Here is a 51,476-nt window from a genome sequence, read left to right as displayed (position 1 = left end):
TCTGCGTGTACTTCTTACGCTCGGGCATCTAAGTGAGGGCTCCTAACAAGCTGTCTCACAAAACCATACGGCCGCACTGCGAACTCAGCCTGGCTCGTGGCCGCGGTCATGGCTTACAACCTCACACGAACCGCCGGAATCCTCGCCGCCGGACCGTTCGAGAAAGCCCGCACCGCAACGATCCGCCGCAAACTCATCAACATCCCAGCCAGAATCGCCACCAGCGCCCGGAAAATACGCCTGCACCTGCCCCAAGCCTGGCCTTGGCAGGAAGCATGGCAAAAACTCTTCACCAGCGTCCACGCACCACCCGCCGCGACGTAAGAAACAACCACAGGCCGCAAAAACGGCCCGATCAGGAACACCAGTGGAACAACACCGGCAGCAAGGCCGCACGATCAGCCCTGCCCAAGAACCAGAACTCCGTCGCGTCCCGGAAACCAATCACAATCAACAGCCAATCGGTGGATCAAGGCTTAGTCGGTGATCAGCTCCTCGAACCGGGTCGCCAGGTGAGCGATGCGCAGGGCACGGAACTTTTCGTGGTCAATGCTGGTGAACATCAGGCTCCTGCCCCCTGCCCGCCGAGCTGGTAGTGGGCAGCGGAGCGCACATGCACCGCGCTGCCGGCGCCGCTAACCGGTTTTTGTGTGACCGCCGCCGGTATTGGGGGTTTCTGCCGTTTGCTATCGGAATCGATGGTGGCCATGATCCGCTTGATCGTGCTGTAACTGCCGACGTCCTGCCCATTGTTGAGCAACACCTGGAAGGCGGCTTCCAGGCGCTGCTTGTTGCGTTTACTCAGGGTCTCCAGAATGTTCTGGCAATCCAGATACGCCTGTGCCTCTATCGCGTGCCGGTCAAGAGTCTGCTCGATGACCTTCCCGATGGCCGGGCCGAAGCCCCTAGCCCGATCCAGGAACCACTGTCTGGACCACAGCCCGTCGATGTTCTGTTGCTGCTCGGGGGCATGGGCCGCCTCGGTGGAATACTGTCCCTTCCGGCCCTGCCGGCGCAGATGTTGGCAAAGGACCTGGTCCCCGTCGAACACTGTCACCGTCGTTGACGTGATGCGCACCCGTAACAGCTGCCCGGCATAGATGTGTAGGGCACCGAGTAATGCTGAGTCGCAGCTGACGTGATAATTCCGCCCGACCTTCAGCTGCTTCCACTCCACGGTGTCGAACCCCTCGGCCGGAAGAGGATGCAGCAGGTGGGCTTCCTCCGCCGCGAATCGTTCCCACCGGGTGCTGCCATCGGCACGCCGGATCTTCTCGTTGATCTCGACAAGCCGGTCCGCGATCGCGGCGTTGAGGTCATCGACGACAGTCTAGACTTCTTCGGCCAGATAGCCAATCACACGCTTGTTGATCACCTGCACCGCTGATTCCACGGCAGCCTTGTCGCGGGGTTTGCGCACCAGGGCAGGGATAATCCCTGTTGAGTAGTGATCCGCCAACTGCTGATACCTGGCGTTGACCACACGGGCTGCGTCGCCCTGCTTCTGACGATGAGTGGCCGTCGTAGGTTGTCGGGGACGACCAGTTGCGGGCCACCGCCGAAGAACTCGAACGCGGCCACGTGAGCGGCGATCCACGCCGGGGACTTCATATCAGTGAATCCCCGGCAGAACACCGCCCCGGAATACGACAGCACCGCGACAAACAGATAAAGCCTGGTCACCTCACCGGTGACCGCGTCCACCACCTCGAGTGCGTCCCCGGCCCAGTCCACCAGCATCGCCCGACCCGGCTCATGACGCAGAGTCGCCACAACATCCTTCACACGGGCATGCTCGGCGAACAAAGCGCAGTACTGCGAGTATCCATACTTCTTTCCGCCCCCTCCCGTCTCGGAAGCGAGGTACTTACCCCACGCCTGCTGGACGGTGAAGTGCCGGTTCGCTTTCATCGCCGCCAGCACAGGACCGAAATTCGGCTGCGCGTAACCTTTCCGAGACCTGCTTACGGCCATCGGGAAACAACCCGGCTATCTCCGCCGGAGTCATCGAGCTCACCTGCCCTGCGGTGAAGCCATAAGCGGCAATGGTCTTCTTCACCGACGCCACCTCACGGCGGGAGCACCTCGCAGCGGCAACGATCTCGTCATAACTGTGTCCGGCGATCGCCAGCGTCATGATCACCTTGTAGTCGGCCATACTGCCCCTTCACATAGGAAGAGACGACGCCCAGCGCGCCGCCCCACCCACAGCACCCCGAACACAAGAGGCAGTACCAACTCGCCGGAATCAAAGTACCAAATAGCCGGACTACCGGTACCAACTCACCCTATTTGCCAGGATGGCGCGGGGTACTCTTCGGGTGCTTTTTATGACGCCGTTGATCGCTTCGGTGGGCCCGTTGGAGACGCCGTTCGTGTAGGAGTAGCCAGGATTGCGCTTTTCATTGTCGGAGGGTTCGTCCCGGATGGTATTTGGCGTACCCTTGGATCGGCCCAACGCCGTTGCCTTGATCCCGGCGGGGAAGCCATCTCCTTGCATCTTTGAGCCAGTCCGCGTAGGCCTTCCTGGAGCGGCCCTCAACCAGGTCGAGCCGTCTCGCATGCACGACCCTGTCTGCATCGAGGGTGTAGTCCACAATCCCGGTGACCATCTCGGAATGGGGCACCCCCGGTATGAGACTAGACGTGTTCATCAACCCCGAGCGCAACCACCCGGTGCAACCAACCGGTAGCGGTGCTGCGGCGGGTCGCTAGGACATGCCGCCGGCCGCCGAAACCGGCGTCCCGGAACCGGGTACGCCTACCTTCGCTACGCGGTCGGTGACCATTCACGGCTGGCGTACTCGGAAATACTCGGCGATGAGAAGAAGGAAACTGCTGCCGCGTTCTGGTTGCGGGCGGTCGCGTTCTTCGCCGCGCACGGAATCACAGTCAAAGCCGTGCTCACCGACAACGGAGCCTGCTACCGCTCTCGAGCATTCACCGCTGCCCTGGGCTCGCAGATCAAGCACCGCCAGACCCGCCCCCTACCGGCCGCAACCAACGGCAAAGAGAACGCTTCAACCGCACGCTCGCGTCCGAGTGGGCCTATGCTCGGCCCTGCATCTCAGAAACCGAACGCGCCGCCTCCTACAAGAACTGATTACACCACTACAATCATCACCGAACCCATACCGGCATCGGAGGCAAAACCCCCATCAGCCGCGTTCACAATCTCAGTGAGACCTAAAGTTAGCGCCCCATTCCTTTGTAATTCCAGCCGCTCTCTTGCCATCGCGTTTTTTCGAGCGCATTTCGTCCATCAAGGACATTACGATCCGCTACTGTAGTTCCGGCAGCCTTCGGATCCAGATTGACAAACTCTGGCCATTCAGTCAGCAAGAGCACAGCGTGAGCGCCGCTGAGGGCAGCCTCAACGTTACGTTCGAAATGTAGCTCCGGGAACCTGCGGCGGGCGTTGTCGATTGCTTCCGGATCTGTAACCGTCACATCGGCGCCTTGCAGTTGAAGCTGTGCTGCAATGCTCAGGGCAGGAGAGTCGCGTACATCGTCGCTATTCGGTTTGAAAGCGGCTCCGAGCACGGTGATGCGCTTGCCAATCAGCGAACCGCCACAGAGAACGCGAGTTAACTCGACCGTCCGCGAGCGCCGACGCATGTTGATCGCATCGACTTCACGGAGGAAGGTGAGGGCCTGGTCAGCGCCCAGCTCGCCCGCACGTGCCATGAAAGCGCGAATATCCTTCGGTAAACAACCGCCGCCGAAACCGATGCCGGCGTTGAGGAACTTGCGACCAATGCGATCGTCCATGCCGATCGCGTCCGCCAGCAGGGTGACGTCGGCACCGGCGGCCTCACACAGCTCCGCCATTGCGTTAATGAAGGAAATCTTGGTTGCAAGGAAGCTGTTCGCTGCCGTTTTTACCAGTTCGGCAGTCGAGTAATCCATGACCAGACGAGGAGTGCCCTCGGACAAGGACGCCGCGTAGACCTCGTCCAAGGCCTTAGCAGCTCGCTCACCCGCGGCACCTTCCGGGACGCCGTACACAAATCGATCAGGGTGAAGCGTGTCCTTGACTGCGTGACCCTCGCGCAGGAACTCTGGATTCCAGGCGAGGATCGCTTCGGGTGCCGTTTCCATGTATTCGTCCGCAAGGCGCGATGCCGTACCAACCGGAACGGTGGATTTACCAACCACCACGTCACCCGCGCTGAGGTGTGGGGCAAGGCCGGCGAAGGCGGCGTCGACGTAGCGTAGGTCGGCGGCATATTCGCCTTTTCGCTGAGGAGTCCCGACACAGATGAAGTGCACCGCGGAGCCCGCGGCGTCAGCCATGCTTGTGCTGAACTTCAGCCGACCGGAATCCAGCGAAGCCTGCAGGAGGTCGGGTAACCCGGGTTCGAAGAAGGGGGCATGCCCCACAGAGAGCTCGTCGATCTTTTTCGGATCAACATCAATGCCGACTACTTCGTGGCCAAGCTTCGCCATAGACGCTGCGTGGACGGCGCCAAGGTAGCCGCATCCGATTACGGAAATGCGCATAAGTAACCCTTCCCCCAAAACTCCCCGGTGATTCCCCGCCGGCTGACTAATCGCCTCATGGACGCGGGTGTTCTAGTAGAGGATACCGGGAGGCTTTGCGTGAACGCGATTCAGCACCGTTCCAGGTCATCGTCGTTACGGTATGCCCAGCCATACACGACCACTGTGCCGATCGCTGTACCGAAAGCGTTAGCCAGTACATCCCGCGGTGTCGCTACTCGCTCGGGGCGGAAGAGTTCCTGACCCAGCTCGATACACATCGATGCCAAAATGCCCGCAGGCAATGCAAGCCACGCCCGCCGCAGCGGCAGAAACGCAGCCACCAAAATTCCGAATGGGATGAAAAGCAGCACGTTGGCGCCCGACTCGATGAGGCTGTAGTCGAACCAGCCAGGTGCGCCGTGCCGGTGCAGGAAGCGCAGAACTCGAACGATGAAACTTGAGGCGCCCTCGTCGACGGGAGACGGCCAGAATGCAATCAGTGAGAGCACCAGCAGATAAGTGGCCAGCAGCGCGGTGAGGAAGCGCCGTCGTCGTAATGACATAGGGGGTTGCGCTGTCACCGGTGGTTGTATTCCCAGTCCACCAGCGTCTTCACGGCCGGCACCAGCTCGCGGACCATCTGCTGGTAGACCGAGTCGTCGCGGCGGTAGGGGTCCACCACATCGTCGTGGCTCGGGTCCGACGGGTGCACGGTGCGTGCACGCACCACCTTCGGCAGGATCGCGCGCCAGCGGTGCGGGCCGTCGAGGGACGGGTCACCTTCCAGGGTGTCGATGAGACGGGCGAATTCGCGCAGGGTGAAGGTCTTGCGCAGCAGTGACGGCGCCATCTCGATCACGCGGCCGCGGTGCTCGCGGGTCAGGGCGAGGACCAGGTCCTTGCCCTCCAAAATGCGTTCCTCCAGCTGGCGGGCACGGAAGTTCTCGGAGTCGCCGTCGAACACGTGTACAAAGCCGGCCACCTGCGCGTCCATGGGGTAGTCCACCAGGGCGCCAGTGCCCGCACTTGAAATCTCGAACTCGCCGGGAGCGATTCTCTCGAACGCGCTCTGCAGCAGGCGCTCCACCATCGGAGATCGGCAGACATTGCCGGTGCACACAGCAAGAATGCGAAACGGAGTATCCGTTGTCATGGCCCCAATTCCTGACAGGTCCTAACCGGGCGCGGAGAGTCGCCGGCAGCAGTGTACGAGACTGTGTACTGAGCCTACCTGCCGCCGGCGCCGGAACTACGTATGTTTCTGCATGCGGTAAGATGGTCTGCGATGCCTAGGCGAGGGAGAGGCTGGTAATTCCAGAATCCTCTCCGTTATCGACGGTGGCTGGCGGCTTTCCTGAAGTACGCGCACACGCTGCGCAGGGATGGTGCTGGGCTTTCGTCAATCGCACGGTACGCCCGGAAGACCACACACATTCAGGAGACATCATGTCCGAGCAGAAGATCGCCGCAGAACTGCGCACCGATTTCGGTAAGGGCGCTGCCCGCCAGGCACGCCGCGCCAATAAGATCCCCGCCGTCATCTACGGTCACGGCGCCGACCCCATCCACGTGCTGCTGCCCGCCAAGGCCACCACTCTGGCAGTCCGGCACGCCAACGCGCTCCTCAGCATTGACGTCGACGGCGAAGCGCACCTCGCGCTTGCCAAGGACGTCCAGCGCAACCCGCTCAAGCAGATCGTCGAGCATCTCGACCTGCTGACCGTGCGCAGCGGCGAGAAGGTCACCGTTGAGGTCAACATCCACGTTGAGGGCGAACCCAAGCCGGGCGTTGTCACCAACCTCGAGCAGACCACCGTGTCGGTTGAAGCCGACGCAACCCACCTGCCCGAGTCCCTCACCGTCAACCTCGACGGCCACGGCGTGGGCGACCACGTCTACGCCTCGGACATCCGCCTCCCCAAGGGCACCACCCTGCTGACCGATGGAGAGACGCTGATCATCAACGTTTCCTCGCCGGTTGTCGAGGACCTTGGCGAGACCGCAACCGAGACCGGCGTTGACTCCGACGGCGGCGAAGCCACCACCGAGGAAGCTACCGGCGATGTGGCTCCGGAAGTCGTCGAAAAGTAGTACCCCCTCGGTGTCTGACAACACCTGGCTAATAGCCGGGCTCGGAAACCCCGGGCCCGGCTATTCCGGCAACCGGCACAACGTGGGCCAGATGGTCCTCGACGTGCTCGGTGCGCGGCTGGGTGGCAAGTTCGGCACTTCGAAAGCACACGCCGTCGTACTCGAAGGCCGTCTGGGAATCGGCGGGCCGCGCCTGGTCTTGGCCAAGCCGCTCACCTACATGAACCTCACGGGCGGGCCCGTTTCGCAGTTGGCGAAGTTCTACGGGATCGAGCCGGACCATGTGGTGGCGGTGCACGACGAGATCGACATCCCCTTCAATACGATCAAGCTGAAGATCGGTGGGGGAGAAGGCGGCCACAACGGCCTCCGCGACATTTCCAAGGCGCTCGGCACCAAGGATTACCTGCGGGTGCGCGTCGGAGTGGGCCGCCCGCCGGGCCGGCAGGAAGCAGCCGACTACGTGCTTCGCGACTTCAGCACCACCGAGAAGAAGGACCTCCCCATCCTGTTGGAGGAGGCGGCTGACGCCGTCGAAAGCGTTGTCCTCGACGGTTTGCTGACCACCCAGCAGAAGTTTCATTCTGCAGGTAAATAGCGGTAAACTGAATCCGCAGTTCTGAACAGGACTGCATGGCCTGATGGCCCCAAAAGCGGGGGCCGACGTTGGGCGGCCTCTGAGACTGGGCCACCCCCATCCCAACGTCGGTCCCTTTTTGTGCCCGGATTCGGCGCAGTCCGGCTTCGTTGAGCGATCAAGGAAATAATGGGTGCCTTATCGCCTGATCCGGCGTAGTCTAGTGGCCTAGCGCACGACGTGTTGGGGCGGACATAATGAGTAAATGCGTGATGTCCGGTGTGAACAATGACCTGTTGACACCGCCGATCGATACCGTATGGCCACCAGGCCGGATGGCTCGAAGAGGGACGTGGCGATGCTGAACGTCCACGGTGAGTGGCCGATGGTGGGCCGCGATACGGAACTCGAGGACATCCGCGATGCCCTGCTGGACAGCAGCTGCCGCGGTGTAATCCTCACCGGCCCGTCGGGGGTGGGCAAGACCGCCCTGGCACAGCGCATGGCGCGCCAACTCGAAGACTCGTTTGAACTCGTATACGTCCGCGGCTCAGCACTCGCATCAAAAATGCCTTACGGCGCCCTCAGCTTTGTTCTCAGCGATCTCGACGACGCGATCGTGGACAACCCCCTGATGCTGCTGCGCGGACTCCAGGAGCTCTACCAACGGCGCGACGACGGCCGGCAGACCCTGATTCTGGCTGACAATCTGGAGGAACTCGACAGCTCCTCCGCCATGGCCCTGACCCACCTGGTGCGCGTGAACGCGGTCAAGCTCATCGCTATCTGCCAGTCGATCGACGCCTCACCGGAGGAGTTCGGGGACCTCTGGAAGGACGGGGCGCTGCGCCGCATCGACGTTGCGCCGCTCGGACTCGCCTCGACCACGCAGCTACTGTCCGCTGCTCTCGATGCCCCGGTGTCCCGCTCAGCTGCCGCCAGCATGTGGCACACGACCGGCGGCAACCCACTCTTCCTCCAGGCCCTCACCCGTGAGCAGGTCGACTCCGGTGAAATGCTGGAGCGCGACGGCGTGTGGGTGGCTCAACCGCTTTCGGCACCCAAGACGCGGCGGTCGATGACCGACTGGATCATGGTCCGCCTGCGTCGGATGCCCGACGGCGAACGCGAGGCGCTGGAGCTGATCTCGATCGTCGGAGCGATCCCGCTCGATTTCCTGCTGCGCTTCGTCCAGTCGTCAGCCGTCGATGCGCTGCAGCAGAAAAAGCTCATTTTCATCGAGCGCCGGGAGGTTCCCCTGGTGCGGGTTGCCAACGGGCTCGTAAGCGAAGTGGTCCGCACCCAGGTGCCGCTGGGCCGGGGACGCGAACTGATGCGCGCCCTCGCACTCGAAGCCCGGCAGTGGGACATCCCCTCGATCGCCCGCATGACCTTCGCCTCCTGGTGTATCGACTCCGGTGCGGAGATCGGCGCCGAAAGCCTCATCAACGCGGCCTGCCTCGCCAACCGGCACCGTCAGGGAGCCCTCGCCCTCCGGTTCATCCACGCCATCCCCAACTACTCCGCGTTCCCGCAGGCTGTTCTCGAGGAAGCAAAGGCAATGGGCGTCGAGGGAGACCTCGCCGGCGGCCTCACGGTCCTCGACCAGTTCCTCAAGACACACGCCGCACCCGACCTTGAAGACTGGGTGGAAGTTCGGCTGCTGCAGTGCCGGCTGCTCATGCGGAGCACCGTACGGTACGCGGAGGCTGACCCGCTGCTTGCCGAAGTTCGGGAGCGGCTCTCGGTGCATGCCGCCTCTGAGGATGTCGCAAGCCTGGTCCGGGAAGCCGATGAGCTGGCGGCCGAGCTCGCTGTCTACAACGGCCGGTATGCCGAGCTCCTGGAGGAATCCGAAGACCTCCTCACCGACCACGCGTGGGAACAACAGAACCAGGCAATGGTGGGCTGGCTTGCCGAAGCGCTTGCCATGACCGGACGGCAGGACGACGCCATCCGGTTGGTCTCGTCGGTACTGTCCCGGCTGATGGACAGCGGCAGCGACACGCTCCTGCAGGAGGCCGCCGTCGCACGGCTCTTCAAGCTCATGGTCCTCTCCGGCCGGTGGCAGGAGTGCATCGAGATGGCGGCGTCGCCGTCAAATCACGGAAAGGAAAGTGCCTACGACGGCTCAGCCTCCGAGTTCGCCGAGGGCTGCCTGCTGGCGTACGCGGGCCGCGGGTCCGAGGCGTTGGACAAGCTGCTCCCGGCGCTCAGCCAGATGCGCGTCCGGGACCGGCAGCACACCCTTCCCGTTGCCGAGGCGACCACCGCCTACGCCTACGCTCTGGCGGGTGAGGCCCGCGCGTCGCAGGAGCACCTGCAACGCGCCGAACACCGGATCGAACGGCTCTCCTGGCACACCGGACGAGCTGCCGAGTACTTCGCGACGCTGGCAACCATCGCCACCAAGGCGCCCATCGAAGTGGCTGAACGGATGCTGCAGCTCGCCGACGAGGACCGCGCCATGGGCAACCACGGCCACGAACTGATGTTCCTGTGCCAGAGCGTGCAGCTGGGACTCGAATCGGCAGCCGACCGGCTGGTCTCCTCAGCCCTCGCCTCGCAGGGGCCGTTCGCGGAGGTCTGCGCGCTCTATGGGAAGGGAATCGCCTCGAAGGACACGCACCAGCTCCTGCTCGCCGCGCAGAAGGCGTTGGAACTCGGCAACTACCGGCTGGCCGCAGATGCTGCGCGGCTGGCAGCCCAACTGGCCCAGGACAGCGGTGAACAGGTCACCGTCGCGGAGGCAGAGAAAGTGCTGCGCGACGTCGGAGCTCCAGGGGTTGCGGGACGCCGCGGCGCACTGGACTCGCTGACCGACCGGGAACGCAACATCGCGGTGCTGGTGGCCCAGGGCCGCACCAACCGTGACATTGCCGAGGTCATGTGCGTTTCGGTGCGGACCATCGAAGGCCACGTCTACCGGCTCTACTCGAAACTCGGAGTGTCCTCACGCAGCCAACTCGCTCTGCTGCTGGAATAGCCGGCTTATGGGGGAACATACTGAAGGCGGCCAGGAGCTGGTGGGCCGCCAAGATCTCATTGAAGAGATCGCTTCGGCGCTGACCGGGACCCAGTACCTCGGCGCCATCCTGGTGGGGGAGGCCGGCGTCGGCAAGACCGCGCTCGCCAAAGCCGTTGCCAGGGAACTGGACGGCAGCGTTGCCGTGCTGCCGATCTCCGCCAGCCCGTCACTGCGGAAAGTGCCCTTCGGGGCGCTCTCGCCGTATCTGCACTCCCTGTCAATCAACGACGTCGGATCCTCCGTTGCGGTGTACCGCAGCATCATGGCGCACCTGGAATCGAGCTCCAGCGGCAGCAAAAAGATGCCGCTGTTCCTGGTGGACGATTCCCATGAACTCGATGACAGCACCAGCGTGCTGCTCTCCCAGCTGATTGCGGGTAGGCGGGCGCACGTGCTGGCCCTGGCGCGCAATGCGCCCGGTCCGACGTCGGAATTTGGCGCAATGCATCAGGACGGTCTTCTGCGCCGCTACGAGGTGCGGCCACTCAACCACGGGGAGGTGCATGAGCTCTGCCGGCGGGAACTCGGCGGAGACGTGCTGGCGAGCGTCAGTTCAACCCTGGCCCAGATGTCCGGCGGGAACCCCATGTTCCTGCTGGCCCTCCTGCGGCAGGGGAAGCGCTCCGGCTACCTGGGCGTGCGGAACAAGGTGTGGCGCCTGGTCGGTCCAGCGCCGCCGCTGGATGTCAGCCTCGTGGATCTGATCAAGGTCCGGTTCCGGCGGCGGACGCAGGAGGAAATGGCTGTGCTCGAGACGCTCGCGCTCGCCGAACCCATGCCGCTCGACGCCCTGGTGCGCTGCTCCGACGGCGCGGCCGCCACGGCGCTGCAGGAAGACGGCCTGATTACGGTGGCGGGTGACCGGGAACGGCTGGTCACTCTCAGCCACCCCCTCTACGGGGAGGTGATCCGCCAGGACGTGCCCGCAGGGCGCAGCCTTTCAATCCGCCGGAAGGTGCTGGAGGTTCTGGATCAGGACTCCACGACCGCCGACGGCTTCCTGCGCTTCGTGACGTGGGGGCTTGACTGCGGAATGCCGCCGGAGGACAAGACGCTGCTGCGCGCTGCTGTGGTCGCCAACCGCTTGCATGACGCCGACTTCGCTCTCCGTGCGGCGCGCGCCGTGCATACTCCGGCGCTCCGCGGAGGCGCGCTCGTGGAAATTGCGCGCGCGCAGCTGACCCGCGGGAACCTTGCGTACGCCCGCGAGATCGTCGACGAAGTGCTCGACGAGGCCACCACCCTCACCCTCACCAAGGAAGCTTCGCTGCTATCCGCGATGCTGCGGGTGCACGAACAGAACGCGCCCGAGGCGATCCGGGCCGACGTCGTGCGCTGGGAAAAGATTGTCGACCGGATTTCAGCGACTCGTGGGGCACCGGATGATCCGAAGGTGCAGGCCGGTATCGGGGTTTCCCGCAACGGCTACCGCATCCTGGAAAGCTTTGCCCTGAATTACGAGGGCAGGTTCCGGGATGCGGAGGTCATCCTGCGGGGGGTGCTTGTCGATCAGTTCTGCACCGATGAGGTTCGGCTCGGAGGCCTCGCGCTGTTGGGGGAGGCCCTCGGCTCCACCGGTAGAGCCCTTGAGGGTACGCGTGCCACCGCTGAGGCGCTGCAGATCATCGAGGAACACGGGCACAAGTTCGTGGGGCACTCTGAGTTCGTCATCACCCGCCATTTCGTCTCCATGGCGCATGCCGGGCTGTGGGACGAGATCGAGGAACTGCTGGACACAATGGTCCGGAGCAAGGCTAGCGGCCCCCAGGCTTTCACGGGCATCATCGAGCTGTCCGAAGGGCTCATCGCGCTCCGCAAGGGCCTGATGGGAAGCGCGCGTACCGCGTTGATTCTCGGCGTGGAGGGACTGCGGGAATCCGACTCGAACCAGCTCATGCCGATGGCCCTGGGCCTGGCGGCATTTGCATGCACCATGGTGGGGGACACCGGGCGTGCCCGCGGGTACGCGTCGGAGTTCGAGGCCACCGCGGGCATCGGCACCCGGCAGGCGCGGCTCCTCGGCACGGTCCACGTGGTCGCCGCCAACGCACTGTTCCATGGGGCGGCCCGGAGCATCGAGGAACTGCACGTGCTGGCGAAGCAGGCTGAAGCTGACGGCATGACCGTACTTGCCGCCGTCGCGCTTGAACTTGCCGGCAGGCTGGGAGACGAGCGCTGCTTCGAAGCGATGGCGCGGATCACTTCCTCCTTCGAAGGGCCGGAAGGCGCAGTGCTGACGGCGATGGCCCGCGCTGCCGCGCACAAGGACCCGGCCGCGTTGATCGACGCCGCCGACCTGGCGCAGTCCTGCGGCTACCTGCTGATTGCCGCCGAGTGCCTGGGCAAGGCCGTGAAATATCTGTCCCAGCGCGGGGAGGAGCACAAGTCCCGGACGGTGCAGCAGCGGCTGAACACGATTGTCGGACAGCTCGAGGGTCTGCAGAGCCCGCAGTTCGAGGAAGTGCGCTCCACGTCAAAGCTCACGCAGCGCGAGATGGACATTGCCCGGCTGGCCGGGAAGGGCTACTCCAACCGGGAGATCGCCGAAGCGCAGGGCGTCTCCGTCCGGACTGTTGAAGGGCACCTGTACCGAATCTTCGCGAAGCTCGGAATCACGCGGCGGGATGAGCTGCCGGGGGCCGATTCTTCGAGTATCGGCTGAGTACCCCACGCGCTGCGAATCGGGTACCTGCTACTCGTGTTTGGAGTAGGTAGTTTTCCTAGAGTTGTCAGTGGAGCCGGCGACGTCGAAGCCTTCCCCAGACTAAGGCTCGTCCCCAGCCGTCGTCGGCTCCATCTACATGCTGGTCAGTATGCTTAGCTTTCGCTAGGGTGGGTTGGAAACCGCTCAGCAGACCGGAAGGCAGCGCGATCTCAGGCCCGGCACATCGTAGAACGGCCGCCGTCATACGCATGATGGTGCAGGCAGTGCTGACCTTCTCGCTCCTGGTCGCGTTCACAACCTCCGCTGCTGCAGCGTTGTGCCTGCAGATGGACCATGGCGCTGCCGCGGCGGGGATGAGCTCGGTCTCCGCGGACCTGTCCGCGCCAACGGGCTCGCCGTTAACGAAGGCGTGCTGTTATCAGCAGTCCGGCACTCCGGACGCTGTCACAGCGACACAGCGGGCTTTGCCCATCGAGCAGAGCGCTGCACTTTCCACACTGAAAGCCCCATTGAGGGCTTTTGATGCCGGGCAGCCACCGCCCGGCATGTTCGTTCCCGCGCTGGAAAAACGCGACCACCTGACTCCGTCACTGACTGCCCTGTCGATCAGTCGGACATAAATCTCCTCCTCCGCGCGCACCGACTCGTCTCAGGTGCGCATCAGTGACGTGCACCAAACAAACCAAAATGAGGAGAAACCAATGACACACCACGTGACGTCCATGCTCGATGCCTACCCGAAGGACCTTGGAGGAGTCGACAAGGAGAAGCTTGCCGAGTGCATCCAGGCCTGCTTTGAATGTGCCCAGACCTGCTCGGCGTGCGCAGACGCGTGCCTCAGTGAGGACATGGTAGCCGAGCTGACGAAGTGCATCAGAACCAACCTGGACTGCGCTGATCTTTGCGCGACCACCGGCAACATCCTGGCCCGCCACACCGGGTACGACGCGAACCTCACCCGCGCCGTGCTTGAGGCCTGCCGTACAGCATGCAAGGCCTGCGCTGATGAGTGCGAGCAGCATGCCGGCATGCACGACCATTGCCGGATCTGCGCCGAAGCATGCCGCCGTTGCGAGAAGGCGTGCGAGGAGCTGCTGGCATCAATGGGTTAGGGGGCCTTGCAGGAGGCCGAAGCGCACACTCAAGGCAGTGCGTTTCGGCCTTCCGCACCCGCGTTGAGGGAAGTCGTGTGAATCTCGTTGGCCTTGACGCATACCCCTAGGGGGTATATCCTCGGTGTTACCAGAGCGGGAAGTCCGAGCCCACGAGTGGGACGCTTACTCCTTGAAGGTCTTTCGAAGGCGCCTGTAGCCGGGCTCGATAGTCACTGGTTCGTGCAGTCGCCGATTCTCAAATAACCACCCTTCCTGTTTGGAGATTCCTATGTGCGGCACAACTTCTTCTGATCTGACGCTGACTGACAAGTCGTCCTCCGGCTGCGCGTGCTGCGCGACCCAGGAGACCCCGGAACAGTCCGTTCCTGCCGCGGCCGACGACGTCACCGCCAATTTCGCCGTGACCGGCATGACGTGTGGGTCCTGCGCGTCCCGGGTCACCTCAGCCATCAGCGCCATCGGCGAGGTCAAGGACGTACGGATCGACCTCGTGTCGGGCGGGGCCTCAACGGTCACCGTCCTCAGCAACCAGCCCGTTCCTGCGGAAGCAGTACGCTCCGCCGTGGAACAGGCCGGCTATCAGCTCATCAACGCCTGACTTTTCCAGGTCCGGGATCTCGATCCCGTGAGACCGAAGGAGAATCATCATGAAACACCAGACACACGGTCCAGCCAATGCCGGCACTGGAAACTCCGACACCGGAGATTCCGACACCCACGGCCAGGCCATGCCCACAAGTGAGCCGGCCTCGGCACTGGACGCCGACCAGCACGAAGGCCACGGTGCCCCTCCAGGGAGCACGGACGCTAACCATGAGGTGCACGAGCATGGTCAGCATGCCGGGCACTCCACCGCAATGTTCAAGAACAGGTTCTGGATCAGCCTGATCCTGACTGTTCCGGTTGTCCTGTTCAGCCATATGTTCGCAATGATCGTCGGTTACACGCCGCCGGAGTTTCCCGGTTCAACGTGGATCTCGCCGATCCTGGGCACCGTCATCTTCATCTATGGAGGTGCACCGTTCCTCAAGGGCGGCATCACCGAACTGAAATCCCGCCAGCCGGGCATGATGCTGTTGATCGCGATGGCGATCAGCGTCGCATTCGTCGCGTCCTGGATCACGACCCTCGGTATCGGGAATTTCAACCTCGATTTCTGGTGGGAACTGGCCCTGCTGGTGGTCATCATGCTGCTGGGCCACTGGATGGAGATGCGTGCGCTCGGCTCAGCTGCGGGAGCCCTTGACGCGTTGGCTGCACTGCTGCCGGATGAGGCGGACAAGGTCACCGACACCGGCATCGAATCAGTGCCGGTGAGCGCCCTGGCGCGTGACGACGTCGTACTGGTCCGCTCGGGGGCCCGGGTTCCAGCGGATGGCGAGATTGTCGACGGTGCGGCGGAGTTCGACGAGTCGATGATCACTGGTGAGTCGCGGACCGTTTCCCGCGCTGTCGGCGAAACGGTGGTTGCGGGCACGGTGGCGACCGACAACGCAGTGCGGGTGAGGGTCACCGCCGTCGGCTCCGACACCACCCTGGCGGGCATTCAGCGACTGGTGGCCGAGGCGCAGGCGTCTTCGTCCAGGGCGCAGGCGCTCGCCGACCGTGCAGCAGCCCTGCTCTTCTACTTCGCCCTGATCGCCGGCATTCTCACCTTCATTGCCTGGTTGCTGCTGGGAAGCCCGAATGATGCGGTGATCCGCACCGTGACGGTGCTCGTGATTGCCTGCCCCCATGCCCTCGGGCTGGCAATCCCGCTGGTGATTGCGATCTCTACTGAGCGCGCGGCCAAAGGCGGGGTGCTGATCAAGAACCGGATGGCCTTGGAGCGGATGAGGACCATCGACGTCGTCCTGTTCGACAAGACCGGCACGCTGACCGAAGGGCGCCACGCTGTGACGGCTGCCGCCACGACCGGCGGAGTTGAAGAGGCGGAGATGCTGGCTCTGGCTGCGGCCGCCGAATCCGACAGCGAGCACCCGGTCGCACGGGCCATCGTCCAGGCAGCGGCTGATAACCCGGACGCTGCACGGTTCGCCTACCGCGGCAGCGGGTTCTCTTCCATGACCGGACGCGGGGTCCGGGCAACGGTGGATGGTTCCGAGGTTGCCGTGGGTGGGCCGAACATGCTCAAGGAACTGGACCTGCAAACGCCGTCGGACATGGCCGGCGCCATCAAGGAATGGGTGAACCGCGGAGCTTCGGTGCTGCACGTAGTCCGGGACGGCGCAATCATCGGCGCCATGCGTCTCGAGGACCGCGTGCGTGACGAGTCCCGCGCAGCCGTCAAAGCCCTGCAGGCCCGCGGAGTGAAGGTTGCCATGATTACCGGCGACGCACGCCAGGTCGCCGATGCTGTCGGCGCCGAGCTGGGGATCGATGAGGTCTTCGCCGACGTGCTGCCGCAGGACAAGGACTCCAAGGTTGCCGAGCTGCAGTCGCGCGGCCTGAAGGTGGCGATGGTGGGGGACGGGGTGAACGATGCCCCCGCGCTGGCCCGCTCGGAAGTAGGGATCGCGATCGGAGCCGGCACCGACGTCGCCATGGAGTCTGCCGGCGTCGTGCTCGCCGGAAATGATCCCCGCTCGGTGCTGGCGATGATCGACCTGTCCAGGGCCAGTTATCGGAAGATGATCCAGAACCTGGTGTGGGCTACCGGGTACAACATCCTCGCAGTCCCGTTGGCGGCAGGCGTGCTCGCCTTCGCCGGATTCGTGCTTTCACCGGCTGCGGGCGCGGTGTTGATGAGCGTATCGACAATCGTGGTTGCGCTGAACGCGCAGCTCCTGCGCAGGATCGACCTAAGCCCTGAGCGAATCACCACCTGACGGGCGGCCGGCGTCTTCCAGAATTGGAGGAGGGCGCCGGTGGTTCGTACCATGGGAACTGAGAAGAAAGGCATAACGGTGAGCGGCAACATTCAGGCGAGAGCACTCCTCGGGTCTCCGCGCGCCGTCGTGAGCTTCCTCGGGATCAGCGCCGTGATCGTCGGAATTCTCGCCATGCATGTCTGGATGGGCGGTCACGGACCCACAGCGCGCGGCGCAACGCCGCCGGCCCCGGCCGCCGTGATGGTCACCGAACTTTCCGGCGCTGGCGAGAGCGGGCATGCTGTAGCGCCGTCGAGTGCCTCGGTCGCCGGCAGCGGATCCGATACCGGCGATTCCACGCACGGCTGCGCCGGCACCTGCGGGGACGACGGGATGGCGCTGGGGCTGTGCGTCCTGGCGCTGCTGGTTGTCACGGCGCTGGCGCTCCTGCTCCCGGCAGGAAGGGCCGTGCCCGGCGCAGTGCTGCTGCGGGGCCCACCCCGGATTGTCCTTCGACCGCTCGCCATACCAACGCCATCACTGATCCGGCTCTGTATCAGCCGTGTCTGATCCCGGTGCCCCGCCGTCTGCCCTCGTTAACGGGGCCGCACTCGGCAAAGTCATGCCCCTCACCGGGGCGTTTCCAGCACCCCAATGAACAAAAGGATCAGATTCCAATGAAGCGTTACCTTTCCCTTGCTGCCCTCAGCGTTGCCGCCGTCGTCGCCCTTGCAGGGTGTGGCGGCGATACGGACACCGGAGCCCCGGTGAGCGATGCGCCGGCATCCGCCGGAGCTACGCCATCCGAAGGCTCAGCCGGAAACTCGTCACCCAGCAGTTCCGTCTCCGAGGAGCACAACGAGGCGGATGTCATGTTCGCCCAGATGATGATTCCCCACCACCAACAGGCCGTCGAGATGAGCGATGTCATGCTCGCCAAAGAAGACGTCAGCGCCGAAGTGACCGACCTGGCAACCAGGATCAAGGAAGCGCAGGCGCCTGAGATTGAAACCATGACCGGCTGGCTGGAAGCGTGGGGCGAACCCGTGGCGGTCGAATCCATGGAGGGCCACGACATGGGCTCCATGGGCGGAGGCATGGACGGGATGATGAGCGAGGACCAGATGGCTGAGCTTGAAGCCGCAGAGGGCGAAGAGGCAGCCCGGATGTTCCTCGAGTCCATGACCGCCCACCACAACGGTGCTGTCGCCATGGCGCAGGAAGAAATCGAGAACGGTGAGAACCCGGACGCTATAGCGCTGGCCGAGGCGATCGTTGAGGCCCAGGAGGCCGAGATCGAGGAAATGGAACAGCTGCTCGGCGAGCTCTGATGCGACAGGCAGCATGATTCTCAGGGAGGGCCGGACGCCGGCCCTCCCTTCCTCCCCCAGTACTAAGGAATTTTCGGTGTCTCACAGCCTCCTCCACCAACACTCTCGTCTCTTTACCTCACCTGAGCCGCGCCTACGGTGGGCCGCGCGCCCGGCTGCCATCGCCGTCGCCGTGCTGGCCCTGGCAGCCTGCTCACCGGCAGACCCGGCTGCCGAAACGTCCACTACTCCTCCGGATTACCCGACCGGTCATGTGCACGGCATGAGTGTGGACCCCGGCACCAACCGGGTGCTTCTGGCTACCCATGACGGACTGTTCGACGTGTCGCAGTCGCCGGCGGTCCGGATAGGACCGGTGATCGACCTCATGGGCTTCACCACCGGAGCTAACGGCGAGTTCTACGCGTCCGGACATCCGGGTCCCGGCACAGACCTTCCCGAACCCGTTGGGCTGATCCGGTCCACCGACCAGGGCAAGACCTGGGAGGAGCTGTCCGAACAGGGGGAGTCCGACTTCCATGCGCTCGCCGCCACCGACGGCGGGATTGTGGCGTTCGACGGCCAACTGCGGACCAGCGAAGACGGGATGGCATGGGAACCCGTCGGGCAACAGATCCAGGCCTTCAACCTGGCGGCGACCTCACGGGACAGCGTTGTGTTGGCGACCACCGAGGAGGGGCTGCAGCGGTCCACCGACAATGGCGCAACGTGGGCGGCGGTTCCCGATGCACCGCTCCTGATGCTCACCGCACTGTCGGAGGGACGCGCCGCAGGCATCACCCCCGACGGTGTCGTATACACCAGCGACGACGCAGGCCTGACCTGGGTTGAAGGGGGAACCGCTCCGGGACAGGCAGCGGCGATCGCCGTCCGAGTGATCGACGACTCCGCCCTCCGGATCTGGATCGCCACCGAAGACAGCGTCCAGGTGTCCAACGACAATGGGCAGACCTTCGCGGACCTCCGTTCGAACCACCAGTAACCGGGCCTTTCGGTTTGCTACCTCATAGGGCCTGGTGCCTTACACCGGGCCCTATGAGGTCAGTTCACCGTGCTGGCGCGGAGCGGCCGTGAGCCAGTCCGGTCGGGATGCCGATGAGGACCGGTTCCGGCGTCCCGCAGCAGGAAGATCCGGTATCCACAGCGGGTGCCGGGGCGTCGCAGCTGGTGCCCGCGCCTGAGGAGCAGACCCCCGTCTCCGGCAGTACCAGGTGCACCGTGTCCGCGGCTTCCCGGTCTCCGGCCAACGCGGCAGCGACGGAGCGCACCTGTTCGTAGCCGGTGGCCAGGAGGAAGGTCGGTGCCCGGCCATAGGACTTCATGCCGACGATGTAGAAGTCCTGATCGGGGTGGGCCAGCAGCTTCGCGCCGTGCGGTGCGACGGTGCCACAGGAATGGAATTCCGGGTCGATGAGCGGGCCTAGCTCACGCGGTGCGTCCACTGCAGGGTCCAGTTCGAGGCGCAGCTCCTGCAGAATGTTTAGGTCGGGCCGGAACCCGGTGCAGGGCACGACGACGTGGGCCAGCACTGTGCGGCCGTCCACCGACTCCACGGTGACGCCGGTTGTTCCGTCGGAAAGTGCTTTGATGCCGAAGCCGGTGTGCAGTTCGATGGTTCCTGCTTCAACGAGGCGACGCAGCCGTGAGCCGAGCTGGCCGCGGGCGGGCAGCCCATCCAAATCTCCACCGCCGTAGACCTTTTGTGCGGAGGCGCCGCGGATTGCCCAGAGGATCCGGGTGTCGGGTTCGTCCTTGGCCAGTTCGCTGAGGCTGATCAACGTATTCGCCGCGGAATGGCCGGCTCCGATGACCAGGACGCGCCGTCCGGCGAAAGTCTGCCGGTTCCTGTCCTTGACGTCCGGCAGCGGAGAGGAGATCCGGCCGGCGGCAGTAACTTCACCCACGGCTGGCAGACCGGAGACGCCCAGCGGGTTGGGCGTGGACCACGTGCCGGAGGCATCAATCACCCCTGCGACAACGTGGTCACTGGTTTGTCCATCAGCGTGCTCGACCCGGACCAGGAAGGGCGTGTTCTCGCGATTCTTCGTGTGGGTTTTATCCATTCCCTGGCGGGTGACCGCGGTGACCCGGGCGCCGGTGTGCAGGCGGGAACTGATCGCTGGGATAGCGGCCAGCGGCGTCAGGTACGCATCGATCAGTTCGCCGCCGTAAGGGAGCGCCGTGGGCCGTGGAATCTCCCAGCCGGTGGACTGCAACAACCGCGCTGCGGCGGCGTCGATGTTGTACCGCCAGGGGGAGAACAGGCGGATGTGGCGCCACTGCTCAATAGCGGCACCAGCGGCGGGCCCGGCCTCGAAGATAACCGGTTCCAGGCCTTGTTCGAGTAGGTGCGCGGCGGCGGCCAGCCCGATGGGTCCGGCACCGATTACGGCTACCGGAAGGTTCGTCAGCGAATCCATGGTGTCCTCTTTCAGCAATGGGATGGGCGAGCAATGCGGATGATCAGCTGTTCGGTGCTCACCGGCGGTCTCCTCGATACCCGGGTGGGTTACTTGCCGGCGGGGGCCAGGGACTCGATGAGTCCTTCGATGCGGGACTTGATCTCGTCGCGGATCGGGCGGACCGATTCCACGCCCTTGCCGGCCGGGTCTTCGAGGACCCAGTCCTCGTAGCGCTTCCCGGGGAAGTACGGGCACTCGTCGCCGCAACCCATGGTGATGACGACGTCGGACTCCTTGACTGCCTCGGTAGTGAGGACCTTCGGGATCTCGCTGGACATGTCGATGCCGACCTCGGCCATGGCTTCGACCGCGGATGGGTTGATTTTGTCAGCGGGCTGGGATCCGGCGGAACGAACCTCGATGGCGCCCTCGGAAAGGGTGGTGAGGAAGGCTGCGGCCATCTGGGACCGGCCGGCGTTGTGGACACAGACGAAGAGGACTGAGGGTTTCTTGGCGGCTTGTGTAGTCATGAGGGGCTCCTGGATGGGGAAGTCAGTTAGCGGACAGAGGGAAGGAGGTGAAGAAGCGTTTCCGGGCCCAGAGGGCAACGTAGACCATCGCTACGAGGACCGGAACTTCGATGAGCGGCCCGACGACGCCGGCCAGTGCCTGCCCGGAGGTGACGCCGAAGGTGCCGATCGCTACCGCGATGGCCAGTTCGAAGTTGTTGCCTGCGGCGGTGAAGGCGAGCGTCGTCGTCCTTGCATAACCGAGGTTCAGCCACTTGCCGGTGAGCATGCCGGCCGCGAAGACCACCAGGAAGTACACCAGCAGTGGCAGGGCGATGCGTGCGACGTCGAGCGGGCGGGCCGTGATGGTTTCACCCTGCAGCGCGAACAGCAACGCAATCGTGAACAGCAATCCGTAGAGCGCCCACGGACCGAGCCTGGGCAGAAGCGTGTTCTCGTACCAGTCCCGACCCTTGGCCTTCTCGCCGAGCGTCCGGGTGAGGAATCCGGCCAACAGTGGGATGCCCAGGAAGATTAGGACCGACACGGTGATGGCCCAGAAGGAGAAGTCGGCGCTGGTGGTGGACAGGCCCAGCCAAGCCGGAAGGACCTGGAGGTAGAACCAGCCGAGAGCGCCGAAGGCGATGACCTGGAAGACGGAGTTGATGAACACCAGTACTGCTGCGGCTTCGCGGTCGCCGCAGGCGAGGTCATTCCAGATCATGACCATCGCGATGCAGCGGGCGAGACCGACAATAATCAGGCCGGTGCGGTACTCGGGCAGGTCCGGCAGGAAGATCCACGCCAGGGCGAACATGAACGCCGGCGCGGCAAGCCAGTTGATCACCAGCGATGCGATCATCAGTTTCCGGTCGGCGATCACCCTGTGGGTCTGGTCGTAGCGGACCTTGGCCAGGACCGGGTACATCATGACCAGCAGACCAATGCCGATGGGCAGGGAGACCTCGCCGATCTTCACCGCCTCAAGTGCAATGTTCAGCCCCGGGATGAGCGATCCCAGCATCAGGCCAAGGACCATGGCGGCGATAATCCACACCGGAAGAAGCCGGTCCAGGGTGGACAGCTTGCCAACAACGGCAGCATCGGACTCCGATGAGGGTAGTGAATCAGTCTGGGTGCTCACGAAGCTCCTGAAGTAAATTGATGAGGATCGATATGAGTATCACCAGTAATATCGATCATTGTCAATCTAGGTGCATAATGGGATGCATGAACACTGCACAAACACTCGAACCCGCCCTTGATGCTTCGTGCTGCCTCCCCTCCGAGCAGCCGGCTATAAGCGTCGAGGATGCGCAGCAGCGGGCCTTGGTGTTCAAAGCCCTGGCCGATCCGAACCGGTTGCGGTTGCTGTCGATTGTGAAGGCAGGCGAGTCGGGCGAGTCCTGTGTTTGTGACCTGACCGAACCCCTGGACCTCGGCCAACCGACGGTCTCGCACCACCTGAAGATCCTGGTTGAGGCCGGTCTCCTGCACAGGGAGAAGCGGGGGACCTGGGCCTACTACTCGCTCGTTCCGGGCGCCCTGGACAAGGTTGCAGGGCTGGTTACCGGTCTCTAAGCGTGAGGCGCAGCGTCGTCAAACGGGGAACCGCGGAACGGCCAACCTGCGATGGACTGCTTCATAGGACCGTCTCTCAGCTGGGCGAGTGCTTCGGCCGTAGAATGGGTACCGCACATTCGCCGTCGAGGGAGTTCCATGCCCATCCTGTCAGCACCGTCCCACCCGCTCGCCAACGACGAAGTGGCCCGCATCCGCAACGACTTCCCGCTGCTCGCCAACGAGCTGAACGGTCGGCCGCTGATCTACCTCGACTCCGGGGCAACCTCGCAGAACCCGGTCAGCGTGATGGAAGCCGAGCAGGAGTACTACGAGCAGCGCAACGCCGCCGTGCACCGCGGAGCACACACCCTCGCGGTCGAAGCCACTGACGCCTACGAGAACGCCCGCTCGCTGGTTGCGTCCTTCGTAGGTGCCTCGCCGGAGGAGATCATCTTCACCTCCAACGCCACGGAGGCCCTGAACCTCGTGGCCTACAGCCTCTCGAACGCCTCTTCCGGACGCGGCGGGGAGGCTGCTCGTCCGTATGCGTTGGGACCCGGTGACTCGATTGTGGTCACCGAGATGGAACACCACGCCAACCTGATCCCGTGGCAGGAACTTGCCGCGCGCACCGGCGCTTCCCTGCGTTACATTCCAGTCGACGACGACGGCGCTCTCCGCCTCGAGGAGGCCGCCGCCGTGATTGACGGCAGCACCAAGCTGCTCGCGTTCACGCATGTGTCCAATGTGCTCGGGACCATCAATCCGGTGGCCGAGCTGGTAGCACTGGCCCGCAAGGTGGGGGCGCTGACCGTCCTCGATGCGTGCCAGTCGGTGCCGCACCTGCCGATCGATGTTACTGAGCTTGACGTCGACTTCATGGCGTTCTCGGGCCACAAGATGCTCGGCCCCACCGGGATCGGGGCGCTGTACGGTCGGTCGAAGCACCTGCGGGCCATGCCGCCGTTCCTCACGGGCGGTTCGATGATCACCACCGTCACCATGGAACGCGCCGAGTACCTGCCGCCGCCGTCCCGGTTCGAGGCCGGCACGCAGCGCATCTCGCAAGCGGTGGCCCTGGGCTCGGCCGTGAACTACCTGGCGGAAACCGGCATGGCCCGTATCGAGGAGTGGGAGAGGCTGCTGGGGGAGCGGCTGGTGGCCGGCCTTGAGGCGGTCGAGGGAATCCGGGTGCTCGGTCCGCGCTCCGGCCAGCCGAGAATCGGGCTGGCGAGCTTCGATGTGGACGGCGTGCACGCCCACGATGTCGGCCAGTACCTCGCCTCCCGGGGAATCGCCGTCCGCGTGGGTCACCACTGCGCGCAGCCGCTGCACCGGCGGCTCGGGCTGACGGCGTCCACCCGGGCGAGCACCTACCTGTACAACACCACCGATGAGGTTGATGCGTTCCTCACCGCCGTCACCGAGGTTCGCTCGTTCTTCGGGGCTTCCGCAATCGGAGGATCGGTATGAGCAGCGAACTCGAAAGCCTCTACCAGCAGATCATCCTCGACCACGCCAAGAGGCGGGTGGGGCAGGGATCGGTCGATCCGTCGTCGGGCGCTGGTTCTGAGCTTGCGGCAGGTTGCTCCACCGGCGAATCCCACCAGCTAAACCCGATTTGCGGCGACGAGGTGACCCTGCGGGTGTGGCTCGCCGACTCGCGGATCGAGCGCGTGGCGTGGGAGGGAGCAGGCTGTGCGATCTCCATGGCGTCGGCGTCCGTCCTCACCGAACTGGTCAGCGGAAGCACCCGCGACGACATGATGGAGCAGCTGGACTGCTTCCGCGAGCTGATGCGCTCGCGGGGAACTGTGGTTCCCGACGAGGAAGTGCTCGGCGATGCGGCCGCATTCGCCGGCGTCTCCCGCTTTCCGGCGCGCGTGAAGTGCGCCATGCTCGCCTGGGTTGCCCTGGAGGAAGCGGTCCTCGCGGCCAACTCGTGAGCCACCCTTCCTCTGAACAGTTAGCTCTGGCTATTGGCTCTGTTGCTGCCGGTTTCTTTCGCCCGACGGCCCAAAAAATAGGCTGCGGCTGCCGCGATGATGAGTGCGAGGGCTGCCATACCGATGATCATGCCGCGGTCTCCAGACGGGGACGGTCGGGATCATTGCCGAGATGCAGGCTCGGTTCCCGCTGCAGTGGAATCTCACTCATCGGTCTTTCTCACTTACCGTGGCCGGCCACTCGCCGTCGGCTCCCTGCATGGCCTGCCGGCGTGGCCATAACCGGTACGCGGCCAGTGTGCTCAGTGTAGCGAGGACGGCCAGAACGACGGCGGCTGCCGTCTGGCCGGCCGCTGCACCTACCCACCCTGCGACCGGATAGCCGATGATGAAGCACGCATGTGACAACGAGAATTGGGCAGTGAAGAGGTAGGAGCGTGTCTCATCCGTGGCCGCCCTGCGCAGCAGGCGCGCGGAGGGCGTATTGATCATTGATGTTCCCGCGCCCAGCAGCACCCACACAGTCAGCAGGAACAGCCACGACGGTTCGACAGCTGCGACGATTGCTGCTGCTGCCACGCCCGCAGTGACGACCATGGCGCCGACCATCATCATCGAGCGGTCGCTGATCCGGTCCAGTAGCGCCGGAGCTGACAGCGCGACGACCATGGAGCCTGCACCGTAGCAGGCCAGAGCCACCGCTACCTCTGAATTGGATCCGCCAAACAGGTCCCGTACATAGACAACCGTGTTGACCAGCACCAGTGCGGTACCGCAGGCAACAACCAGGTTCAGCGCCATCAATCCACGCAGGGATGGTTCCCGCAGGAATATGCGTGTTCCGAGGGTGGTGCGGTGAAGCAGGGATCCGGTGGGCTTTGTCAGGGAGACTCCGGGCAGGCGGGTTGTCACGACCATCAGCGCGGAAAGCAGGAAACCTGCCACCGTGCCGATGAACAGGTTGGAGTAGGACATCACCGTCAGCAGAGCCGCAGCCAGCACCGGGCTGAGGAGCGACTCCAGATCATAAGCAAGCCGGGAGAGCGACAATGCCCGGGTGTAATCCTTCTCCTTCGGCAGGACGACCGGAATCAACGCCTGAAACGCCGGCGTGAATGTGGCCGACGCCGCCTGCAGAACGAAGACCAGAACGTAGATCTGCCACACCTGGTCAATGAACGGCAACATGACGGCGACGCCGGCACGCACCAGATCGGCGACCACCAGGACGGCTTTGCGAGGAAGCCTCTCAACGAGCGCGGCCATGACCGGCGCCACGAAGACATACGCGAGCATCTTGATGGTCAAGGCGGTACCCAGCACGGCACCCGCCTGCCCGCCCGCGAGGTCGAACGCCAACAAGCCCAAAGCCACGGTGAGCAGCCCAGTACCCAGCAGGGCAACTACCTGAGCGGTGAACAACTTTCGATATGCGCCAACGCGCAGAACCTCAATCACACCTCAAATACTACCAACATGTGCGCATGCGTGCACGCATATGTCACTCTCGTCAGCAATGAGACCAGCAGATTATGTCCGGAATCGCGACCTTAGCGGCGGTTCTCGTCCTCGAAAAGATCGGGGACGCCGTCGTCGTCGGCGTCCACCTTCTCCGCCTCCACCACGCGGCGGTAGTGCTTATTGCGGGAGCGCAGGATCACCGTTGCCAGCAGCGCGGCGGTGAGCGATGCGGTGAGGATAGCCACCTTGGCGTTGTCATTGTGGTCGGTGCCCTGCATGAAGCTGAGGTCGTTGACCAGCAGGGACACGGTGAAACCAACTCCTGCCAGGACGCCGACGCCCAGGAGGTCGATCCACTTCAGGTCCGGATCAAGGCTGGCCCGGGTGGTCTTGGTGATGCCCCAGGTGGTGAGCATGATCCCGATCGGCTTGCCGACCACCAGGCCCAGGATGATTCCGATGGTGACCGGATCTCCCAGCGCGTTTACGAACCCGTCGACGCCGCCAATCGCCACGCCGGCGGAGAAGAACGCAAAGAGCGGCACGGCAATGCCGGCGGAGAGCGGGCGGAACCGGTGCTCGAAGATCTCCGCGAGGCCGGGCTTGTTCCCGCGCGGAGCCAGGAGCACACCGTCGCGGTCCTTCCGCAGCACCGGAACCATGAAGCCGAGCAGCACGCCGGCCACCGTAGCGTGCACACCGGAGGCATGCATCAGCGCCCAGGCGACGATGCCGATGGGCAGCAGGATGAGCCAGGGTGCTGGAGTGCTCCGTCCGAAAAACTTCGGGTTCTTCTGGGCGAGGAAGGCGAAGAGTGCCAGCGGGACCAGCGTCAGCAGAAGGAAGGAAAACTTCACGTCTTCCGTGTAGAAGAACGCGATGATCGCGATGGCAATGAGGTCATCCACCACAGCGAGCGTCAGCAGGAAGATGCGCAGGGCGCTGGGTAAATGTGATCCGATGACGGCAAGGACGGCCACCGCAAACGCGATGTCCGTAGCAGTGGGGATGGCCCAGCCGCGTAAGGTTTCCGGGGATGCGAGGTTGACCGCTACGTAGATCAGCGCGGGAACAACCACGCCGCCCGCAGCTGCGGCCACCGGGACAATGGCGCGTGCGGGACTTCGCAGGTCACCGGCCACGAACTCGCGCTTGAGCTCAAGGCCTACCAGGAAGAAGAAAATCGCCAGCAGGCCATCCGCTGCCCAGTCTCCCACCGAGAGCTTCAGGTGCCAGGGCTCGTAGCCGAACTCGAAGTCCCGGAGGGCGAAGTAGCTCTCGGAGAACGGTGAGTTTGCCCAGATGAGCGCCAGCGCTGCCGCGATAATCAGCAGAATGCCGCCGACGGTTTCCTTCCGGAGTATTTCGCCGATCCGGAGATGCTCGGGGTAGCTGGACCGTCCGAGGACGTTGCGGGGTTGTTGACTCGACATGAGCGGCTCCTTCAGTGGGCAGGAAGAAATTACTGCCGACCAGACTTCCCGGCGCACCTTCCTAAGACCCTAGCAGGGGAGCCCGGCCACCGGTCTTTCAGTCCGGGCCGTCGAGCACGTAGGCGATTTTCGAGGGGTCGGGCGGACTTGAGCTTGAGCGATACTTCGTTCCAGCCGTGACAGTTTTCCCGAAGGCTCACACTATGTGGCGCATCACCGGTAACTGCCCGGTCTCAACAGATTCTTTACGGCCGGATCCTGTGCGGCCCGAGGGGCTGAATGCCCGCGTCAGCCGACGTGCACCCAGGGCCGTTGGGTGACGTCCGGTTCGGCTTCGCGGAGGACTTCCCTGGTGACCGGTGCGATTTCGCCTTCTCCGGTGACGAGGAATTTGAAGAGGTTGACCAGCGGGTCACCCTCGGTCCAGCGGAAGTAGACGTGGGGCATTAGTCCGGTGATGTCCCGGATGTGAAGCATGACCGCTGCGATGGTGTTGGGCACGTTCGAGCTATGGACCTCAAGGATCCGGAAGCCGTGGCGGGTAACACCACGCACGAGCAGATGCGTTTCGAAATCCGAGGAGTCATCCACGATCACCTCGATGAACAGCGGCTTGTCCGCAGGGGTCAGGTGGCTGACGCTGCAGGCGTGCTGGAGTTTTCGGCGGTATGCTGCTGCGCTCAGCCGCTCGGGCTCATGTGCAATCAGCACAATCGCTCCGGCGTCCTTCGCGGCGACGAAGCCCAGGGCTTCTCCGTCGAGCGTGATGGAGGTCGCCCGCAGTTCGAACGCACGCCGCGCTCTCGATATGAAGGACACCAGGATGATGCCGAGGATGAACAGAGCAGCGATGCCTGCGCCGTCTGGCCGGTCCCAGATGTTGGCGAGCGTGGTCCAGATCAGAATCAACGAGATGATGCTGAATCCGAGTGCGGCGGTATTCTGACCGCGCCGGCGGGCCGAGAGCGTGACGGCCACCGCCGCCGATGTGATGAGGACCAGTACGCCCGTCGCGTAGGCACCGCCCTGGGCGCTGACGTCGGCTTTGAAGGCAATGGTCACGGCTGCGGCAACGACAGTGAACACGATCACCATGGGCCGAACGGCGCGAGCCCAAGCGGGTGCCATGCCGTAGCGGGGCAGGTAGCGGGGTACGAGGTTGAGGAGCCCGGTCATAGCGGAAGCGCCCGCGAACCAGAGGATGGCGATAGTGCTGACATCGTAGAGCGTCCCGAAACCCTCCCCGAGGTACTTGTGGGCGAGATAGGCCAGCGCACGGCCGCTGGCTTCGCCGCCCTCCTCGAACTCGGCTGCGGGGATCAGCAGGGTCGTCACGAAACTTGACGCGATCAGGAAACCGCTCATGATCACTGCCGCTGCGGTCAGCAGCTTCTGGGCGCCGATGATCCGTCCTTCCGGCCGCTCCGGTGTGTCCCCGGGTGCTCCCTCGATCTGAGGCATGACAACGACACCGGTCTCAAATCCTGAGAGCCCGAGCGCGAGTCGTGGGAAGACCAGCAGCGCGACGCCGACCATCGCCAGCGGATTGCTGTGCTGGGTTGTCAGCACGGTCCACCAGTCAGTGATCGGTTGCGGGTCGGCGAAGATTTCCGCGGCGGCTACCAGCACCACGACAAGGTTCAGGGCGAGGAAAACCGCCACGAGGGCGACAGCGATGCCGATGGCCTCCCGGAAGCCCCGAAAGAAGACGACGGCGAGGAGCAGCAGGAATACGAGGGTGACGATGACTTCCTGGCCGTGTAGCCAGGACGGCGCGAAGGGGTTTTCGATGAGATGGGCGCTGGCGTCCGCAGCGGAGAGCGTCATGGTGATGGTGAAGCTGGTCGCGGCGAAGCCCAGGAGAACGAGAACGAAGACTTTACCCTTCCATTTCGGCAGGAGCTTTTCGAGCATCGCGATGGAACCTTCACCGTGGGGGCTTTCCCGCGCGACCCGCTTGTAGATCGGGAGCGCACCGAAGAGGGTGACAGCGACGAGGATCAGGGTGGCTATAGGAGCGAGTGCCCCCGCCGCGGCAGCAGCGATGGCCGGTTGGTATCCGAGGGTCGAGAAGTAGTCGACGCCGGTCAGGCACATCACCTTCCACCACGGCCGCACGGTGGAACTCCTGCCGGGCTTGATGGGGCGCTTGCGCTTGCGCTGGTTCTCGTCGTCCAGCAACCAATGCCCGAGCCGGCGGGCACGGCGGGAATGTACGAGATGATCTACGGTTGCACTCACGAGCTCAACGTACGCCCGGTCTTGGTGCAGGGTCCCGGTTCTTTATGCTTCCTTTACGCCTGTTCAGGGTTCGAACCGGTATCCCATTCCGCTTTCGGTGATGAAGTAGCGGGGTTGGGTCGGATCCGGTTCGAGCTTGCGCCTGAGCTGGTTCAGGTACACCCGCAGGTACTGCGCTTCGCGGGCGTACGCGGGTCCCCACACGTCCAGCAATAGCTTCTGCTGACCGACCAGCCGGCCCGGATTGCGGACGAGCAACTCCAGGATCTTCCATTCTGTGGGTGTCAGGCGGACCGGTTCGCCGTGGCGCTCAGCTTTTCTAAGCGCGATGTCCAATCGGAAATCCTTTGTGGTGACCACGGGCGTCTCCGGCGCTGCGACGAATCGTCGTTCAGCGGCCCGGAGGCGCGCGAGCAGCTCCTCGAGGCCGAAGGGTTTGGTTACATAGTCATCGGCGCCGGCATCCAGGGCTTCAACTTTGTCTTCTGCGCCGTGGCGTGCGGAGAGAATGATGATTGGAACCTGGGTCCAGCTGCGCAGGCCGGTGATAACGTGCACGCCGTCCATATCCGGAAGCCCGAGGTCAAGAACGACCAGATCCGGGCGATGCTCGGATGCAGCCGCAAGCGCCGCTGCGCCGTTGGTGGCCGTCACTGGGCGGTAACCATGGGTACGCAGGTTGATTTGAAGAGCCCGCAGCAGTTGTGGTTCGTCATCAACGATCAGCACCGTAATCATGGTCATACTCCAGTTGACAGTGGGAGCCGTATCACCATGGTGAGTCCGCCGCCGGGTGCGGGTTCGGCAATAAGTTGTCCACCCATCACCTCTGTGAATCCGCGCGCTACGGCCAGGCCCAGTCCCACTCCGGTGCCCCGCCCGGCATCATCGAGGCGTTGGAACGGCTGGAACATGCGCTCGGTCCCGTCCCGGTCGACTCCGCTTCCATGGTCACGGATGCGGAGTTCGCTGGCGGGGAAGTCTTCGATTGTGCCGGAGACTGTCGCGGTGAGCAGGATATCGGACCCGCCCGCATATTTGTGTGCGTTCTCAACGATATTGGCGACGACGCGTTCGAGCATCCCGAAGTCTGCCTGTACGGCGGGAGTGTTCGGAGACAACAGGATCCTCACATTCCCGGACGGTATGCCCTGCAGCGCTGCGGCTATCACATCAGCCCAGTGCACGGGGCCCAGGTGTGCGGTCACGGCGTCCCCGGTCAGTCTAGACATATCGAGCAGGTTATCGATGAGTGAGGCAAGCCGGTCGGATGAAGTTTCGATGGTGCCGAGCAGCTCGGCTTCGTCTTCCTGAGTGAAGGTGATGCCCTGCTGGCGCAGACTGGTTACTGCCAGTTTGATGCCGGCCAGGGGGGTGCGCAGGTCGTGGGAAACTGCCCGGAGGATCGCGGTACGCATGACATTTCCCTCGGCCAACCGGCGGTTCTCCTCGGTGCTGGCAACCAGTTCCAGCCGTTGCCGGAGTGCCGCCAACTGGGATCCGAAAGCATCCAGAAGCCTTTGTTCTCGTGAGCTCAATGGCCGCCCGTGCAACACCAGCAACAGACCGCTCGGTACATGTGTACTGGCATCACCGTCCCTCGGTGTCCCAATCCCCGGTGGATCGCCGTCGGCAGCTGAAATGGCGGCAAGCTTGCCATCCGAAGCAAGCAAGTCCCACTTCGGTGGCCCGGCGGTGCGGCCCGGGTCGTCTGCAGCACCGCGGGCGTACAGTGCGACTCCGGCCATCCCGAAGTGGGTGCGCACGTGGTGAAGGAAACCCTGCATCGTGTCCTCCGCTGCCAGCACGCCACGCGCAAGTTCGCCAAGGGTTGCGGCATCAGCGGATGCATTTGCGGCTTCCCGGGACCGCCGGGCAGCGAGTCCGACCACCAGAGACACAGACACAGCCACAGCCACAAAAATGAGGAGGGTGAGCAGGTTCTCGGCGTCGGCGATCTCCAAGGACCCAAACGGTTCCGTCGAGTAGTAATTGAGGATGAGGCTGCTCCACAGCGCACCGAGCAACGCGGGCCACAAGCCGCCCACCAATGCAACGGCGACCACGCCGGCGAGCTGGAGGAGGACGTCGACGGCGAGAAAATCTGTCCCTGCCGCGAACATCGCCCACTCAAGGAGCGGGGGAAGCACGAGCGCCAGAATGAACCCTATGACGGTGCGCGTAAGGCCTATTTCCGGTGCCGCTAATCGTGCCATGCGAGTTACTCAAGCGGCCAGCGTGCGGATCCCGATCACCAGGGTTGCGGCGCCCAGGATCATGGACGTGGTCACGAGCATGAAATGAACCTTCAGGAACCGGGTGGGAGCGCCGTTCTCATCCTTGGCCCGGGGGTCCTTGAACACCCGGCGCAGGAACGGCGGCCACACGATGAGCGTCCAGAGTCCGGCAACCACCAGGACGATCGATAGGGCCAGGGGCAGCTCCATCAGCGGTTTTCCAGCCAGCTCTTGGCCTGGGCGGCCTGAACGTTCAGGGCCTTGCCGATGAACGGCTCGGCGGCGTCGGCGATCTTGGCGCCCATGAACGGAATGGAGGAGGTGACCTTCCCCTCGAGGTCCACGCGGGTGGAGGTGCCCTCGGCAACCAGGCGCTGAACGGCGTCGACCGTTACCGGCGCGCCGGAGACTTTCATGGTCACCTTCGCTTCACGGGAGCCGTCGGCGAGAGGTGCGGCCCAGTCCTCGGTCTGCGTCACCGTGATGCTGTCGCCGACGAACTTGCGGGCGAACTCCGGCAGGCGCGTGGTGGGCAGGGTGCGCACAGCGGTGAGGGTGAAGGCGGCGGAGGTGTCGCCGTCGACGTTCAGGGACTTCAGTTCCCCTCCGACGTGCTCACTGATGTGCTTGAGAAACGCTTCATCGGTGAAGACATCAGTTACCGATGCAACGTCATGGGGCAGGGTGGTTGAGGCGCTGAGTGCCACTAATCCTCCGGGGTTGGTTCGTTGTGGTTCCCGTACATCCTATGTGAGCTTCGTAGCGAGGTAGTCGGTGGCCCACTCTTCAAGGCGGGTCGCGGTCCAGGTGGGCGTGGCGACGAGGAGGACCTCGCGGTCTTCGCGGATGACGTCGGTGATGCCGTCCTGACCCTTGAGGTCCTTTGCGAGTGCGTCCACGGTGTGTGAGTGTTTGTGGGCGATGTCTTCCCGGACAGACACCTCAAGTTCGCGTCCCCGGCGCGGATCATCCCCGAGGTCCTCGACCTCGACCAGCGGTTCTTCGTTGGCTGAGGGCTGGTCGCTGCCTTCAGCGCCCCGGCCCAGGTCGTCAATGACAGCGCCCGCGTACTGGGCGATTCGATTCTCCGGGGACTCGCGCATACCGAGAAGGACAGCGCGGGCGTCTCCGGCCGGCACCGAGGGCAGGAAGATGTGGCTGTCGGTGTTCTCGCTGACCAGCACCGGGTGATTGTTGAAGGCGTAACGCTTGACCCGGTGGCGGGCGGTGTCCCACCGGGCCGAAGGCGCACCGTGCTGCACCACGGCCGCGAGGTAGGAGACCAAGCCGTCCAGGAGGTGCAGGGACTCAAGGGACAGAACCTGCTCGTCCTCCTCGGTGTACCGCTCCCAGGACGGCCACTCTTCCCGCGGCACCGACGCCGGGGCGGTCACGCCGGGTGCCTCGGGGCCAGTCAGCCGCGGGAGGATCCACTGCCACAGGGGTACGAGACTCTCAACCGTGCCGTCGAGCAACACGTCGGGGTTCTGGCCGTCGGTCTGGATGGACGTTCGAAGCCGGTCCAGGGCCGGTTCGCGCTCGTCCAGGAACTCCTGAAGGGCAGCGGCGGCCTGTTTCCTGGTTTGGTTCAGGTAATGAGTCACAAAGCCAACGTTAGGCCAGGGATTAGCTGGCCCTCCGTTAGGGCGCCTGTCCCCGCTGGGCGGTAGTGTTAACGCCGACTCCCGGGATTCTTCGCGAATTCCCGGGTATTCGTGTTGTCTTTTCGTGCTCGGTTTCAGCTTAAGTAACCCTGAAGGAACGCCATGGCCCCCTCCGGACCCACCCTCAACGGTCTCCGCGCTGCCCTGCAGGAGGACGCCTCCTTCGCGCGGGTGCGCAGCAACGCCTCACGCCCGATTGCCGACCGCAGCACCGACCTCGAGATCGGCGCCCCCACCGGACTGCGTGCCGCGCTGCTGGCGGAGATGGTGGACGGACTCGCTGAGGCAACCGACGACGACGGCGGCGCGCCAGTGGTCGTCGCCGTCACCGCCACTGGGCGGGAGGCGGAGGACCTGGCCGCGGCGCTGCGAAGCTACCTGCCGGCGTCGGGCATTGAAGAATTTCCGAGCTGGGAGACGCTGCCGCACGAGCGGCTCTCACCGCGCTCCGACACGGTAGGCCGGCGCCTGTCGGTCCTGCGGCGGCTGGCCCACCCGGGTGCCGAGCCGATCCGGGTGATCACGGCGCCGATCCGCGCCGTCGTGCAGCCGCTGGTTGCCGGGCTGGGGGACCTCGAGCCTGTGGCGCTGAAGGTGGGGCAGGAGCGCGGGTTCGACGAGGTTGTCCGCGCGCTCGCCGACGCCGCCTACGCACGGGTAGACATGGTCACTCATCGCGGCGAGTTCGCGGTGCGTGGCGGAATCATCGACGTCTTCCCACCCACCGAGGACCACCCTATCCGCGTTGAGTTCTTCGGTGACGAGGTGGACCAGATGCGCTGGTTTGCCGTCGCTGACCAGCGTTCGCTGCCCACCGATGGTGACCGCGGCGCCCCCACGGAGTTGTACGCGCCGCCGTGCCGCGAACTGCTGATCACGCCGCCTGTGATGTCCCGTGCCGCCCATCTGAAGGACCAACTACCGGCCGCGGCGGGGATGCTGGAGAAGATTGCCGGCGGGATCGCTGTCGAGGGGATGGAGTCGCTCGCGCCGGTGCTGGTAGACGCGATGGTTCCGTTTGTCGGTGAGTTGCCGGCCGGGTCGATTGCCGTCGTCGTCGAGCCGGAAAAAGTGCGTGCCCGCGCCCACGACCTTGAGGCGACCAACGAGGAGTTCCTCCAGGCAGCGTGGGCAACAGCATCCGACGGCGGAGCGGCGCCCGTTGATCTGAGCGGTCAGTTGGGTGCGGACCTGGAGGCGGCGAGCTTCCGGTCGCTGGTGGATACACGGTCTGCGGCGCTTTCGAATGATGTTGCGTGGTGGGTGGTGACGTCCTTCGGGTCCGACGAGCTGCTGACCGACGTCGACAGTTTCACCGTCGCGGCGCGTGAACCGCGCGGATATCAGGGCGACGTCGCCGAGATGATGGAGTTCCTCGGCGGGCGGGTGCGCGACCAGTGGCGGGTGGTCGTCGCGACCGAGGGGCCGGGGCCGGCCCAGCGCCTCGCTGAACTGTTCCACGATGCCGACATTCCGGCGTCGCGCGTTGAATCGCTTGACCGTTCGCCGCAGCCGGGAATTATCGAGATCACGACCTCGTCGGCCGGCCGCGGTTTTGTGCTCGACGGGCTCAAGCTGGGGCTGCTGACCGAAGCGGATCTGCTGGGCCGCACCACTGCCGCCGGTACCCGCGACATGCGGAAGATGCCCTCGAAGCGGCGCAACGCCGTCGACCCTTTGCAGCTGCGTGAGGGCGACTTTGTGGTGCACGAGCAGCACGGTGTGGCGCGGTTTGTGGAGCTGATTCAGCGGTCCACGGGGGCGGGGCCGACCAAGACGATCCGCGAGTATCTGGTGCTGGAGTATGCGCCGTCCAAGCGCGGGGCGCCGGGTGACCGGCTGTTTGTGCCGACGGACCAGCTGGACCAGGTGACCCGGTACGTGGGCGGGGATACGCCGGCGCTGTCGAAGATGGGCGGCTCCGACTGGGCGAAGACCAAGAGCCAGGCGCGCAAGGCAGTCAAGGAGATTGCCGGTGAGCTGATCCGGCTGTACTCGGCGCGGATGGCGTCGCGCGGACATGCGTTTGCGCCGGATACGCCGTGGCAGCGCGAGCTGGAGGAGGCCTTCCCGTACATCGAGACTCCGGACCAGCTCACCACGATCAACGAGGTCAAGGCCGACATGGAGCGGGAAATCCCGATGGACCGGCTCGTCTCCGGCGACGTCGGCTACGGCAAGACCGAAATCGCGGTGCGGGCAGCGTTCAAGGCTGTGCAGGACGGGAAGCAGGTGGCCGTGCTGGTGCCGACCACGCTCCTGGTGCAGCAGCACTTCGAGACGTTTTCCGAGCGGTTCTCCGGGTTTCCGGTGCGGATTCGGGCGCTGTCGCGGTTCCAGACGTCCAAGGAGTCCAAGGAAACGGTGGAGGGGCTGAAGAACGGTTCGGTCGACGTCGTAATCGGCACGCACCGGTTGCTCTCCACCGAGGTGCAGTTTCGCGATTTGGGGCTCGTGATCGTGGACGAGGAGCAGCGGTTCGGCGTTGAGCACAAGGAAGCGCTGAAGAAGATGCGCACCAACGTGGACGTGCTGGCGATGAGTGCCACGCCGATTCCGCGAACGCTTGAGATGTCGCTGACCGGGATTCGCGAGACGTCTACGCTGGCGACGCCGCCGGAGGAGCGGCACCCTGTGCTGACGTACGTGGGCCCGTACACGGACAAGCAGACGTCGGCGGCGATCCGGCGTGAGCTGATGCGCGAGGGGCAGGTGTTCTTCGTGCACAACCGGGTGTCCTCGATCGACCGGACCGCATCACATCTGCAGCAGCTGATTCCGGAGGCGCGAGTCGCCGTCGCGCATGGGCAGATGAGCGAGTCGCGGCTGGAGCAGATCATCGTGGACTTCTGGGAGAAGAAGTTCGACGTGCTGGTGTGTACGACGATCATCGAGACCGGGCTGGACATTTCGAACGCGAACACGCTGATTGTGGACCGGGCGGACAACTACGGGCTGTCGCAGCTGCACCAGCTGCGCGGACGTGTTGGGCGCGGGCGGGAGCGGGCGTACGCGTACTTCCTGTACCCGTCGGAGAAGCCGTTGGGTGAGGTGGCGCTGGAGCGGTTGAAGGCGGTGGCGTCGCATAACGAGCTCGGTGCGGGTATGCAGCTGGCACTGAAGGACCTCGAGATCCGTGGTGCGGGCAACCTGCTGGGTGGGGAGCAGTCCGGGCATATCGCCGGGGTGGGCTTCGACCTGTATATCCGGCTGGTCGGTGAGGCGGTGGCGAACTTCCGTGGCGAGGCTGAGGAAAAGGCCGCCGAGATGAAAATCGAGCTGCCGGTGAACGCGCATCTGCCGCACGATTATGTGCCGGGGGAGCGGCTGCGGTTGGAGGCCTACCGGAAGCTAGCGTCGTGCCTGACCGACGCCGCGATTGACGAGGTGGTCGAGGAGCTCAAGGACCGCTACGGTGACCTGCCGGCGCCGGTGGTCAACCTCGTCGCAGTGGCGCGGCTCCGTGTACGGGCGCGTTCGGTGGGGCTGACGGACGTGGCGCTGCAGGGGAACTTTATCAAGTTCGCGCCGGCCAACCTGCCCGAGTCGAAGGAGATGCGCCTGAAGCGGATGTACCCGGGTTCGTCGGTGAAGCCTGCGATGAACGCGGCGTTGATTCCGAAGCCGAAGACTGCTGCCTTTGGGGGTCGCGATTTGGCTGACGCCGCGATCCTCGAGTGGGCGCAGGGCGTGGTGGATGCGGTGTTCGCGGCGTAGGGGTGGTTTCGGGGCGCTATTTTCCCCACCTTCGGGATGGGCGTGCGGCGTATCTGCGGGGAGGCGCCGCAGTCGTTGGGGTTTCGCGGAGAGAATGGGGATGCGTTTCTAGCGTCGAAGCGCTCCCTAGCACCTCAACGGTGCATTGTTGCCGGCGATGACACGGATGTCCATCGAGATCGCCACCGGACTGCTGTAGCCGCTGTAGAACGCGACAACGCCGAGGGTTAATATGTCGCCTGCGACAGCGCCGAAAAATTCAGAATTCAGTTCAAGAGAATTGGTGGATATAGTGCTGTCTTTACCCACTCGGTCGCCGTTCTTATAAACGGTGACAACATAATGCGAGACGTCGAAATTCGGTGGTTTTTCCCAACTTACCCTTGCTTTACCCGAGTTGCCGGTGTAGTCACAGGGTCCGAAATTCACTGGGGGCAACTTGCTAGATGCCACCTGCATGGTGAGATTTGAGCTCTGCTGCCACAGGGCCACCGCCTGACCGCCGCCGCCGATGAGCACAGCAACAAGAAAGGCGATCAGAACGAGCCGCCGGTTGACTCTTGGCTTCTTCATTGCTGTTCCTTCCTTTGTTCGCTGGACCGACGTCTTACCAAGGCTACGAGCAGCGCACCCACTCCGATCGCAACTGCTCCGCCGGTGAGCCAGGGGAGCATTGAGGCACCGGTATAGGCGAGGATGCCGTGCGGTGCCTGAGCTCTCGGCTCTTGAACGGGAGTGCCTGCGGCAGGATTATTTGAACCAAACCCGGGGACGACCACGCCGCGAGGGTCGCTACAGGCTCCCGAGGTAGTACCTACGCGTGCATCCTGTAGCAGGAAACTAAGTGCAAAGCCTGCCGACTGCTGCCGAGTCTCATTCGGGGCGTCGATGTCGAACTGCAGATCTAAGGCCAGACGCATGGTTTCCCCAGCCGATACTGGCAGTCCGACCGCGAGATTGCTGCAGGATCCCGACTTCCCGAGGGGTGCCTGTGCACCGGACCAATGCTGAGTAGCCGTCCGCACCTTGAGCTCCTGCTCCAAGGCGGGAGCTACGGTACCGGCTAGGGCTGCAATTGACAGGAGCGCGTCATCGCCGCCGTTGTTGCGGATCCACAGTCGCCGCTCGATCGCGCCGCCGGGAACGATGGGTTCGAGATTCTGCAGGACTGGATCGGACAGCGTCGTTGAGTATGAGACGCCGTCGGTGCTGAACTGCAAAGCTGGCTCCTGCTCGGAAGCCTGCGCCGCTGAGGTCTGCAGCAACGTACTCACGCCCAGAATGGAGATCGCGAATAAGCCCCGCGCGGCAGCGCCACGTCGAATCACGGCTTGCCTCCGGCAGTAACCAAAACGGGCTGATTCTCCTGCTGTTCTTCCTGAGCGGACCCGTGATCCGTAGTCTCCGAGCGACTCTTCCGTTTGCCGAAAGCACCACGGCCGATAGTAAAAATCCCGTAGGCGACGAGGCCGATAGCGGCGAAGTGGATGACGCTGTTGCGGTCACCCTGGCCTGCAGCGTTCGCGACGAAACCGACATAGGGCACCGCGTAGAAAAGTTTCCCCTTCACTTGGACCTCGAGGACTGCAGCAGCATCCTCGACCGAATTGTTGTCACCCTTGGTGATGTAGGTGCGCTCGCCTTGCTGGGTGGCGCTGACGCCTGTGATGCGGTGAGTGACGACCTCGGGCCGGCCCGACTCGAGCTGATAGGTGATGACGTCGCCAATTCCCAGCTCGTCGAACGGGGCCGGCTTGACGACGATGAACGTTCCCGGGGGATAACCCGGCGCCATCGAGTTTGTGAGCACGGTGTAGGTGTAGGAGCCGGTGACCCGCGGAACGGCAATCAGCACCAGTGCTGCCAGGACCGCGAGGGTGAGCGCGGTGAAGCTAACTGCCTTGCCTGCTCCCTTCAGGACCTTCATGGCGTCCTGCCGATCTGCGTTGCGAGCAACGTCCCCTCGACGGAAGCGGTTTCGCCCAGCATGTCGGAACCAGTATTGGCCTTCAGCCCGATTTTGAAACAGATCACCGCAGCTTCCTCCTTACCGATCTCGATGCTCGGCAGTTGCTCCCGGGCACCGTATGCAGCGACCGAACAGGTCTCGAGGCTTCCGGCGGTGGCATAGTCGACTGTTAGGTGCTTAGCGAGGACGGATTTGCTCGTGAATGGCTCGGACAACGTGATCCCAAGGTTGAAGTCAGAGCCAGCGTTTGTCTTGTTGGTGACCTGTACCCCCGCTGTCACGCTTCCGCCGGGATACAGCTTCCCCAGTTCAGCACCGTAACCGATCAGCTCGACGGTGGCAGGCGATCCGTCCGCTAGAACCATCTCCTGCTCTGTGACTAGTGGTGATCCGATTAGCTTGACCGAGAAGTTCGCTGCTTGAATTGTGCCTACATTGGATGGAACGAAAACGCTCCAAACCGCGTGAGCAGCCGGTGCGACCATTAGGCCAAGCACGACGGCGACAGCAAGCACCATTCCGGTTCTTATCGCTGTCGCCGTACGCATCGAGGTCATTCTCCTGCTCTGTTGATCAGTTCCGCATTGTTCTCAAAGGAGTAGAGCTATTTGATGAAAATGCCCGCTCTACGAGGTAGGCGCTGCCGAAGCGTCGGTCGGTGCCGGTGCGATCTGTTCCAGCTTGAAAGCCACTGTGTCGAAGTTGTAAGTCGCGTTCCTGCTTAAGCGGCCGCCCGTAGATTCCTTGAACTCGAAAGATGCGGTGGCAACGACATCCGTCACATCATCGGTAAGCGGGTTCTGGATCTCCGCGGTGCCCTTCGTGAGTCGGACTTCAGATACTTCGAACGTGTCCGCGACGAAATCCTTGTTGCTGCCGGAAGGACTCGTCACCGTCAGATTTGCCGCAAGGTTATCGCCATCCAAAGTGACGTCCATCAACTGCGTGTAGGTCAACACGTCACCGGGAACGATCTTGTAGTCCGCAATATTCAGGATCTCTTCCGGCCCGTCCACACCGAGAACCGTCCAGGAGCCAGCCTCAGTCGTCAGATTCAAATCGCCCGCAGTGATTTGGCCGGCTCCAGACTCCCGCTCCACGTTCCAAACAGCCAGAGTTCCCCCGCCGCCGATCAGCAACACGACTCCTGCGGCCGTTGCGATTGCGCCTTTTGCCATCTTGTTCATAATTCTGTTCCTTCCCCAATAATTCTTCCGATGGCATGATCCTGTCGTTGAAACTTCAACTAGGCCCGGCGATGTACATCAAGAAAGCGCGAGCTTTCCTTGGCTACCCATGCACAAGCCCTCGGGTTTCGTTGAGGTAAGCGGCGGAACCTCGCTCGGCGTACCGGTTTCCCCGCGATCTGAGCGAAACTGCGGCGTGTCGGCGGGGAAACGCCGTCGTAGTCGGGTAAGGCGACAAGAAGATGGGCAATTTGGGTCAGCCACAGGCAAGGGACAGACACGCGAGAGGAACCGGAAGCCGGCCGTCCCACCGGTGAGCCAGCGCTGTGGATGAGACGCGCCGCCGTCGTTACCCAGTGGTAAAGTCGTAGCGTCCATGCGGGTCCGACCACCTGTCCCGACGCTATCGATACCCCTCGCCGATTCAGCAGAATCAACGGCCAAACGGGTGCGGCGGGAACCGTTCCGCGCATGGCAGCGAGTAGAAGTATGGAGAACATGTGACCATGGAAACCACGCGCGCCGGAACCACCGTTGCACCGGCGTCGAGGGCCCTGGATGTGATCGGTGGCGACCTCACCGAACGCAGCCTGCGCCGCTACCTCGAAGGCATTCCCGGCGTTGACGCGGTGGGCCTCGAAGCCCGCGCCGCCGCCCTTGGAACGCGCTCGATCAAGACCACTTCCAAGGCTTGGGCGCTTGACACCATCATCCGGCTCACCGACCTCACCACGCTCGAAGGCGCCGATACGCCGGGCAAGGTCAAGTCCCTGGTGGCCAAAGCGATGGTTCCGGACCCTGACGACATGTCCACTCCTCGCGTCGCCGCTGTCTGCGTCTACGGCGACATGGTGCCCCACGCTGTGGAAGCGCTGGGATCAGCGCACGACGACGGCGCCCCCAACCGCATCAACGTCGCCGCCGTGGCAACCGCCTTTCCGAGCGGCCGCGCGTCCCGATCGGTCAAGCTCTCCGACACGTCCGACGCCGTCGCCGCCGGAGCCGACGAGATCGACATGGTCATCGACCGCGGTGCGTTCCTCTCCGGGCGGTACGGGCAGGTTTTTGACGAGATCGTCGCCGTCAAGGAAGCGTGCAAGCGTCCTGACGGCACCTACGCGCACCTGAAGGTCATCCTCGAAACCGGCGAGCTGAACACTTACGACAACGTGCGCCGCGCCTCCTGGCTCGGCATCCTCGCCGGCGGTGACTTCATCAAGACCTCAACCGGCAAGGTCACCCCGGCCGCCACACTGCCCGTGACGCTGTCCATGCTCGAGGTCGTCCGCGACTGGCACCGCCTCACCGGCGAGAAGATCGGTGTGAAGCCCGCTGGCGGAATCCGCGCCTCGAAGGACGCCATCAAATACCTGGTCACGGTCGCCGAAACTGTGGGGGAGGAGTGGCTGCAGCCGGACCTGTTCCGCTTCGGCGCCTCAAGCCTCCTCAACGACGTGCTCCTGCAACGCCAGAAGCTCACCAGCGGCCGCTACTCCGGCCCGGCCTACGTCACGATCGACTAAAGGACCTGTCATGAATTTCCTCGACTACGCTCCCGCGCCCGAGTCGGCAGCGATCCTCAATCTCCGTGACGAATACGGACTCTTCATCAACGGTGAGTTCGTCCCCGGCAACGGCGAGTCCTTCACCACCATCTCCCCGGCCACCGAGAAGCACATCGCCACAGTGTCCTGCGCCAACGAGCAGGACGTGGACACTGCCGTCGTCGCCGCCCGCCGTGCGTACGAGAAGACTTGGTCGCGGATGTCCGGTGCCGACCGTGGAAAGTACCTCTTCCGAATCGCGCGGCTGGTGCAGGAACGCGCCCGCGAACTTGCCGTGGCCGAGAGCCTGGACAACGGCAAGCCCATCAAGGAAAGCCGCGACGTCGACATCCCACTGGTCGCCGCCTGGTTCTTCTACTACGCAGGCTGGGCCGACAAGCTGGAATACGCGGGCATGGGCCCGAACCCGCGCTCGCTCGGCGTCGCTGCACAGGTGATCCCGTGGAACTTCCCGCTGCTGATGCTGGCATGGAAGATCGCTCCCGCGCTCGCCGCAGGCAACACTGTGGTGCTCAAGCCCGCCGAAACCACACCGCTGACCGCCCTGCTGTTCGCCGAGATCCTGCAGCAGGCTGACCTGCCGGCAGGCGTCGTCAACATTGTTACCGGCGCCGGCTCAACCGGCTCAGCGCTGGTCAACCATCCGGACGTCAACAAGGTCGCCTTCACGGGTTCGACGGCGGTGGGCCGGCAGATTGCCCGCTCAACCGCCGGCACGTCCAAGAAGCTCACGCTCGAGCTGGGCGGCAAGGGCGCCAACATCGTGTTCGACGACGCCCCCATCGACCAGGCCGTCGAGGGCATCGTCAACGGCATTTTCTTCAACCAGGGCCAGGTCTGCTGCGCAGGTTCCCGTCTGCTGGTGCAGGAATCCATCCACGACGACGTCGTCGAGCGGCTCAAAGCGCGCCTGTCCACCCTGCGCGTGGGTGACCCGCTGGACAAAAACACCGACGTCGGTGCCATTAACTCCGCCTCGCAGCTGGGCCGGATGCACGAACTGTCCAACGTTGGTGAGCAGGAGGGCGCCGAGCGCTGGAGCCCCGCGTGCAACCTGCCGTCGGAAGGCTTCTGGTTCCCGCCGACCATCTTCACCAACGTGTCCACCAGCCACCGGATTGCCCGGGACGAGATCTTCGGCCCCGTGCTGTCGGTGCTGACGTTCCGCACGCCTGCCGAGGCGATCGCCAAGGCCAACAACACGCCCTACGGCCTGTCCGCAGGCATCTGGACGGACAAGGGCAGCCGCATCCTGGCCGTCGCAGACAAGCTGAAGGCCGGCGTCGTCTGGGCCAACACGTTCAACAAGTTTGATCCGGCCTCGCCGTTCGGCGGGTATAGGGAGTCGGGCTATGGGCGCGAGGGCGGCAAGCAGGGGTTGCATGCGTACCTCGCACCGACTGTTCCTTCCCGCTCGGCACTGAACGGAGCCAACCGATGAGCCGCCTCGCTGTTCCGAAGACGTACAAGCTGTATGTCGGCGGCAAGTTCATCCGGAGCGAATCCGGGCGCGTGTACGAGGTTGCAACCACGAAAGGGAGCTTTTCGGTGAGTTCAGTCAACGCCGCGAAGGCTTCTCGGAAGGATGCCCGCGACGCCGTCGTAGCAGCCCGCGGCGCAGTCAGCGGCTGGTCCGGGACAACCAGTTACAACCGCGGGCAGGTGCTGTACCGGATCGCGGAGATCCTGGACGGGCGCCGTGCGCAGTTCGCCGAGGAAATCGCGGCGTTCGAGGGCGTTTCGCTCTCGACTGCCACTGCACAGGTGGACGAAGCCATCGACCTGTGGGTCTGGTACGCCGGCTGGGCCGATAAGTACGTTCAGGTTGCCGGCAACGGTAACGCCGTGTCGGGTCCGTTCTTCAACCTGTCCGTGCCGGAGCCCACCGGTGTGGTGGCGGTCATCGCCCCTCAGGCAGCTGGTGTTCCCGGCTCGTTGCTCGGCTTCGTCCGCGCAGTGGCGCCGATCCTCGTGAGTGGAAACACCGTCGTCGTGATTCCTTCCGAGCGGGCTCCGCTCGCGGCGCTCAGCCTTGGCGAAGTCTTCGCGACCAGCGACGTGCCGGCCGGCGTCGTCAACATTCTGAGCGGATCGCCGGCAGAGATTGCTCCGTGGCTTGCCGCGCACGCGGACGTCAACGCGCTGGACCTGCTCGGCGCTGGCGAATTGGACTGGGTGGATCTGCAAATCGCTGCCGCCGACACCCTAAAGCGTGTGCTTCCTCCGGAGCAAGCCCCCGACGCCGGTGCCGCCTCGCTGGACCGCATCACCTTCTTCACCGAGACCAAGACCGTGTGGCACACCAAGGGTCTGCTCTAGAGCATTTGGACCTTGACGCGCTTGCTTTGTCCCACTGAAACGCGGGTACCAGTGGGAATGTCTAGACATTCCCACTGAGCGGGCGGATTCAGTGGGAGGTCCGGACTATCCCATTGAAGTCGCTACGTGGAGGGTCTCAGGGGCTCCAGGGCGGCCAGGACGAGGTCGAGGCCGAAGATGAACTCCTCCGCCGGGTCGTAGCCGGCAGCGACGAGCGCCGCGGCAGACTCGTTGAGGTAGGGGAACTCGTCAGGTGGAAGCTGGGGCAGGAAGACGTCCTCGCCTATGTCCGCGAATTCCTCAGCGGTGTCGAACGGCAGGCTGGCTTCCTGCAGGGCGAAACCGTAGACATAGCTGTCGAGCAACCAGTTGGCGTGCGTCGCCATCAAGACCGGAAAGCCGGCCCTCCGCAAGCAGCCCGTGACTGCTTCGTGGTGGCGGAGGTTCGCTGGCCCCGGCGATGTCCGCGACTCCAGCAGGCCGATCGCCCACGGGTGGCGTGCGAGAACCTGTCGGGTGGACACCGCCCGCTGTCGCATCGCCGGCTGCCAGTCGGTCTCTTCCGGAGAGAGCTCGATCTCCTCGAACACGACGTCGATCATGGCATCCAGCAACTCCTCCTTGTTCGCCACATAGTGGTAGAGCGACATCGCGCCCGCGCCGAGCGTACCAGCCAGCCGACGCATGCTCAGCCCATCGACACCCTCGCGGTCGGCAAGCCGCACCGCCTCAACTACCACCCGCTGCTTGCTCAGCCCCGCGCCCGACGCGGCCGCGCTTTGTCTTTTCACAGACACTGATCTCCTTGCTCTATCGAAAGCCTTGACAATAGTACACCGTACGATCATTCTATACCGTACAGCGTACGACGTACGGTGTACGGGCAGCGAAAGTCGCCGCCCGGAGGCGAGGAGGGTTTTGTGGGAATCGAACAGTCATTGAATGCCGGAGCACGCCGGGCGTCGGGAACGAGTCCGGTCGGGGCGGCCACGATGCGGGCCGTCGTGCAGCACCGCTACGGCCCGCCATCGGTGCTCGAAGTGTCCGAGGTCGGGCTATCGCCAACCGGTCGAGGCAATGTGCTCGTCCGGGTGCGTGCAGCCTCGGTACATCCCGGCGACTACTTCGTCATGACCGGGGAGCCGTACGTGGTGCGCCTGGCGTTCGGGATGCGCCGGCCGCGCCACGTCACCCCTGGCATGGACCTCGCCGGCGTGGTGGAAGCGGTCGGGGAGGACGTTACCGCTCTCCGCCCCGGCGACGAGGTATTCGGCTGGAACACTGCTGGAACGCTCGCGGAGTACGCCAGCGTGCCGGCGAAGAACCTCGTTCCCGTGCCCGCCAACCTGTCGGTCGTGGACGCAGCAGCGGTGCCCACGTCGGCCATGACGGCGTTGCAGGCTTTGCGCGACATCGCACACGTCCGGCCGGGCCAGACGGTGCTGGTCACTGGTGCGTCGGGTGGCGTGGGCTCCTTCGCCGTACAGATCGCCAAGGCGTTCGGCGCCGAGGTGACGGGTGTATGCAGCACCCGGAACGTCGACTTGGTCCGGTCGCTCGGTGCCAACCACGTCGTTGACTACACAAAGACCGACTTCACCCGCACCGGGAAGCGCTACGACGTCATCCTCGACAACGTGGAAGCCCACCCCCTGGCGGCTGTCCGCGGCGCGCTGGCGCCCACCGGCACCCTCATCCCCAACAGCGGACGCGGCGGCCGCTGGCTCGGCCCCATCAGTCGGATCCTCAAGGCGCGCGTGCTGTCCGGGTTCACCCGTCAGCGGCTGAGGCCTTTCACGTCGCTCGGGAAGCGTCAGGACCTGCTCACCCTGGCCGACCTGCTCACGACCGGGCAAGTCACGCCCGTTATCGACCGCGCCTACCCCCTCGACGAAGCAGCCGACGCCCTCCGCTACGTCGGGGCAGGCCACTCCCAAGGGAAGGTCGTGATCACCGTCTGACGACCGGACCGACGAGAACGACCCAACCCGTGCGTATGCACACCCAGACCTGCCGCCACTCCGGCGGACGGACCGCTCCTCTCGAAAGAAAAACCGATGACCACCCGAATGGACACCCCGAAACTGCTCGACAACCCGCCGGTCCCCGTGCAGGCCAAGCTCGCTGCCGCCTGGACCACCTTGATGTTCTTCGTCATCTACATCGACTACTTCCACCTCTACAAGCCCGGCGCCATCGACCAGATCCGGGGTGGCGAAATCTATGTCTTCGACATCAGCGGGCCCTTGTTGACCCTTTTCGTCGTGGTCATAGGGATCCCGGCCCTGATGATCCTGTTCTCCATGACGCTGCCCGCCCCGGTAAACCGGGCCACAAACCTCCTCGTGGCATCGCTCTACATCCCCGTCATGGTGTTCAACGCGGCCTCGACGGACTGGGAATGGGCCTCCTTCTACGCCCTCTCGATCGGAATCGAGGTGCTGCTCCTGGCCTTCATCCTGCGCTCCGCCTGGACCTGGACTCGCACACCCGCCATCCCAACCGGTCCCGCACCGGACCCCGAAACGAACCAGCGGTCTCGAGATACGTGGACCAACACGCTATGAGTACTGAACCCGGCGGATCCACTCCGCAATCCCAAGCGCCCCTCGACAAGATGAGTCCGCCACACATGCTTTTGATCATCGTCGGAGACCTGCTCGCTGCGGGCTACGTGATCGTCTTCGCCAACTCCGGGCCCGTGCTGGCCGGCCTCTCCCTGCTGGTGGCCGCGTTGGCGCTCATCATCCTCGGGGCTGCAGGGCTGGGCAGCAGAATGAGTGCGGTTCCCGCCATGGCGGGTCTCAACGCAGGCATCCGTCCAGACGCAGACTCGCACACGAGTTACCCTGCACGGCTCGAGGGGCAGCTGGACCCCAACCTGACCCGGTGGATGTGGCTCTTCAAATGGCTACTGGCCATCCCGCACTACATTGTGCTGGCTTTCCTGTGGGTCGCCTTCATAGTGGTGACCGTCGTGGCCGGCCTCGTGATTCTGTTCACGAGTCACTACCCGCCGTCGCTGTTCCGCTTCAACGTTGGCGTGATGCGCTGGCACTGGCGGGTGGCGTTCTACGCGACGGGGGTTCTGGGCACAGATGACTACCCGCCGTTCACTCTGGCCCGGACCAGTTATAGGGCCAATTTCGACGTAGAACAACCGGCCAAACTCTCACGGTGGCAGGTGTTGGTGAAGTCCTGGCTTTTCGCGCTGCCGCATCTGATCATCGTCGGCCTGTTTACCGGCAGCGTCTGGAGTTCCACGGCCGACGGCGGCACTAACGGGATGTCCCTGCTGGGGCTTCTGGTTTTCATCACCGCGGTGATCCTGCTGTTCACGGGCGTGTACCGGATGGGACTGTTCAACCTCATCATGGGCATCAATCGCTGGATGTACAGGACCATCTCCTATACGGCCCTCATGTCCGACGATTACCCGCCGTTCCGGCTGGACCAGGGACCGCAGGAGCCGCCCATCCGTGCAGCCGTCGCCCTGTGATGCATGCGCTGCGGAGCCCCGAAAAGGGAACTTCTAGAACGGGTGCAGCAACCGGTGGACGAACCGCCGGGTGCGCTCCTCCCGCGGGTTGCGCAGGACGGTCTCGGGCGGCCCGTGCTCAACCACCACGCCGCCGTCCATGAAAACCACCTCGGTGGCAACCTCGCGGGCGAAGGCAAGCTCATGCGTGACGAGCACCATGGTCCAGCCCTCGTCGGCCAGCTCCTTGATGACCGAGAGCACCTCGCCCACGAGCTCCGGGTCCAGCGCGGAGGTGGGCTCGTCGAACAGCAACAGCGTCGGACGCAGCGCAAGAGCCCGGACAATACCGACGCGCTGCTGCTGGCCGCCGGAGAGTTCGTGCGGGTACTGGTCCTTCTTCTCCGCGAGACCAACGCGTCCCAGCAGTTCCTCGGCGTCGCGCACGGCGTCAGCTTTGGGGCGCCGCTGAACCTGCACCGGTCCCTCGATGACGTTCTCGAGCACGGTCTTGTGCGGGAAGAGGTTGTAGTGCTGGAACACCATGGCGCTCCGGTCCCGCAACGCCGCAAGCTCCCGCTTCGCCGCGCCCGACCCGAAGTTGACGACGGGGCCGCCATCGAAGGTGATGCGGCCGGCGTCGGGAATCTCCAGGCCGTTCAGGGAGCGCAGCACCGTCGTTTTGCCGGAACCGGAGGGGCCCACCAGTGCGACGACACCGCCCGAAGTGACGGACAGGTCAATCGAACGCAGCACCTCGTTGTCGCCGAAGGACTTTCGGAGTCCCTCGACGGTCAACACCGGTGCAGGATCAGTGTGCGACATAGCGGTCCAGCCTCTTCTCAAGTCGGGACTGCCCAGCCGAAAGGACAAGACAGATAACCCAGTACACGGCCGCGGCCTCAATGTAGAGCAGCATGAACTGCTGGCTGAATGCGGCGATCTCCTGCGCCTGGCGGAACAACTCGCTCACCAGGATCAGCGACGCCAGCGAGCTGTCCTTCACCAGGGAAATAAACGTATTGGACAGCGGCGGAACCGATACCCGCGCGGCCTGCGGCAGAATGATGCGGCGCAGAGCTAGCGTGCGGGACATGCCGATGGTGTGCCCGGCCTCCCACTGGCCACGGGGGACGGAGAGGATCGCTGCCCGGATGATCTCGGCAGCGTAGCCGCCCACATTGAGGGAGAACGCGATGATGGCGCTCGGCCACGGATCGATGGTCAGACCGATGGAGGGCAGCCCGTAGAAGATCACGAACAGCTGGACGAGCAGGGGAGTACCTCGGATGACTGAGACGTACGCGCGCGCGATGCCGGATGCCAGCTTGTTGGAGCTCAGCCGCATGAGCGCAACCAGCAAGGCCAACACGAGACCCAGCGCCATGGACGCCAGTGACAGGGGAATGGTACCCATCAGGCCGCCCTGGATAAGTGGCCAGAGCGAGGTCAGGGCCAGATCCCAGTCAATGTCCATAAGTTCCTACGCTATCCCAGTGGCTGATCGTGGTCGCTGAACCAAAAACGCACAGACAAACGGCGGGCACCGCAGGAGGCTTGCGTGCCTCACAACCGGTGCCCGCCGTCGTCGTACTAATTACTCTGCGCTGACGTCCTCGCCGAAGTACTTCTCGGAGATCTCGGCCAGCGTGCCGTCGGTGCGGAGCTCCTCGAGAGCTTCGTTGACGGCCTCGACCAGCTCATCGCTGCCCTGGCGGAATGCCAGTGCGCTGCGGGACTGATCTTCGGTCTCCGCTACGACCTTGATGCTCTCGTTCGGGGTGGTCTTCTGGTAATCGAGGAAGGTCAGCTCGTCGTTGATGGTGGCGTCGACGCGGCCCTGCTCAAGGAGGGTCACGGACTGGGCCCAGCCTTCAACGGCCTCGACCTGGGCGCCGCTTTCCTCAGCCAGCTCGTACCAGTTGCTGGTGAGCGACTGCGCGGTGGTCTTGCCGTCGAGGTCCTCGAAGGAGGAGATTTCGCTGTTGTCAGCGGAGGTCACGATGACGCCATTGCTGTAGGTGTAGGGCTCGGAGAAGGAGTAGGCTTCCTCGCGCTCCGGGGTGATGGACACCTGGTTGGCGATGACGTCGAAGCGCCCGGCCTCGAGGCCCGCGAAGATGGCGTCCCACTGGGTCTCTTCGAACTCCGCTTCAACGCCGAGCTTCTCCGCGACGGCGGTGATGACCTCGACGTCGTAACCGGTCAGCTCGCCGGCGCCGCCCTCGTGGTAAGTGAACGGCTTGTAGGTGCCCTCGGTGCCGACAGTCAGCACGCCCGACTCCTGGATCTCAGCGAGAGTGGTGCCGCCGGTGGACTCGGTTTCGGCGGCTTCGTTGGAGGCGGAGGAACCGCAACCGGCAACTGCAAGGACGATGGCGGTCGCGGCGCCGAGCAGCGGAAGACGGCGAGAAATCATGGAGGTATCCTTTTGACGCTGTGAATTCGGTGCCCGGGTGCGGGCAGCTATCCATTTCAGCAGTCGACGGCGCGTGCTTATTCCCCGGCGTCACATTGCGTAACATTCGATCGGGCCGTCCCTGAGACGCAAACAGGGGGCCCGCTTCGGCGGACCCCCTGAAGGTGAAAAGTGCGGTGTTGAGCTTAGGCTTTGCGGTCGCCCTTGGCCATCCGGTAACCGGAGTCGGAACGGCCCATGATGGTTTGCGGAATCCAGAACGCCAGGAAGAAAAGTGTGAGGCACACCGCAAACGGCCACACGTTGGTGCGCTCAAAGAACGTCAGGGAGTAGATGGATCCCGCGAAGAGGATGAGCATCACAGCGAAAGCGAGCGCGTTCTGAAGCCCGTGGCCCTCACCGGAGTGCTCCGGGCGTTTGTTGTCTTCTTCGCGAGTCTTGCCTACCGGGTGTGCCATGAGTCTCCTCGATCTGGTGCGTGGCGTATTTCCCCTAATCCTAGCGTCAGCGGCAGGAGTGTGCGGGTCGGCACTGACCGGACTGGACGCCGCCCTCAGCCCACAATCAATTTGACCGCAAGAACCAGCATGACGACGCCGATGACCGCGTCCACCACCCGCCAGGTGCGTGGGCTTTTCAGCACTCCCGAGAGCGCGCGGGCTCCGAAGCCGAGCGCGCTGAACCAGATAATGCTTCCGACGACGGCGCCGGCCGCGAACACCCACCGCGTTCCGTCTCCGTGCTGGTTGGCCAGGTTTCCGAGCAGGACGACGGTGTCCAGATAGACGTGCGGGTTGAGGTAGGTCAGCGCGAGCGTGGTGGCGACGACTGAGCCGCGGCTCCGCGGCGCCTCCGCCGTCAGGGCCGCCGGCTTCAGCGCCGACCTGAATGAGCGGATAGCCCACCACGTGAGGTAGGCCGCGCCACCCCAGCGCAGTATGTCGAGGACGGCGGGGAAGCGGGACACCAGCGCACCGATTCCCGCAGTGCCGCCGAGGATCAAGAGTGCGTCGCTCACGATGCAGAGCACCACCACAACGCCCACGTGTTCGCGGCGAATGCCCTGGCGCAGCACGAACGCATTCTGCGCGCCAATGGCGATGATGAGGGCAAGCCCGGTCAGCAGGCCCGTGCCCCAGATACTCAACATAACGCCAACGCTAGACAGCGGCGATGATGTAGACAAACTATAGAAACTACAGGTGCATTAGATTTACTTCATGCGGTTCGAACAGTTGCGGGCACTTGCAGCGATCATCGACGA

At 64.1% G+C, this 51,476-nt stretch carries 51 protein-coding genes and 2 pseudogenes (1 of these 53 running past the window's edge); 25 read left to right on the top strand and 28 right to left on the bottom strand.

The genetic code is table 11. From position 1 onward, the window contains the following. Window positions 1–75: 75 nt before the first annotated feature. Window positions 76–324: pseudogene (locus tag Q0877_RS02740) on the top strand (transposase); the annotation flags it as partial. Window positions 325–562: 238 nt separating this feature from the next. On the opposite strand, the gene Q0877_RS02735 reads toward Q0877_RS02740, so the two are convergent. After that, window positions 563–1,177 carry a Mu transposase domain-containing protein gene (locus Q0877_RS02735; RefSeq protein WP_299165561.1) on the bottom strand — a complete coding sequence of 205 codons (615 nt, stop codon included), beginning with the start codon at window positions 1,175–1,177 and terminating at the stop codon, window positions 563–565. A gap of 36 nt (window positions 1,178–1,213) precedes the next feature. On the opposite strand from Q0877_RS02735, the gene Q0877_RS02730 reads away from it, so the two are divergent. Beyond that, window positions 1,214–1,387, top strand: a complete 174-nt coding sequence (locus tag Q0877_RS02730; protein ID WP_299165560.1) for a hypothetical protein — start codon at window positions 1,214–1,216, stop codon at window positions 1,385–1,387. Here the strand turns inward: Q0877_RS02730 and Q0877_RS02725 are convergent. Together Q0877_RS02725 and Q0877_RS02720 are read right to left on the bottom strand one after the other, a co-directional pair. Next, complete coding sequence (locus Q0877_RS02725) at window positions 1,372–1,911, bottom strand: DDE-type integrase/transposase/recombinase (RefSeq protein WP_299165559.1); 540 nt, start codon at window positions 1,909–1,911, stop codon at window positions 1,372–1,374. The two genes, Q0877_RS02730 and Q0877_RS02725, sit on opposite strands and share 16 nt — an antisense overlap. Then, the gene (locus tag Q0877_RS02720) at window positions 1,868–2,158 is read right to left on the bottom strand and encodes a hypothetical protein (protein WP_299165558.1); all 291 of its coding nucleotides are present in this window, start codon (window positions 2,156–2,158) and stop codon (window positions 1,868–1,870) included. The genes Q0877_RS02725 and Q0877_RS02720 overlap by 44 nt, the downstream gene beginning before the upstream one ends. A gap of 553 nt (window positions 2,159–2,711) precedes the next feature. Between Q0877_RS02720 and Q0877_RS02715 the strand changes: the two are divergent. Further along, window positions 2,712–3,190 (top strand): annotated as a pseudogene (locus Q0877_RS02715) (integrase core domain-containing protein); the annotation flags it as partial. 2 nt (window positions 3,191–3,192) lie between these two features. Here the strand turns inward: Q0877_RS02715 and Q0877_RS02710 are convergent. The 3 genes from Q0877_RS02710 to Q0877_RS02700 form a co-directional block, all read right to left on the bottom strand. Then, window positions 3,193–4,503 (bottom strand): UDP-glucose/GDP-mannose dehydrogenase family protein, encoded by a 1,311-nt coding sequence (locus Q0877_RS02710; RefSeq protein WP_299165591.1) that lies wholly within the window; start codon window positions 4,501–4,503, stop codon window positions 3,193–3,195. A gap of 110 nt (window positions 4,504–4,613) precedes the next feature. Continuing rightward, entirely contained in the window at window positions 4,614–5,066 is a 453-nt protein-coding gene (locus Q0877_RS02705) for a VanZ family protein (RefSeq protein WP_299165557.1), read from the bottom strand. Further along, window positions 5,063–5,638, bottom strand: coding sequence for a low molecular weight phosphatase family protein (locus Q0877_RS02700; protein ID WP_299165556.1), 576 nt, complete (start codon window positions 5,636–5,638; stop codon window positions 5,063–5,065). Before Q0877_RS02700 ends, Q0877_RS02705 begins: the two co-directional genes overlap by 4 nt. Before the next feature lie 293 nt (window positions 5,639–5,931). On the opposite strand from Q0877_RS02700, the gene Q0877_RS02695 reads away from it, so the two are divergent. From Q0877_RS02695 to Q0877_RS02645, 11 genes are all read left to right on the top strand, one after another. After that, window positions 5,932–6,576, top strand: coding sequence for a 50S ribosomal protein L25/general stress protein Ctc (locus Q0877_RS02695; RefSeq protein ID WP_299165555.1), 645 nt, complete (start codon window positions 5,932–5,934; stop codon window positions 6,574–6,576). Between the two features lie 10 nt (window positions 6,577–6,586). Next, complete coding sequence (gene pth, locus Q0877_RS02690; RefSeq protein WP_299165554.1) at window positions 6,587–7,174, top strand: aminoacyl-tRNA hydrolase; 588 nt, start codon at window positions 6,587–6,589, stop codon at window positions 7,172–7,174. A 298-nt stretch (window positions 7,175–7,472) separates the two neighbouring features. Further along, window positions 7,473–10,139 carry a LuxR C-terminal-related transcriptional regulator gene (locus Q0877_RS02685; protein WP_299165552.1) on the top strand — a complete coding sequence of 889 codons (2,667 nt, stop codon included), beginning with the start codon at window positions 7,473–7,475 and terminating at the stop codon, window positions 10,137–10,139. Window positions 10,140–10,146: 7 nt separating this feature from the next. Further along, window positions 10,147–12,843, top strand: a complete 2,697-nt coding sequence (locus Q0877_RS02680; protein ID WP_299165551.1) for a helix-turn-helix transcriptional regulator — start codon at window positions 10,147–10,149, stop codon at window positions 12,841–12,843. Between the two features lie 251 nt (window positions 12,844–13,094). Beyond that, window positions 13,095–13,466, top strand: coding sequence for a hypothetical protein (locus Q0877_RS02675; RefSeq protein ID WP_299165550.1), 372 nt, complete (start codon window positions 13,095–13,097; stop codon window positions 13,464–13,466). 81 nt (window positions 13,467–13,547) lie between these two features. Further along, on the top strand, window positions 13,548–13,958 hold the full coding sequence (locus Q0877_RS02670) for a four-helix bundle copper-binding protein (RefSeq protein WP_299165549.1): 411 nt from the start codon (window positions 13,548–13,550) through the stop codon (window positions 13,956–13,958). 271 nt (window positions 13,959–14,229) lie between these two features. Continuing rightward, window positions 14,230–14,559, top strand: coding sequence for a heavy-metal-associated domain-containing protein (locus tag Q0877_RS02665; protein ID WP_299165548.1), 330 nt, complete (start codon window positions 14,230–14,232; stop codon window positions 14,557–14,559). Window positions 14,560–14,818: 259 nt separating this feature from the next. Continuing rightward, window positions 14,819–16,789: a heavy metal translocating P-type ATPase gene (locus Q0877_RS02660; RefSeq protein WP_299165590.1), complete on the top strand. Its 1,971-nt coding sequence runs from the start codon at window positions 14,819–14,821 to the stop codon at window positions 16,787–16,789. A 78-nt stretch (window positions 16,790–16,867) separates the two neighbouring features. Next, window positions 16,868–17,341, top strand: a complete 474-nt coding sequence (locus Q0877_RS02655; RefSeq protein WP_299165547.1) for a hypothetical protein — start codon at window positions 16,868–16,870, stop codon at window positions 17,339–17,341. A 107-nt stretch (window positions 17,342–17,448) separates the two neighbouring features. Then, the gene (locus Q0877_RS02650; RefSeq protein WP_299165546.1) at window positions 17,449–18,102 is read left to right on the top strand and encodes a DUF305 domain-containing protein; all 654 of its coding nucleotides are present in this window, start codon (window positions 17,449–17,451) and stop codon (window positions 18,100–18,102) included. A 76-nt stretch (window positions 18,103–18,178) separates the two neighbouring features. Then, window positions 18,179–19,084 carry a F510_1955 family glycosylhydrolase gene (locus tag Q0877_RS02645; protein WP_367182111.1) on the top strand — a complete coding sequence of 302 codons (906 nt, stop codon included), beginning with the start codon at window positions 18,179–18,181 and terminating at the stop codon, window positions 19,082–19,084. A 64-nt stretch (window positions 19,085–19,148) separates the two neighbouring features. Here Q0877_RS02645 and Q0877_RS02640 read toward each other — a convergent pair whose 3' ends face one another. From Q0877_RS02640 to arsB, 3 genes are all read right to left on the bottom strand, one after another. Continuing rightward, window positions 19,149–20,522, bottom strand: coding sequence for an NAD(P)-binding domain-containing protein (locus Q0877_RS02640; RefSeq protein ID WP_299165545.1), 1,374 nt, complete (start codon window positions 20,520–20,522; stop codon window positions 19,149–19,151). 89 nt (window positions 20,523–20,611) lie between these two features. Next, window positions 20,612–21,034, bottom strand: a complete 423-nt coding sequence (locus Q0877_RS02635; protein ID WP_299165544.1) for an arsenate reductase ArsC — start codon at window positions 21,032–21,034, stop codon at window positions 20,612–20,614. 22 nt (window positions 21,035–21,056) lie between these two features. Further along, window positions 21,057–22,157: an ACR3 family arsenite efflux transporter gene (gene arsB / locus Q0877_RS02630; RefSeq protein ID WP_299165543.1), complete on the bottom strand. Its 1,101-nt coding sequence runs from the start codon at window positions 22,155–22,157 to the stop codon at window positions 21,057–21,059. Window positions 22,158–22,243: 86 nt separating this feature from the next. Between arsB and Q0877_RS02625 the strand changes: the two genes are divergently transcribed. From Q0877_RS02625 to sufU, 3 genes are all read left to right on the top strand, one after another. Then, a complete protein-coding gene (locus Q0877_RS02625; RefSeq protein WP_299165542.1) occupies window positions 22,244–22,594 on the top strand; it encodes a metalloregulator ArsR/SmtB family transcription factor in 351 nt (116 codons plus the stop codon). A 138-nt stretch (window positions 22,595–22,732) separates the two neighbouring features. Further along, window positions 22,733–24,049 (top strand): aminotransferase class V-fold PLP-dependent enzyme, encoded by a 1,317-nt coding sequence (locus tag Q0877_RS02620; RefSeq protein WP_299165540.1) that lies wholly within the window; start codon window positions 22,733–22,735, stop codon window positions 24,047–24,049. Then, a complete protein-coding gene (gene sufU, locus Q0877_RS02615; protein WP_299165539.1) occupies window positions 24,046–24,522 on the top strand; it encodes a Fe-S cluster assembly sulfur transfer protein SufU in 477 nt (158 codons plus the stop codon). Before Q0877_RS02620 ends, sufU begins: the two co-directional genes overlap by 4 nt. Before the next feature lie 207 nt (window positions 24,523–24,729). Here sufU and Q0877_RS02610 read toward each other — a convergent pair whose 3' ends face one another. The 8 genes from Q0877_RS02610 to Q0877_RS02575 all read right to left on the bottom strand — a co-directional run bounded on the left by Q0877_RS02610 (window position 24,730) and on the right by Q0877_RS02575 (window position 33,498). Then, window positions 24,730–25,980: an MFS transporter gene (locus tag Q0877_RS02610; protein ID WP_299165538.1), complete on the bottom strand. Its 1,251-nt coding sequence runs from the start codon at window positions 25,978–25,980 to the stop codon at window positions 24,730–24,732. Window positions 25,981–26,072: 92 nt separating this feature from the next. Further along, window positions 26,073–27,416, bottom strand: coding sequence for a Na+/H+ antiporter NhaA (gene nhaA / locus Q0877_RS02605; protein ID WP_299165536.1), 1,344 nt, complete (start codon window positions 27,414–27,416; stop codon window positions 26,073–26,075). A 288-nt stretch (window positions 27,417–27,704) separates the two neighbouring features. After that, window positions 27,705–29,513, bottom strand: coding sequence for an amino acid transporter (locus Q0877_RS02600; protein WP_299165587.1), 1,809 nt, complete (start codon window positions 29,511–29,513; stop codon window positions 27,705–27,707). Window positions 29,514–29,720: 207 nt separating this feature from the next. Further along, a complete protein-coding gene (locus Q0877_RS02595) occupies window positions 29,721–30,395 on the bottom strand; it encodes a response regulator (RefSeq protein WP_299165586.1) in 675 nt (224 codons plus the stop codon). A gap of 2 nt (window positions 30,396–30,397) precedes the next feature. Then, entirely contained in the window at window positions 30,398–31,873 is a 1,476-nt protein-coding gene (locus tag Q0877_RS02590) for a DUF4118 domain-containing protein (RefSeq protein ID WP_299165534.1), read from the bottom strand. A 9-nt stretch (window positions 31,874–31,882) separates the two neighbouring features. Continuing rightward, on the bottom strand, window positions 31,883–32,104 hold the full coding sequence (locus Q0877_RS02585; RefSeq protein ID WP_299165533.1) for an SCO4848 family membrane protein: 222 nt from the start codon (window positions 32,102–32,104) through the stop codon (window positions 31,883–31,885). After that, window positions 32,104–32,601 (bottom strand): DUF2505 domain-containing protein, encoded by a 498-nt coding sequence (locus Q0877_RS02580; RefSeq protein ID WP_299165532.1) that lies wholly within the window; start codon window positions 32,599–32,601, stop codon window positions 32,104–32,106. The genes Q0877_RS02585 and Q0877_RS02580 overlap by 1 nt, the downstream gene beginning before the upstream one ends. Before the next feature lie 39 nt (window positions 32,602–32,640). Next, window positions 32,641–33,498 (bottom strand): hypothetical protein, encoded by an 858-nt coding sequence (locus tag Q0877_RS02575; protein WP_299165530.1) that lies wholly within the window; start codon window positions 33,496–33,498, stop codon window positions 32,641–32,643. Between the two features lie 162 nt (window positions 33,499–33,660). Here Q0877_RS02575 and mfd point away from each other — a divergent pair, with 162 nt between their 5' ends. Further along, entirely contained in the window at window positions 33,661–37,275 is a 3,615-nt protein-coding gene (mfd, locus tag Q0877_RS02570) for a transcription-repair coupling factor (RefSeq protein WP_299165529.1), read from the top strand. A gap of 126 nt (window positions 37,276–37,401) precedes the next feature. Here mfd and Q0877_RS02565 read toward each other — a convergent pair whose 3' ends face one another. The 5 genes from Q0877_RS02565 to Q0877_RS02545 form a co-directional block, all read right to left on the bottom strand. After that, entirely contained in the window at window positions 37,402–37,848 is a 447-nt protein-coding gene (locus Q0877_RS02565; RefSeq protein ID WP_299165528.1) for a hypothetical protein, read from the bottom strand. Beyond that, window positions 37,845–38,549 (bottom strand): hypothetical protein, encoded by a 705-nt coding sequence (locus Q0877_RS02560; RefSeq protein ID WP_299165526.1) that lies wholly within the window; start codon window positions 38,547–38,549, stop codon window positions 37,845–37,847. Before Q0877_RS02560 ends, Q0877_RS02565 begins: the two co-directional genes overlap by 4 nt. A gap of 50 nt (window positions 38,550–38,599) precedes the next feature. Continuing rightward, complete coding sequence (locus Q0877_RS02555) at window positions 38,600–39,202, bottom strand: signal peptidase I (RefSeq protein ID WP_299165525.1); 603 nt, start codon at window positions 39,200–39,202, stop codon at window positions 38,600–38,602. Next, window positions 39,199–39,792: a hypothetical protein gene (locus Q0877_RS02550; RefSeq protein WP_299165524.1), complete on the bottom strand. Its 594-nt coding sequence runs from the start codon at window positions 39,790–39,792 to the stop codon at window positions 39,199–39,201. The genes Q0877_RS02555 and Q0877_RS02550 overlap by 4 nt, the downstream gene beginning before the upstream one ends. A gap of 78 nt (window positions 39,793–39,870) precedes the next feature. Continuing rightward, on the bottom strand, window positions 39,871–40,431 hold the full coding sequence (locus Q0877_RS02545; RefSeq protein WP_299165523.1) for an alternate-type signal peptide domain-containing protein: 561 nt from the start codon (window positions 40,429–40,431) through the stop codon (window positions 39,871–39,873). Between the two features lie 506 nt (window positions 40,432–40,937). Here Q0877_RS02545 and deoC point away from each other — a divergent pair. From deoC to Q0877_RS02530, 3 genes are read left to right on the top strand one after another with little or no spacing between them, the layout of a single operon-like run. Next, a complete protein-coding gene (gene deoC / locus Q0877_RS02540) occupies window positions 40,938–41,954 on the top strand; it encodes a deoxyribose-phosphate aldolase (protein WP_299165522.1) in 1,017 nt (338 codons plus the stop codon). A gap of 10 nt (window positions 41,955–41,964) precedes the next feature. After that, the gene (locus Q0877_RS02535) at window positions 41,965–43,437 is read left to right on the top strand and encodes an aldehyde dehydrogenase family protein (protein WP_299165521.1); all 1,473 of its coding nucleotides are present in this window, start codon (window positions 41,965–41,967) and stop codon (window positions 43,435–43,437) included. Then, on the top strand, window positions 43,434–44,315 hold the full coding sequence (locus Q0877_RS02530; RefSeq protein ID WP_299165520.1) for an aldehyde dehydrogenase family protein: 882 nt from the start codon (window positions 43,434–43,436) through the stop codon (window positions 44,313–44,315). The genes Q0877_RS02535 and Q0877_RS02530 overlap by 4 nt, the downstream gene beginning before the upstream one ends. A gap of 122 nt (window positions 44,316–44,437) precedes the next feature. Here Q0877_RS02530 and Q0877_RS02525 read toward each other — a convergent pair whose 3' ends face one another. Further along, window positions 44,438–45,106 carry a TetR/AcrR family transcriptional regulator gene (locus Q0877_RS02525; RefSeq protein WP_299165519.1) on the bottom strand — a complete coding sequence of 223 codons (669 nt, stop codon included), beginning with the start codon at window positions 45,104–45,106 and terminating at the stop codon, window positions 44,438–44,440. A 129-nt stretch (window positions 45,107–45,235) separates the two neighbouring features. Between Q0877_RS02525 and Q0877_RS02520 the strand changes: the two genes are divergently transcribed. The 3 genes from Q0877_RS02520 (at window position 45,236) to Q0877_RS02510 (ending at window position 47,814) form a co-directional block, all read left to right on the top strand. After that, the gene (locus Q0877_RS02520; protein ID WP_299165518.1) at window positions 45,236–46,276 is read left to right on the top strand and encodes an NAD(P)-dependent alcohol dehydrogenase; all 1,041 of its coding nucleotides are present in this window, start codon (window positions 45,236–45,238) and stop codon (window positions 46,274–46,276) included. 96 nt (window positions 46,277–46,372) lie between these two features. Next, window positions 46,373–46,882, top strand: coding sequence for a DUF6326 family protein (locus Q0877_RS02515; RefSeq protein ID WP_299165517.1), 510 nt, complete (start codon window positions 46,373–46,375; stop codon window positions 46,880–46,882). Further along, a complete protein-coding gene (locus Q0877_RS02510) occupies window positions 46,879–47,814 on the top strand; it encodes a DUF4389 domain-containing protein (protein WP_367182110.1) in 936 nt (311 codons plus the stop codon). The genes Q0877_RS02515 and Q0877_RS02510 overlap by 4 nt, the downstream gene beginning before the upstream one ends. A gap of 33 nt (window positions 47,815–47,847) precedes the next feature. Here the strand turns inward: Q0877_RS02510 and Q0877_RS02505 are convergent, their stop codons facing one another. The 5 genes from Q0877_RS02505 to Q0877_RS02485 all read right to left on the bottom strand — a co-directional run bounded on the left by Q0877_RS02505 (window position 47,848) and on the right by Q0877_RS02485 (window position 51,362). Then, entirely contained in the window at window positions 47,848–48,618 is a 771-nt protein-coding gene (locus Q0877_RS02505) for an amino acid ABC transporter ATP-binding protein (RefSeq protein WP_299165516.1), read from the bottom strand. Next, window positions 48,605–49,264 carry an amino acid ABC transporter permease gene (locus Q0877_RS02500; RefSeq protein WP_299165584.1) on the bottom strand — a complete coding sequence of 220 codons (660 nt, stop codon included), beginning with the start codon at window positions 49,262–49,264 and terminating at the stop codon, window positions 48,605–48,607. Before Q0877_RS02500 ends, Q0877_RS02505 begins: the two co-directional genes overlap by 14 nt. A gap of 126 nt (window positions 49,265–49,390) precedes the next feature. After that, window positions 49,391–50,212, bottom strand: coding sequence for an amino acid ABC transporter substrate-binding protein (locus Q0877_RS02495; RefSeq protein WP_299165515.1), 822 nt, complete (start codon window positions 50,210–50,212; stop codon window positions 49,391–49,393). A gap of 185 nt (window positions 50,213–50,397) precedes the next feature. Further along, entirely contained in the window at window positions 50,398–50,670 is a 273-nt protein-coding gene (locus Q0877_RS02490) for a hypothetical protein (RefSeq protein ID WP_299165514.1), read from the bottom strand. Window positions 50,671–50,765: 95 nt separating this feature from the next. Then, on the bottom strand, window positions 50,766–51,362 hold the full coding sequence (locus tag Q0877_RS02485; protein ID WP_299165513.1) for a LysE/ArgO family amino acid transporter: 597 nt from the start codon (window positions 51,360–51,362) through the stop codon (window positions 50,766–50,768). Between the two features lie 70 nt (window positions 51,363–51,432). Here Q0877_RS02485 and Q0877_RS02480 point away from each other — a divergent pair, with 70 nt between their 5' ends. Continuing rightward, a protein-coding gene (locus Q0877_RS02480) for a LysR family transcriptional regulator ArgP (protein WP_299165512.1) crosses the window boundary here: on the top strand, window positions 51,433–51,476 show its 5' portion. The gene runs 838 nt beyond the window's last position; the window shows 44 of its 882 coding nt (coding positions 1–44); the start codon lies at window positions 51,433–51,435; its stop codon lies beyond the right edge, outside the window.

It is taken from the genome of uncultured Arthrobacter sp. (genome assembly GCF_947495145.1).
Classification (GTDB): Bacteria; Actinomycetota; Actinomycetes; order Actinomycetales; family Micrococcaceae; genus Arthrobacter_D.
This window is presented reverse-complemented; position numbering and strand designations above follow the sequence as displayed.

What these genes read in the sequence shown, in the direction of transcription:
- Q0877_RS02725 (WP_299165559.1), bottom strand. Translation starts at nt 1,911, where the DNA reads ATGAAAGCGAACCGGCACTTCACCGTCCAGCAGGCGTGGGGTAAGTAC.
- Q0877_RS02720 (WP_299165558.1), bottom strand. Translation starts at nt 2,158, where the DNA reads ATGGCCGACTACAAGGTGATCATGACGCTGGCGATCGCCGGACACAGT.
- Q0877_RS02710 (WP_299165591.1), bottom strand. Translation starts at nt 4,503, where the DNA reads ATGCGCATTTCCGTAATCGGATGCGGCTACCTTGGCGCCGTCCACGCA.
- Q0877_RS02700 (WP_299165556.1), bottom strand. Translation starts at nt 5,638, where the DNA reads ATGACAACGGATACTCCGTTTCGCATTCTTGCTGTGTGCACCGGCAAT.
- Q0877_RS02695 (WP_299165555.1), top strand. Translation starts at nt 5,932, where the DNA reads ATGTCCGAGCAGAAGATCGCCGCAGAACTGCGCACCGATTTCGGTAAG.
- Q0877_RS02685 (WP_299165552.1), top strand. Translation starts at nt 7,473, where the DNA reads ATGGCCACCAGGCCGGATGGCTCGAAGAGGGACGTGGCGATGCTGAAC.
- Q0877_RS02680 (WP_299165551.1), top strand. Translation starts at nt 10,147, where the DNA reads ATGGGGGAACATACTGAAGGCGGCCAGGAGCTGGTGGGCCGCCAAGAT.
- Q0877_RS02675 (WP_299165550.1), top strand. Translation starts at nt 13,095, where the DNA reads ATGATGGTGCAGGCAGTGCTGACCTTCTCGCTCCTGGTCGCGTTCACA.
- Q0877_RS02670 (WP_299165549.1), top strand. Translation starts at nt 13,548, where the DNA reads ATGACACACCACGTGACGTCCATGCTCGATGCCTACCCGAAGGACCTT.
- Q0877_RS02665 (WP_299165548.1), top strand. Translation starts at nt 14,230, where the DNA reads ATGTGCGGCACAACTTCTTCTGATCTGACGCTGACTGACAAGTCGTCC.
- Q0877_RS02660 (WP_299165590.1), top strand. Translation starts at nt 14,819, where the DNA reads ATGTTCAAGAACAGGTTCTGGATCAGCCTGATCCTGACTGTTCCGGTT.
- Q0877_RS02650 (WP_299165546.1), top strand. Translation starts at nt 17,449, where the DNA reads ATGAAGCGTTACCTTTCCCTTGCTGCCCTCAGCGTTGCCGCCGTCGTC.
- Q0877_RS02640 (WP_299165545.1), bottom strand. Translation starts at nt 20,522, where the DNA reads ATGGATTCGCTGACGAACCTTCCGGTAGCCGTAATCGGTGCCGGACCC.
- Q0877_RS02635 (WP_299165544.1), bottom strand. Translation starts at nt 21,034, where the DNA reads ATGACTACACAAGCCGCCAAGAAACCCTCAGTCCTCTTCGTCTGTGTC.
- Q0877_RS02625 (WP_299165542.1), top strand. Translation starts at nt 22,244, where the DNA reads ATGAACACTGCACAAACACTCGAACCCGCCCTTGATGCTTCGTGCTGC.
- Q0877_RS02620 (WP_299165540.1), top strand. Translation starts at nt 22,733, where the DNA reads ATGCCCATCCTGTCAGCACCGTCCCACCCGCTCGCCAACGACGAAGTG.
- sufU (WP_299165539.1), top strand. Translation starts at nt 24,046, where the DNA reads ATGAGCAGCGAACTCGAAAGCCTCTACCAGCAGATCATCCTCGACCAC.
- nhaA (WP_299165536.1), bottom strand. Translation starts at nt 27,416, where the DNA reads ATGTCGAGTCAACAACCCCGCAACGTCCTCGGACGGTCCAGCTACCCC.
- Q0877_RS02600 (WP_299165587.1), bottom strand. Translation starts at nt 29,513, where the DNA reads ATGTGCCTGACCGGCGTCGACTACTTCTCGACCCTCGGATACCAACCG.
- Q0877_RS02595 (WP_299165586.1), bottom strand. Translation starts at nt 30,395, where the DNA reads ATGATTACGGTGCTGATCGTTGATGACGAACCACAACTGCTGCGGGCT.
- Q0877_RS02590 (WP_299165534.1), bottom strand. Translation starts at nt 31,873, where the DNA reads ATGGCACGATTAGCGGCACCGGAAATAGGCCTTACGCGCACCGTCATA.
- Q0877_RS02585 (WP_299165533.1), bottom strand. Translation starts at nt 32,104, where the DNA reads ATGGAGCTGCCCCTGGCCCTATCGATCGTCCTGGTGGTTGCCGGACTC.
- mfd (WP_299165529.1), top strand. Translation starts at nt 33,661, where the DNA reads ATGGCCCCCTCCGGACCCACCCTCAACGGTCTCCGCGCTGCCCTGCAG.
- Q0877_RS02565 (WP_299165528.1), bottom strand. Translation starts at nt 37,848, where the DNA reads ATGAAGAAGCCAAGAGTCAACCGGCGGCTCGTTCTGATCGCCTTTCTT.
- Q0877_RS02555 (WP_299165525.1), bottom strand. Translation starts at nt 39,202, where the DNA reads ATGAAGGTCCTGAAGGGAGCAGGCAAGGCAGTTAGCTTCACCGCGCTC.
- Q0877_RS02550 (WP_299165524.1), bottom strand. Translation starts at nt 39,792, where the DNA reads ATGCGTACGGCGACAGCGATAAGAACCGGAATGGTGCTTGCTGTCGCC.
- Q0877_RS02545 (WP_299165523.1), bottom strand. Translation starts at nt 40,431, where the DNA reads ATGAACAAGATGGCAAAAGGCGCAATCGCAACGGCCGCAGGAGTCGTG.
- deoC (WP_299165522.1), top strand. Translation starts at nt 40,938, where the DNA reads ATGGAAACCACGCGCGCCGGAACCACCGTTGCACCGGCGTCGAGGGCC.
- Q0877_RS02535 (WP_299165521.1), top strand. Translation starts at nt 41,965, where the DNA reads ATGAATTTCCTCGACTACGCTCCCGCGCCCGAGTCGGCAGCGATCCTC.
- Q0877_RS02530 (WP_299165520.1), top strand. Translation starts at nt 43,434, where the DNA reads ATGAGCCGCCTCGCTGTTCCGAAGACGTACAAGCTGTATGTCGGCGGC.
- Q0877_RS02515 (WP_299165517.1), top strand. Translation starts at nt 46,373, where the DNA reads ATGACCACCCGAATGGACACCCCGAAACTGCTCGACAACCCGCCGGTC.
- Q0877_RS02510 (WP_367182110.1), top strand. Translation starts at nt 46,879, where the DNA reads ATGAGTACTGAACCCGGCGGATCCACTCCGCAATCCCAAGCGCCCCTC.
- Q0877_RS02505 (WP_299165516.1), bottom strand. Translation starts at nt 48,618, where the DNA reads ATGTCGCACACTGATCCTGCACCGGTGTTGACCGTCGAGGGACTCCGA.
- Q0877_RS02495 (WP_299165515.1), bottom strand. Translation starts at nt 50,212, where the DNA reads ATGATTTCTCGCCGTCTTCCGCTGCTCGGCGCCGCGACCGCCATCGTC.
- Q0877_RS02490 (WP_299165514.1), bottom strand. Translation starts at nt 50,670, where the DNA reads ATGGCACACCCGGTAGGCAAGACTCGCGAAGAAGACAACAAACGCCCG.
- Q0877_RS02485 (WP_299165513.1), bottom strand. Translation starts at nt 51,362, where the DNA reads ATGTTGAGTATCTGGGGCACGGGCCTGCTGACCGGGCTTGCCCTCATC.